The organism is Acinetobacter sp. UBA5984 (assembly GCF_002429925.1).
Taxonomy (GTDB): domain Bacteria; phylum Pseudomonadota; class Gammaproteobacteria; order Pseudomonadales; family Moraxellaceae; genus Acinetobacter; species Acinetobacter variabilis.
Genome location: NZ_DJBE01000030.1, coordinates 1 through 46,621, shown reverse-complemented (window position 1 = coordinate 46,621; position 46,621 = coordinate 1). Strand labels below are relative to the sequence as shown.

Annotated in this window: 43 protein-coding genes and 1 pseudogene; 23 read left to right on the top strand and 21 right to left on the bottom strand. The window is 44.0% G+C overall.

The features are described 5' to 3' along the window. Positions 1 to 343 precede the first annotated feature (343 nt). The 6 genes from B3J29_RS04695 to B3J29_RS04670 all read left to right on the top strand — a co-directional run bounded on the left by B3J29_RS04695 (position 344) and on the right by B3J29_RS04670 (position 4,618). Positions 344 to 1,708 (top strand): MFS transporter, encoded by a 1,365-nt coding sequence (locus tag B3J29_RS04695; protein ID WP_034171560.1) that lies wholly within the window; start codon positions 344 to 346, stop codon positions 1,706 to 1,708. Between the two features lie 367 nt (positions 1,709 to 2,075). Beyond that, positions 2,076 to 3,425, top strand: a complete 1,350-nt coding sequence (locus tag B3J29_RS04690) for an aromatic acid/H+ symport family MFS transporter (RefSeq protein ID WP_286964514.1) — start codon at positions 2,076 to 2,078, stop codon at positions 3,423 to 3,425. 103 nt (positions 3,426 to 3,528) lie between these two features. Beyond that, positions 3,529 to 3,711 (top strand): hypothetical protein, encoded by a 183-nt coding sequence (locus B3J29_RS04685; RefSeq protein ID WP_286964513.1) that lies wholly within the window; start codon positions 3,529 to 3,531, stop codon positions 3,709 to 3,711. A 150-nt stretch (positions 3,712 to 3,861) separates the two neighbouring features. Further along, entirely contained in the window at positions 3,862 to 3,981 is a 120-nt protein-coding gene (locus B3J29_RS04680) for a hypothetical protein (protein WP_414632196.1), read from the top strand. A gap of 40 nt (positions 3,982 to 4,021) precedes the next feature. After that, complete coding sequence (locus B3J29_RS04675) at positions 4,022 to 4,210, top strand: hypothetical protein (protein WP_286964512.1); 189 nt, start codon at positions 4,022 to 4,024, stop codon at positions 4,208 to 4,210. Positions 4,211 to 4,294: 84 nt separating this feature from the next. After that, positions 4,295 to 4,618, top strand: a complete 324-nt coding sequence (locus B3J29_RS04670; protein WP_286964511.1) for an ankyrin repeat domain-containing protein — start codon at positions 4,295 to 4,297, stop codon at positions 4,616 to 4,618. A gap of 59 nt (positions 4,619 to 4,677) precedes the next feature. Here B3J29_RS04670 and B3J29_RS04665 read toward each other — a convergent pair whose 3' ends face one another. Both B3J29_RS04665 and B3J29_RS04660 read right to left on the bottom strand, forming a co-directional pair. Continuing rightward, a complete protein-coding gene (locus B3J29_RS04665) occupies positions 4,678 to 5,229 on the bottom strand; it encodes a type 1 glutamine amidotransferase domain-containing protein (protein ID WP_005233163.1) in 552 nt (183 codons plus the stop codon). Between the two features lie 349 nt (positions 5,230 to 5,578). Next, positions 5,579 to 6,271 carry a TIGR04219 family outer membrane beta-barrel protein gene (locus B3J29_RS04660; protein ID WP_286964510.1) on the bottom strand — a complete coding sequence of 231 codons (693 nt, stop codon included), beginning with the start codon at positions 6,269 to 6,271 and terminating at the stop codon, positions 5,579 to 5,581. Between the two features lie 130 nt (positions 6,272 to 6,401). Here B3J29_RS04660 and B3J29_RS04655 point away from each other — a divergent pair, with 130 nt between their 5' ends. The 4 genes from B3J29_RS04655 (at position 6,402) to zupT (ending at position 10,939) form a co-directional block, all read left to right on the top strand. After that, complete coding sequence (locus B3J29_RS04655) at positions 6,402 to 7,850, top strand: aldehyde dehydrogenase family protein (RefSeq protein ID WP_286964509.1); 1,449 nt, start codon at positions 6,402 to 6,404, stop codon at positions 7,848 to 7,850. A 593-nt stretch (positions 7,851 to 8,443) separates the two neighbouring features. Next, entirely contained in the window at positions 8,444 to 9,919 is a 1,476-nt protein-coding gene (locus B3J29_RS04650) for a sodium-dependent transporter (RefSeq protein ID WP_034171557.1), read from the top strand. A 10-nt stretch (positions 9,920 to 9,929) separates the two neighbouring features. After that, positions 9,930 to 10,040 (top strand): methionine/alanine import family NSS transporter small subunit, encoded by a 111-nt coding sequence (locus tag B3J29_RS04645; RefSeq protein WP_081402679.1) that lies wholly within the window; start codon positions 9,930 to 9,932, stop codon positions 10,038 to 10,040. Between the two features lie 83 nt (positions 10,041 to 10,123). Continuing rightward, positions 10,124 to 10,939, top strand: coding sequence for a zinc transporter ZupT (gene zupT, locus B3J29_RS04640; RefSeq protein WP_286964508.1), 816 nt, complete (start codon positions 10,124 to 10,126; stop codon positions 10,937 to 10,939). Between the two features lie 62 nt (positions 10,940 to 11,001). Here the strand turns inward: zupT and rsmB are convergent, their stop codons facing one another. Together rsmB and fmt are read right to left on the bottom strand one after the other, a co-directional pair. Next, positions 11,002 to 12,306 (bottom strand): 16S rRNA (cytosine(967)-C(5))-methyltransferase RsmB, encoded by a 1,305-nt coding sequence (gene rsmB / locus B3J29_RS04635; protein WP_286964507.1) that lies wholly within the window; start codon positions 12,304 to 12,306, stop codon positions 11,002 to 11,004. Then, the gene (gene fmt, locus B3J29_RS04630; RefSeq protein WP_180014507.1) at positions 12,303 to 13,265 is read right to left on the bottom strand and encodes a methionyl-tRNA formyltransferase; all 963 of its coding nucleotides are present in this window, start codon (positions 13,263 to 13,265) and stop codon (positions 12,303 to 12,305) included. Before fmt ends, rsmB begins: the two co-directional genes overlap by 4 nt. 407 nt (positions 13,266 to 13,672) lie before the next feature. Here fmt and ilvD (B3J29_RS04625) point away from each other — a divergent pair, with 407 nt between their 5' ends. The 5 genes from ilvD (B3J29_RS04625) to B3J29_RS04605 all read left to right on the top strand — a co-directional run bounded on the left by ilvD (B3J29_RS04625) (position 13,673) and on the right by B3J29_RS04605 (position 19,999). Then, the gene (gene ilvD / locus B3J29_RS04625) at positions 13,673 to 15,502 is read left to right on the top strand and encodes a dihydroxy-acid dehydratase (protein ID WP_286964506.1); all 1,830 of its coding nucleotides are present in this window, start codon (positions 13,673 to 13,675) and stop codon (positions 15,500 to 15,502) included. 190 nt (positions 15,503 to 15,692) lie between these two features. Next, on the top strand, positions 15,693 to 17,378 hold the full coding sequence (gene ilvD, locus B3J29_RS04620) for a dihydroxy-acid dehydratase (protein WP_034171552.1): 1,686 nt from the start codon (positions 15,693 to 15,695) through the stop codon (positions 17,376 to 17,378). Positions 17,379 to 17,530: 152 nt separating this feature from the next. Continuing rightward, positions 17,531 to 18,811: a hypothetical protein gene (locus tag B3J29_RS04615; protein ID WP_286964504.1), complete on the top strand. Its 1,281-nt coding sequence runs from the start codon at positions 17,531 to 17,533 to the stop codon at positions 18,809 to 18,811. A 21-nt stretch (positions 18,812 to 18,832) separates the two neighbouring features. Continuing rightward, positions 18,833 to 19,120 carry a chorismate mutase gene (locus tag B3J29_RS04610; protein WP_004780403.1) on the top strand — a complete coding sequence of 96 codons (288 nt, stop codon included), beginning with the start codon at positions 18,833 to 18,835 and terminating at the stop codon, positions 19,118 to 19,120. 156 nt (positions 19,121 to 19,276) lie between these two features. After that, entirely contained in the window at positions 19,277 to 19,999 is a 723-nt protein-coding gene (locus B3J29_RS04605) for a sulfite exporter TauE/SafE family protein (protein WP_214001765.1), read from the top strand. 11 nt (positions 20,000 to 20,010) lie between these two features. Here B3J29_RS04605 and B3J29_RS04600 read toward each other — a convergent pair whose 3' ends face one another. From B3J29_RS04600 to B3J29_RS04585, 4 genes are all read right to left on the bottom strand, one after another. Next, positions 20,011 to 20,802, bottom strand: coding sequence for a LysR family transcriptional regulator (locus tag B3J29_RS04600; RefSeq protein ID WP_286964516.1), 792 nt, complete (start codon positions 20,800 to 20,802; stop codon positions 20,011 to 20,013). A 97-nt stretch (positions 20,803 to 20,899) separates the two neighbouring features. Then, entirely contained in the window at positions 20,900 to 22,195 is a 1,296-nt protein-coding gene (locus B3J29_RS04595) for a solute carrier family 23 protein (RefSeq protein WP_005233183.1), read from the bottom strand. 298 nt (positions 22,196 to 22,493) lie between these two features. Then, on the bottom strand, positions 22,494 to 25,178 hold the full coding sequence (gene ppc / locus B3J29_RS04590) for a phosphoenolpyruvate carboxylase (RefSeq protein ID WP_286964501.1): 2,685 nt from the start codon (positions 25,176 to 25,178) through the stop codon (positions 22,494 to 22,496). Between the two features lie 150 nt (positions 25,179 to 25,328). Beyond that, positions 25,329 to 25,952 (bottom strand): TetR/AcrR family transcriptional regulator, encoded by a 624-nt coding sequence (locus tag B3J29_RS04585; protein WP_286964499.1) that lies wholly within the window; start codon positions 25,950 to 25,952, stop codon positions 25,329 to 25,331. A 148-nt stretch (positions 25,953 to 26,100) separates the two neighbouring features. Here B3J29_RS04585 and B3J29_RS04580 point away from each other — a divergent pair, with 148 nt between their 5' ends. From B3J29_RS04580 to dnaJ, 4 genes are all read left to right on the top strand, one after another. Beyond that, entirely contained in the window at positions 26,101 to 27,204 is a 1,104-nt protein-coding gene (locus B3J29_RS04580) for an efflux RND transporter periplasmic adaptor subunit (protein WP_286964497.1), read from the top strand. A gap of 2 nt (positions 27,205 to 27,206) precedes the next feature. Next, positions 27,207 to 30,332: an efflux RND transporter permease subunit gene (locus B3J29_RS04575; RefSeq protein ID WP_286964495.1), complete on the top strand. Its 3,126-nt coding sequence runs from the start codon at positions 27,207 to 27,209 to the stop codon at positions 30,330 to 30,332. 141 nt (positions 30,333 to 30,473) lie between these two features. Then, a complete protein-coding gene (locus B3J29_RS04570; RefSeq protein ID WP_004780421.1) occupies positions 30,474 to 30,851 on the top strand; it encodes a hypothetical protein in 378 nt (125 codons plus the stop codon). Between the two features lie 102 nt (positions 30,852 to 30,953). Further along, positions 30,954 to 32,069: a molecular chaperone DnaJ gene (gene dnaJ / locus B3J29_RS04565; RefSeq protein WP_034171547.1), complete on the top strand. Its 1,116-nt coding sequence runs from the start codon at positions 30,954 to 30,956 to the stop codon at positions 32,067 to 32,069. A 171-nt stretch (positions 32,070 to 32,240) separates the two neighbouring features. On the opposite strand, the gene B3J29_RS04560 is transcribed toward dnaJ, so the two are convergent. Both B3J29_RS04560 and tnpA read right to left on the bottom strand, forming a co-directional pair. Next, entirely contained in the window at positions 32,241 to 32,426 is a 186-nt protein-coding gene (locus tag B3J29_RS04560; RefSeq protein ID WP_004780424.1) for a hypothetical protein, read from the bottom strand. A gap of 408 nt (positions 32,427 to 32,834) precedes the next feature. Continuing rightward, positions 32,835 to 33,233 (bottom strand): IS200/IS605 family transposase, encoded by a 399-nt coding sequence (tnpA, locus tag B3J29_RS04555; protein ID WP_180138595.1) that lies wholly within the window; start codon positions 33,231 to 33,233, stop codon positions 32,835 to 32,837. 59 nt (positions 33,234 to 33,292) lie between these two features. Here tnpA and B3J29_RS04550 point away from each other — a divergent pair. From B3J29_RS04550 to B3J29_RS04540, 3 genes and pseudogenes are all read left to right on the top strand, one after another. Continuing rightward, positions 33,293 to 34,599, top strand: a pseudogene (locus B3J29_RS04550) (RNA-guided endonuclease InsQ/TnpB family protein). A 686-nt stretch (positions 34,600 to 35,285) separates the two neighbouring features. After that, entirely contained in the window at positions 35,286 to 36,107 is an 822-nt protein-coding gene (gene dapB / locus B3J29_RS04545; protein ID WP_166135388.1) for a 4-hydroxy-tetrahydrodipicolinate reductase, read from the top strand. 57 nt (positions 36,108 to 36,164) lie between these two features. Beyond that, the gene (locus B3J29_RS04540) at positions 36,165 to 36,809 is read left to right on the top strand and encodes an START domain-containing protein (RefSeq protein ID WP_166135385.1); all 645 of its coding nucleotides are present in this window, start codon (positions 36,165 to 36,167) and stop codon (positions 36,807 to 36,809) included. Positions 36,810 to 36,859: 50 nt separating this feature from the next. Here B3J29_RS04540 and B3J29_RS04535 read toward each other — a convergent pair whose 3' ends face one another. Together B3J29_RS04535 and dkgB are read right to left on the bottom strand one after the other, a co-directional pair. After that, complete coding sequence (locus tag B3J29_RS04535; protein ID WP_180138597.1) at positions 36,860 to 38,035, bottom strand: MFS transporter; 1,176 nt, start codon at positions 38,033 to 38,035, stop codon at positions 36,860 to 36,862. 9 nt (positions 38,036 to 38,044) lie between these two features. After that, entirely contained in the window at positions 38,045 to 38,851 is an 807-nt protein-coding gene (dkgB, locus tag B3J29_RS04530; protein ID WP_180138598.1) for a 2,5-didehydrogluconate reductase DkgB, read from the bottom strand. Between the two features lie 113 nt (positions 38,852 to 38,964). On the opposite strand from dkgB, the gene B3J29_RS04525 reads away from it, so the two are divergent. Further along, positions 38,965 to 39,855 carry a LysR family transcriptional regulator gene (locus B3J29_RS04525; protein WP_175966478.1) on the top strand — a complete coding sequence of 297 codons (891 nt, stop codon included), beginning with the start codon at positions 38,965 to 38,967 and terminating at the stop codon, positions 39,853 to 39,855. A gap of 86 nt (positions 39,856 to 39,941) precedes the next feature. Here the strand turns inward: B3J29_RS04525 and ahr are convergent, their stop codons facing one another. From ahr to B3J29_RS04480, 9 genes are all read right to left on the bottom strand, one after another. Further along, positions 39,942 to 40,964 carry an NADPH-dependent aldehyde reductase Ahr gene (ahr, locus tag B3J29_RS04520; RefSeq protein WP_175966477.1) on the bottom strand — a complete coding sequence of 341 codons (1,023 nt, stop codon included), beginning with the start codon at positions 40,962 to 40,964 and terminating at the stop codon, positions 39,942 to 39,944. 4 nt (positions 40,965 to 40,968) lie between these two features. Next, positions 40,969 to 41,550: a DNA-3-methyladenine glycosylase I gene (locus B3J29_RS04515; protein WP_175966476.1), complete on the bottom strand. Its 582-nt coding sequence runs from the start codon at positions 41,548 to 41,550 to the stop codon at positions 40,969 to 40,971. 21 nt (positions 41,551 to 41,571) lie between these two features. Beyond that, positions 41,572 to 41,817, bottom strand: coding sequence for a hypothetical protein (locus B3J29_RS04510; protein ID WP_004780440.1), 246 nt, complete (start codon positions 41,815 to 41,817; stop codon positions 41,572 to 41,574). A 15-nt stretch (positions 41,818 to 41,832) separates the two neighbouring features. Beyond that, complete coding sequence (locus tag B3J29_RS04505; protein ID WP_175968150.1) at positions 41,833 to 42,336, bottom strand: M23 family metallopeptidase; 504 nt, start codon at positions 42,334 to 42,336, stop codon at positions 41,833 to 41,835. A gap of 89 nt (positions 42,337 to 42,425) precedes the next feature. Then, entirely contained in the window at positions 42,426 to 43,454 is a 1,029-nt protein-coding gene (mutY, locus tag B3J29_RS04500) for an A/G-specific adenine glycosylase (RefSeq protein ID WP_414632195.1), read from the bottom strand. 164 nt (positions 43,455 to 43,618) lie between these two features. Continuing rightward, complete coding sequence (locus tag B3J29_RS04495) at positions 43,619 to 43,978, bottom strand: HIT family protein (RefSeq protein ID WP_175966475.1); 360 nt, start codon at positions 43,976 to 43,978, stop codon at positions 43,619 to 43,621. 80 nt (positions 43,979 to 44,058) lie between these two features. After that, positions 44,059 to 44,793, bottom strand: a complete 735-nt coding sequence (locus B3J29_RS04490) for a dienelactone hydrolase family protein (RefSeq protein WP_175966474.1) — start codon at positions 44,791 to 44,793, stop codon at positions 44,059 to 44,061. 163 nt (positions 44,794 to 44,956) lie between these two features. Next, complete coding sequence (locus B3J29_RS04485) at positions 44,957 to 45,646, bottom strand: FKBP-type peptidyl-prolyl cis-trans isomerase (RefSeq protein ID WP_286964488.1); 690 nt, start codon at positions 45,644 to 45,646, stop codon at positions 44,957 to 44,959. Between the two features lie 49 nt (positions 45,647 to 45,695). Further along, positions 45,696 to 46,400 carry an FKBP-type peptidyl-prolyl cis-trans isomerase gene (locus tag B3J29_RS04480; RefSeq protein ID WP_286964486.1) on the bottom strand — a complete coding sequence of 235 codons (705 nt, stop codon included), beginning with the start codon at positions 46,398 to 46,400 and terminating at the stop codon, positions 45,696 to 45,698. Positions 46,401 to 46,621: the final 221 nt, after the last annotated feature.

The following is a 46,621-nucleotide window of genomic DNA, read 5'->3' as shown; positions in this document are numbered from 1 at the left end:
GTCATCGCCAGCTCATTATTCCAAAAGCCCTCTGCTCACGCAGGGGGCTTTTTTTTATGCGTGGGGTTTCTAGAAAAACAAGTAAATAACCTCCTAATTGTACCTAGATAATAAAAATATAAATAACGTGAAAAGTATAATTAATTAACTTCGCCTTATTTTCTCATTGGTCTGTCTAAAAATTATTCAATTTACGACTTTAGCCTAAATTTTATTAAAAACATCTAACTTGGTAAGTTTTGCAGTAGACAAGGTTTAAAGAATCATCCATTTTATATACAAAAGTGAATGAACGTTCATTTTTTCATAGAATAAAAAAGCTCACAATTGGAGGTGAGAAAAAATGACAGCAACAACAGTGAATGTGAATGCTGTAGTGGATGAAGCAAAGTTTAAACCTTTTCATTTAAAGATCGTACTTTGGTGCGTATTTGTCGTTATTTTTGACGGTTATGATCTGGCAATCAACGGTGTTGCTTTACCTCTACTGATGCAAGAATGGAATATGACGGCAGTTCAGGCCGGAATGCTTGCGAGTACTGCTCTGGCGGGCATGATGTTTGGTGCCATGCTCTTCGGTATGCTGGCAGATAAAATTGGACGAAAAAATGTCATCCTGATTTGTGTGACCTTATTCAGTGGATTTACGTTCTGGGGCGGGTTTGCCTCTGGTCCGACTGAATTTGGCATCCTGCGTTTTATTGCCGGCTTAGGTATTGGCGGTGTTTTACCGAATCTGGTCGCATTAACTTCTGAATATGCACCACAAAAAATGCGCAGTACCTTAGTCACTACCATGTTTAGTGGCTATGCAGTCGGCGGGATTATGGCGGCGTTATTAGGTGCCTGGTTTACCCCAAGTTTTGGTTGGGAAATCATGTTCTATATCGCAGGTATTCCATTATTGATGCTGCCTATACTGTATTTGTATTTACCGGAATCTCTAACTTTCCTAGTAAAAAAACAGCAAAATGAAAAGGCTAGCAAAATTGTTCAACAGATCAGCCCTGAGCAAAATGTCACTGCAAGTACCCAGTTTGTACTGAATGAAGTCCATGCGCCAGATGCTTCAATTGCCGCTTTATTTAAGCAGGGTCGTAGCATGAGTACCTTATTATTCTGGTGCTGCTTCTTTATGTGTCTGCTTATGGTCTACGCATTGGGTAGCTGGTTACCGAAACTGATGATGGCAGCGGGTTATTCTCTGGGTAACAGTTTAATGTTCCTGATGGCGATGAATATTGGTGCAGTAGTTGGAACCATTGGTGGTGGTATTCTGGCGGATCGTTTCCATCTGAAACCCGTCATTATTGGCATGTTCCTGCTAGGTGCTGTATCCCTAGTTGGATTAGGCTTTAATTCTCCACAGGCTGTGATCTATCTGTTAGTCGCTGCTGCGGGTGCTTCGGCAATTGGTAGTAGTATTCTGCTCTATAGTTTCGTGGCTCAGTACTATCCATTGGCAATCCGCTCTACTGGTATTGGTTGCGCGTCTGCAGTTGGTCGGGTAGGGGCAATCGTTGGTCCAATTATTATTGGATTCCTGTTGGGTATGGAGCTGCCACATAAAATGAACTTCTTGGCTGTTGCGATTCCAGCCATTATCGGCGCGATTTCAGTGGCGATGATTGTACGTAAAGATCTGAATGCAGAACGGAATGCTGAGACCTTACTGGCGAAACAGAAGCTGAATTCTATTAAAACCTAGTCACTTTTTGCCAATCCACTTGCTATAAATCTGAATTGAGTCAAAAGATCCCTTTCATAAGAAAGGGATCTTTTGTTTAAAGTATAAAAATCATTCATAAAAAATTGAATAAATCAAAAAATCATTGGTCTATAGATTATTTATATAAGCATTTTAATGAGAATAATAAATGTCTAATTATTCAATTATTTAGCTTTATAAAAATGTGATAAATCACACAAATAGCCGCTATTTTATGGCTGAAATTGCTCCATCATTTGGTCTTATTGTGCACTAAATCTCACTTGCGTATATTGCTGAAACTTGAATATTCCCCCCGGATATTCAAAAGGATTTTATGGACAAGTACTCATGGGAGATGAGAACGATGACAACGGAAACAGTAGATATAAATTCTGTAGTCGATAATGCGAAATTTACGCCTTTTCACTTCAATGTAGTTGCTTGGTGTTTACTCATTATCTTGTTTGACGGCTACGATTTAGCAATCAATGGTGTTGTTTTACCTTTATTAATGCAGGACTGGGGCCTAAGTGCCGTTCAAGCGGGAATGCTTGCCAGTACTGCGCTTGCCGGCATGATGTTTGGCGCGATGATCTTTGGTTCTCTGGCAGATAAAATTGGCCGTAAAAAAGTGATCATGATCTGTATCGTGTTATTCAGTGGCCTGACCTTTGCTGGTGGTTTTGCTTCAAACCCGACTGAGTTCGGTATTTTACGCTTCCTTGCCGGTCTGGGTATTGGTGGTGTAATGCCAAACCTGGTGGCACTGACCTCTGAATATGCACCACAAAAAATGCGTAGTACCTTGGTGACGACCATGTTCAGTGGTTATGCGGTAGGTGGTGTGATGGCTGCCTTATTGGGTTCATGGTTTACCCCAAGTTTTGGTTGGCAAATCATGTTCTTTATCGCAGGTATTCCATTATTCTTATTACCAGTGATCTGGAAGTTCTTGCCGGAATCTTTAGCCTTTATTGTCAAAGACAACAAACAGGAAAAAGCACGTCAAATTGTACGTCGTTTGGCTCCAAATCTAAGTGTTACAGAAACTACCATCTTTAAACTGCCACAGGAAAATGTACCTGAAGCAGCAAACGTGGTGAGCCTGTTCCGTCGTGGCTGTGCAGTAAATACGTTATTGTTCTGGGTCGCTTTCTTCACTTGCCTACTAACCATGTATGCGCTGAGCAGCTGGTTACCGAAGCTGATGATGGCAGCGGGTTACTCAATGGATAACAGCCTGATGTTCATGATGGCAATGAACGTAGGTGCAGTGGTTGGTATTGTGGGCGGTGGTATTTTGGCTGACCGTTTCCACCTGAAACCGGTATTGATGTTCCTCGGTATGATGGGTGCGATTGTGATGAGCTCAATGGGCTTTGCATCTAACCAGTTCCTGCTTTACATTCTGGTGTTTCTGGCTGGTGCAGCATCAATTGGTTCGCAAATGTTGCTATACAGCTATGTTGCACAATTCTACCCGTTGGCAGTACGTTCGACAGGTATTGGCTGGTCATCTGCGATTGGTCGTATGGGTGCGATTGTTGGCCCGATCCTGATCGGTGGCTTACTGGGTATGAACCTGCCTGCACACTTTAACTTTATGGCAGTCGGTTTACCGGTACTGATTACAGCTATTGCGGTTGCTCTCATCATGCATGAAGATGAATCTGAAAAGATTGGTTCAGCAGATACCGTTCCTGCAAAAGCTTAAAACCTAGCTTGAAATAAGAAGCCCCCGAAAGGGGGCTTTTTTATTTACTGTTCATCTAAAGCAATTTAGATTAAAAAATTATGAGTTTAAAAGTTATTAAAAAATGGACTATCGCGAGCAATGGGAAAACTTTTTAAATCCTGAAGTATTTAAAGATCGACTAATTAATATTTCGATGTACATAACTATTTATGAAATGTTGAAAGATTCAATTATTAATCGACTCAAAGACTTTTATGCTATGACTTTAATTGGTGCTAAGGATTTAGAAGGAGAGGAAGAATAGACTTCTTGCGTTAGTCAAAATTTAAACAACCCAAAGCTACATTTTATAAGGTTTTAGCCAATTCAAAAATTAGGTAAAACGCTACTTTCGCAAGAGGTCTAATATAGAACAAAAGTTTTATCAAGACATAAAAATCACCTCTACGCTTCTATTTCTTGGTTAATAGAGAATGGAGTCATTAATAAAGAAGATAAAGAAAATATTGAGGCCTTAAAAAGTTATAGAAACTATTTAGCACATGAAATGAGTAATATAGTTTTTCAATGTTGAAATAAAAGACCTTATGCAAAACTTTCTATGTACATATTAATTGATTCATAAAATTGAAAACTGGTGGATTATTAATTTTGAAATGGCAATCAATCCAGATTTTGCCGATGCTAATCTGGAAGATATTGATGTTAATAATATCGAGTCAGGAAAAAAACTAATGATTGATATGGCCTTGTCAGTACTTTCAGGAAGCGAAGAGCTATTAAAAAAATTCAAAAGTAATTAATCAAAGATTTATATATGATGAACTTTCATGATGTTGGCTGAGTAAAATCAACCATTTCATAATTAAAAAATCAGGTAAACAGTTATGACTATTAAATCATTCTCCCCAATCCCTGAAGATGATGACGAGCTGCATCTTCCTGAACTGGTATACTGGGCCTCGATCGGTGATGTTGAACAGGTTGAGAACGGCCTACAAGAAGGTCTGGACGTCAACTCTGCTGATGAAGAAGGCTATAGCGCTTTACAGGCGGCTGCTGAAAATGATCATCTGGAAGTAGTGAAACTACTGGTGAGCAAAGGTGCAGATGTCGATCATCGCAGTACCTATACCGCATTGGAACTAGCAGAAATGGCCGGTAATAAAGATGTAGTGGCTTATCTGAAAAGCCTGAAAGGCGGCATTTAAATAAAATAAGTTCAAACCATATAAAAGCCTCCAGATGGAGGCTTTTTTATGGTGTGAACTTAGGCAGCATCGCCTTCCAGTTCTTTTAAGATAGCGTCATTGAAAGCAGGAATGTCATCCGGATTACGTGAAGTAATCAGTACCCAGTCGCCAGTATTGCAACGGTGAACCTGTTCATCGACCCATTTACCACCGGCATTTTCCAGATCCAGTTTGAGGCTCTTGTACGAAGTCAGGTTTTTATCCTTAATTCGCTGTGCATCAATCAGAACCCATGGCGCATGACAGATTGCGGCAATTGGTTTTTGCTGATCAGCAAAATGCTGCACGATTTTCTGGGCAGATTCATTAATTCTTAAAGTATCTGCATTCACAGTGCCACCAGGAACAACCAAGAGATCATAATCATCCAGTGTGACATGATCAAAACCGGTATCAGGCGTATATGAGGTAGCAGCTTTAGTATCGCCTTTTACTGTTGCCACCTCTTCATTTTTTTCTGCCGCATGAATCACTTCAAATCCTTTGGATTTTAGAAAATTTAAAGGCTCGACCAGTTCATCATGTTCAACGCCTTGGTTTGAAGTAATAAAGAGGACCTTTTTTACCATGATTGCTGTTCCCAAAAAATGTGAGGATTTTCAGATTAACAACAAGGCGATTCTTACAATGTTGGATTTTTAGCTCGGAACTGTTAAACAATGCTAAGAGTTTATAGATAAAAAAGCCCCAACATCCTGTTGGGGCTTTTTTCGTATCTCGTGTCTAGGTATAACTCCTGTCGTACCTCACGTCCTGGTGCACTACTTTATTCTTCTTGTTTTTAGGTATTTGAGCTTGCTGCTCTGTATGTTTGTAGAATAGTCTGAACCTGAAAGCTGGCATAGACGTCGATGGCATCTATCTTTGTACGTATGGGCTTACAGGGTGAAGGCCAATTTTCATAAGTCATTATATTCCTTAGAAGTGTATATCTAAGCCGATATAAGGGCCTTTAAATTCCAGTTCCAAATCTGGCGCATTATTTTGTTCGGCATCAATATTCATGATGCGATAGCCAACTTTAGCCCCTACATCGACCAGCAGGTTATCAATAAAGTCATATTGCAGTTCAGCCTGAACATCAGTCTTTTTAATATCGCTACCATGACTGTAAACCGCTTCAGCTTTAGCACTCATGCCAGTAAATGGCAGTTTTACCCCAGCTGTAGCATAGAGTAATGGACTGTATTCATCTAGATCGTACTGAGTTAGGGCACCTGCATTCAGATTTCTGACTGTACCATCCAGATTGGTCAGACCAGCACCGATATCAGCATGCACAATGGTATCCAGCAGTTCGTAATACAGAATATAGTCGATATTATTGAGTTCGATATCGGCAGCATTCAGCGGGGTGCTTTGTTCGCTATTGCTGTCCAGATTCACATATTTGATTTTGGCATTTGGCAGTAGTGGTACTGGATGTTCAAATGCGACAGAGAGTTGTGCCATGCCTTGGCGATCCAGGTCCTGTTTGCCGGCATTGGCAGACTGGCTATAACCGTCAAAATTCCAGTAGCTGGCATCTGCTTTAAGACCAATCACATCAGCATGGCCTATGCTGCTCAGTCCTAATCCTAGTAATAATGCAGTGAATAATTGTGTACGCATTTCTAATTTTCCTTACGCTTTCTTTAAATTGAGCGATTTTGTTACCTAAATACATCTTCTTAAACGTAATCAGTAAGTGCATGATATAGGTAATTTCTAAAATGTATATGCTAATGTGAAGGGCAGAATAATGGGATCAACAGCAGCACAATATCATCAAGACTACCCATTATATGTGGCAGGACAGCAGGTACAAACGGGTGAATGGCTGGAGGTCAAACATAAATATAGTCAGGAGCTTTATGCTCGTGTCGCGCTGGCAGATGCTGAAACTTTAGAAAAGGCAATTCAGTCTGCGACTCAGGCAGAAGCAGAAATGGCAGCATTGGAACCTTTCCAGAAACAGAAAATTCTGCTGCATTGTGTGAAGCGGTTTAATGAAATCCGTGAAGAACTGACTGAAATCCTGATTGCCGAAGGTGGCAAGCCACGTAAAGCAGCCGGTGCAGAAGTAGAGCGTTTGATCAATACTTTCCAGATTGCGGCAGATGCGGTCACCCAGATGGATCAGGGCCGTATTTTGCCTCTGGCAGTCACCGCTGCAGCTTCAGGCTATCAGGGCATGGTGAAACAGGTACCGATTGGTGCTGTATCCCTGATTAGTCCGTTTAACTTTCCATTAAATCTGACTGCACATAAAATTGCGCCGGCAATTGCTGCAGGTTGTCCATTCGTGTTGAAACCGGCGAGTCTGACTCCGGTTTCAGCCTTAAAAATTGCCGAGATTCTGGCAGAAACTGATTTACCGAAGAATGCCTTCTCAGTTCTGCCTTGTCCACGTGATCTGGCGGATGTACTGGTCACAGATGACCGTTTTAAATTGCTGAGCTTTACCGGTTCCGATGTCGTGGGCTGGGATATGAAAGCTCGTGCCGGCCGCAAAAAAGTCACACTGGAACTCGGTGGCAATGCCGCAGTGATGATTGAGCCAGATACTGAACTTAGTGAACAGCTGATTGACCGTCTGATTGGTGGCGCTTATGGTCATGCAGGGCAGGTGTGTATCAGTGTGCAACGTATTCTGGTGCATCAGGATATTTTTGAAGAGCTGAAAGACAAGCTGGTTCAGAAACTGCAACATCTGAAAGCCGGTGATCCGGATCTGGAAACGACTTTGCTGGGGCCAATGATCAAGGAAGCTGAAGCTAAACGTTTGCATCGCTGGATGGAAGATGCCGTAGCGCAAGGTGCCCATGTACTGACTGGTGGTGAAGTGAAGGGTGCGATGTTTGAACCAATTCTGTTGGAAAAGGTAGATCATCAACTGGAAATTTACCGTAATGAAGTTTTCGGTCCAGTCGCCATTATTGAAGCTTATAGCGATTTTGAATCAGGAGTTGCCTGTATTAATAGCAGTCGTTTTGGTCTGCAAGCCGGCATCTATACCCAGAATCTACAGAAGATGATGTATGCCTGGGAGCATCTGCATGTGGGTGGTGTCATCATTAATGATATTCCGTCATTCCGTGTCGATAATATGCCTTATGGCGGTGTCAAAGATTCCGGTCTGGGTCGTGAAGGCATTCAGTCTGCGATTCGTGACATGCAGGAAGAACGTATGCTTGTCATCAAATGTTAAGCTGACCGAATCAATCAGTACTATTCCACAATCGGCATAAGGAAGGCCGGTTGTGGATTTTTACTTTTTATTGCTCAAAAAGACAGCAGGCTAGGCAGAAAAGATAGGCTGAATAAATTAAGACACAGCTCTGTTTTTATTCAGAAGAAAATAAGCGAAGAAGGTATAAAAATACTTTTTCAATCTCTATTTAATACTTAATGAGTTAAGAGCGAAAAATTGCTTGAAAACTGTAGTAAAACTTAAAAACAATATATTCCAAAAAGTTTGTATACATATAACTAATAAAATCAAGAGCTCAGCGTAGAATTATTGAGCATTTGATAAGAATAGATTATAAAAAAAGAATGTTTTAAGCAGAAATTACAGAAAAAATTTGAAAAAGTCAGTATTGTTGAACCATCTACAAGGTCGGCCTTCTGCTCAGACTTTAAGCAAGCTGTCCGGCTAGCTGACCTGTTTGTATATTAGAATTCGATGCCCAAAAGGTATAACTCTAATTCAAACACCCGAAATAATTGAAATGCTTCTTCAGTGCTCGCGACAAAACCATAACAAGCAGTATTGAATGAAGTTTAAAGTTTAGGTGTTCTATGACAGATACTCGAGAGAATTGGTCGGCACGATCAGGATTTATTATTGCAGCCATTGGCTCTGCCGTTGGTTTGGGGAATATTTGGCGCTTTCCATACGTTGCCTATGAAAACGGCGGCGGGGCATTCCTGATTCCTTATCTGATTGCGATTTTTGCAGCAGGTTTACCTCTATTATTTTTAGATTATGCAGTCGGACATAAGTTCCGCAAAGCACCACCGATGGCTTATAAAAAACTCATGAATGCAGAATCTCTGGGTTGGTGGCAGGTCATGGTGACCCTGATCATCGGGATTTATTATGCCAGCGTCCTGTCTTGGGCCGGCAGCTATATGATTTATTCCTTTGGGCAGCAATGGGGCACAGATACTCAAGCCTTTTTCTTCAATAGCTACCTGCAAAATGGTGAGGGCCTGACCTTCGGTTTTGTTCCGGTACTGTTTTTTGGCCTGGTAGTCGTTTGGGCAGCGGTGATGCTGATCCTTTACGGTGGAGTACGTCGTGGGGTGGAACTGGCGAATAAAATCTTTATGCCATTGCTGGTGATTTTATTCACGATCCTGGTGATTCAGGCAGTACGTTTACCTGGTGCAGTTGATGGCTTAAATGCCTTCTTTACTCCGAACTGGGAAGCCATGACCAATTATAAAGTCTGGCTGGCAGCTTTTGGTCACATCTTCTTCTCACTTTCGGTGGGTTTCGGGATTATGTTGACCTATGCATCTTACTTGAAACGTAAAACCAACCTGACCGGTTCAGGTATCGTAGTGGCATTGGCCAACTCGTCTTTTGAAATTTTGGCGGGTATTGGTGTTTTTGCAGCACTTGGTTTTATGGCGTTCAGTTCAGGTGCAAAGGTTGAAGATGTAGTCTCTGGTGGTATCGGTCTGGCCTTTATTGCCTTCCCGAAAATCATTTCCAGCTTAGGTGCAGGTGGTGATCTGTTTGGCTTCCTGTTCTTTGGTTCATTGACTGTAGCCGGTATTACTTCCATGGTGAGTATCCTGCAGGTGCCAATTGCGGCATTCCAAGACAAGCTGGGCTGGTCAAAGAACAAGTCAGTGACGATTATTGCGGGTGGTTCAGCAGTTGTATCCACCTTGATGTTCTCGACTCATAGTGCCATTACCTTTGTCGATATCATTGACTACTTCGCTAACAACATTGGTATTGTGGGTGGTGGACTGTTCTCGATTATTTTATTGTCCTGGTTCCGTCGTCCATTGATGAAACAGCTGGAAACACATGTGAACGAGTTTGCCAGTCTGAAACTGGGTGGCAGCTGGAAATTCATGCTGACTGTGATCACGCCCTTATCTTTATTATCGGCATTAGGTTTAACCCTGAAATCAATCATGGCAGAAGGTTATGGTGACTATCCTGCAAGTACACTATGGATGATTGGTGGGGGCACGATTGCATTCTTTATTCTGGGCGCCATTCTGTTCAGCCTAGTTAAAGATCGTCATAGTTAGGAGAACGAATATGAATACATCTGCATTAATTATGATGATTTTCTCCATGGTTTTATTATGGGGTGGTCTGGCACTATCTGTCATGCATCTGGCAAAAAATCCAGAAGAACCAGAAGACTAAAAATCTTCACATAAACACATTGTTGCTGTAAATGAAAGTCATTATCATCTTTGGTGATAATGACTTTTTTTATGGGCAGACTTATGGGAATTGCTCCCGTTACTGATGCACAAGTCTATACTGCTTTTGCAGTGACATTTTTAGCAGGTCTGGCTACCCTGGTGGGTGGGGGATTGGTGCTGTTCTTAAAAAAACCGAATTACCGGGTTTTAGCCTTCGGACTGGCCTTTGCTGCGGGAGCAATGATCTATGTCTCGCTCACAGAAATTTTAAATAAATCTATTAGTTCTTTTAGCCTGGCCTTTGATGAAAAATCCGGTTTTGCTTATGGCACCTTTGCTTTTTTATTGGGTGTGGTACTGGTCTTATTGCTGGATCGATTCGTTCCTAATCCGCATGAAACCATTGAGGCACAATCGAAACAGGATCTGAGTCAGCCGCAACTGCTAAGAACCGGCCTGCTGGCCTTATTCGCGATTAGTGCACATAACCTGCCAGAAGGATTGGCGACTTTTTTTGCGACGCTGGAAAGTCCTGCACTGGGTGCACCTTTGGCGGTTGCCATTGCAATTCATAATATCCCTGAAGGTATCGCAATTGCATTACCAGTTTATGGTGCAACAGGCCGTAAAGACTATGCACTTGTGGCCAGTCTGGTTTCAGGTCTTGCTGAACCTCTGGGCGCTGCGCTGGGCTATTTCATTCTGGCACCATATATGAGCCATACTATTTATGGTATGGTGTTTGGGATCATTGGTGGGGTGATGGTTTATCTGGCACTAGACGAACTCTTGCCGACTGCAAAACGTTTTTCTAAAGGTCATGAAACCGTGTATGGTCTGGTCAGTGGGATGGCGGCACTGGCGACCAGTCTAGTGATTTTTAAATTTGTACAATAATAATCTCAAATCAAGACAATAAAAAAGGCAGCCGAAGCTACCTTTTCTTTTAGCAATATCATTTAAGCAGTCTTTTCAATCCGGCAATAGAAAAAGCCATCGCCTTGACCGGTTTTAGGTAGCAGCTGACGACCATGAATCTGTTTAATACCCCAATTCGCTTCGATCTTGATTTCTTTAGCATCAGCATGGGTAGTAAAGAACTCGACCATCTGCTGTTCGTTTTCTGCTTTGAGAATTGAACAGGTGATATAGAGCAGGGTACCACCGACTTTGAGTTGCTGCCACATATTTTCCAGAATCTGCTTTTGCAGCTCTACCGTCTGGGTGATATCAGTTGAATGACGCAGTAAACGAATATCTGGATGGCGACGCATTACACCGATGGCTGAACATGGCGCATCCAGCACGATACAGTCCGGCTGTTCCGGTGCCTGCCAGGTAATGGCATCTGCAGCCTTAATTTCAACATGATCGCCTTCCAGTAACAGACGTTCAAGATTTTCAGTGACACGTGTTAAACGCTTGGCATCCTGATCCAGTGCAATCAGTTTACGCGGCTGATATTTTTCTAGAATATGCGCCGTTTTACCACCCGGTGCTGCACAGGCATCAATAACATACTTGTCATCCAGATTTGGCAATAAGGTAGCGCAGAGCTGGGCATGTTCATCCTGTACCGAAAAACCACCGATATCAAAACCAGGTAAATCAGGTATTTGTACATTGGCATCGAGAATAATCCCGACCTTGGAAATCGTACAGGCGTGGGCAGGAATTTCGTGCTCTTCCAGAATTTCCAGATAGTCCTCGCGGCTAACCTGACGTTCATTTACGCGCAAGGTCAGTGGAGCAATCTGCTTTAACTCATGACTTAGTTCAGTGAGCTGTTCTGGCCAGTCTTTTTTCAGGCGTTTAAAGAGCCAACTTGGCAGGCCATGAGCCTGATCCAGTGCTGCCTGAAATTTCGATATTTCACGTGAAACACGGCGCAGGATGGCATTCACTACGCCACTTAAAGCCTGATAGCCGAGTTGCTTTACGGCAGTCACGGTTTCAGAAATGGCAGCGTGTGGCGCGATTCGGGTTTCCAGTAACTGGTATAGGCCGACATAGAGACAGGTTTCGACCGTGTCATTATTTAAAGGCTTCACTAGCAGAGGCAAGGTAATACTTTTAAGTGCATACCATTGACGTAAAGTACCCAACACCAGTTCATGGAACAGGGCACGGTCACGGTCAGCCACTTTCTTTAAATGCAGCGGCAAAATGCTAGCCAGAGATTGTCCTTGCTGTACAGCAAGTAAGGTACGAATCACTTGGGCACGCAAGTTAAGGTGAGATGTGCCTGATTCAGAATGACTCATGCCAATAATTGTCCTACATGTAATTTTTGGGTCTGGTTAATTTGTACCGGATTGAGCGGTTTGCCGCCCGGCCATTGCAGTGAAGTGAGACACACTGCTTTTTCATCACCACAGGCTACATGCACACCCTGTTTATCAATCGCCAGAATCGTGCCAGCGGCATGACAGTGTGCATTTTTTTCTGAGAGTACCGAACCCCAAACCCGCAGGTTGTTATTTTCATCCAGAGGGATAAAAGCCACCGGCCAAGGATTAAAGGCACGGATATTACGGTCAATATTAGAGGCAGTACAGCTCCAGTCAATTCGGGCTTCTGCTTTAGACAGCTTATGAGCATAGACGGTAAGTTCTTCGTCCTGCACTTCCCGGGCAGCTAAATACTGTTGTAATTTTTCTTCAGATTCCAGTACTGCTACAATCGCTTCCGCACCTTGCGCAGCCAGTTTATCGTGCAGGCTGGCTGAGGTATCTTCTGCAGTAATAGGACATAAGGTTTTATACATCATGTCACCGGTATCCAGCCCGGCAGCCATTTTCATGATGGTCACGCCAGTTTCGTGATCACCTGTTGCAATTGCACGTTGGATCGGCGCAGCACCACGCCAGCGTGGCAGCAGTGAACCATGAATATTCAGGCAACCATATTTAGGCGTATCCAGAACCACTTGCGGCAAAATCAGACCATAGGCAGCTACAACCATCACATCAGCATCCAACGCTTTTAACTCAGCCTGAGCTGCCAGACCTTCTTCTGTTGAAGACTTGAAATGAAGTGGCTGATATACCGGAATGTCATGTTCAAGCGCCAGCTGTTTCACGGCAGAAGCGGTAAGTTTTTGACCACGACCGGCTTTACGATCCGGCTGAGTATAGACCGCCACAATTTCATGATCGGTTTTGAGAAGCGCAGCCAATGCAGTTGCTGCAAATTCTGGTGTGCCTGCAAATATGATTTTCACACATGAAATTCCAAATAAACTTGGCAGCTATTATAAGCTAAAAGCCAAATGGCCGCCTAATCTACAATGCACTTAACTGTTACAGCGATTATAGATTCCTACTTTTAATTAAATTTTATATAAAAAAAACTCATGCAAATTCTAAAAATTATTCATGAAAGTTTTGTATTGTCCGATCCATGATGGCGGTATAGTAGCTTTATTAAGAGATTTTTATTGTCAGCTCACCGAGACCTCTCTATAGACATTTTTGTCTGCATCTACAACGAATAGGTCATCTTGTAAAACAATGGCTTGTAGTATGATAGGTCTAACATTCGACTGATTTAAGCTCATTGTCAGTATGATCTAGCCAGAGTGAACCTTTTTCGGTTCATTTCAAGCTCAAACTTTGTTGGAAATATAAAATGCCTGACTATCGTTCAAAAACATCGACACACGGAAGAAACATGGCGGGTGCGCGTGGCTTATGGCGCGCAACTGGGATGAAGGATGAAGACTTCGGTAAACCGATTATTGCAGTGGTGAACTCATTCACCCAGTTTGTACCGGGTCATGTTCACCTTAAAGATCTAGGCCAGCTCGTGGCACGTCAGATTGAACAGGCAGGCGGTGTAGCAAAAGAATTCAATACCATTGCTGTAGATGACGGCATCGCGATGGGTCATGACGGTATGCTGTATTCACTGCCTTCACGCGACCTGATTGCTGACTCGGTAGAATATATGGTCAGCGCACACTGTGCCGATGCCATGGTGTGTATCTCGAACTGTGACAAGATCACTCCGGGGATGTTGATGGCGGCAATGCGTCTGAACATTCCGGTAGTATTCGTGTCTGGCGGTCCGATGGAAGCGGGTAAAGTAAAAATCCGTGGTAATGACAAAGCCATCGACCTGATCGATGCGATGATCGTCGCTGCAGATGATAACTATACTGACGAAGAAGTTGCAGAATACGAACGTTCTGCATGTCCAACCTGTGGTTCATGTTCAGGTATGTTCACTGCGAACTCAATGAACTGTTTGACTGAAGCATTGGGTCTATCACTTCCAGGTAACGGTTCAACTTTAGCAACTCATGCGAACCGTAAAAAACTGTTCGAACGTGCAGGTTCTCTCATTGTGGAACTGGCAAAACGCCATTATGAACAAGATGATTACAGCGTATTGCCACGTTCAATGGTGACCAAAGCATCGTATGAAAATGCCATGACTTTGGATATCGCGATGGGTGGTTCAACTAACACAGTACTTCACCTGTTAGCTGCTGCAAATGAAGCAGGTGTAGACTTTACGATGGATGATATCGACCGTCTGTCTCGTAAAGTACCAGTGCTTTGTAAGGTTGCTCCTGCGAAGAATGACGTGCATATGGAAGATGTACACCGTGCCGGCGGTATTATGTCGATTCTCGGCGAACTGGATCGTGCAGGCCTGTTAGATACCTCTGTCGGTACGGTTCACGAAGCAACATTAAAAGATGCTTTGGACAAGTGGGACATCATCCGTACTGAAGATGAAGAAGTGTATAAATTCTTTAAATCAGCACCAGGTGGTGTACCGACTCAGACTGCATTCTCACAAGATCGTTACTACTCACGTCTGGACGGCGACCGTGAAAATGGTGTGATCCGTAATGCAGAACGTGCCTTCTCTAAAGACGGTGGTCTGGCTGTGCTTTATGGTAATATCGCACTCGATGGCTGTATCGTAAAAACGGCCGGTGTAGATGAATCAATCCTGAAATTCAACGGGACTGCACGTGTATTTGAAAGTCAGGATTCAGCAGTTGAAGCGATCTTGGGCGGTAAAATCACAGCAGGTGATGTGGTTGTGATTCGTTACGAAGGTCCACGTGGTGGCCCTGGTATGCAGGAAATGCTATACCCAACCAGCTACCTGAAATCTAAAGGTCTTGGTAAAGAGTGCGCACTTCTGACTGACGGCCGTTTCTCTGGTGGTTCTTCAGGTCTGTCGATTGGTCACGTTTCTCCAGAAGCTGCTGAAGGTGGTGCGATTGGTCTGGTTGAAGATGGCGACCGTATCGAAATCGATATTCCAAACCGTACCATTCACCTAGCTGTTGATGATGCGACTATGGCCGCTCGTCGTGCAGCACAGGATGAAAAAGGATGGCATCCAGTGGAAGACCGTCCACGTAAGATTTCTAAAGCATTAAAGGCCTATGCAATGCATACCACAAGCGCTGCAAAAGGTGCAGTTCGTGAAATCTAAGCTGTAAATCTTTATAGTGCAAAAAAGCACTCCAGAGGGGTGCTTTTTTTATTTTTGATAATTGCACTACCTCAAATAACTGAATCAGATACACAGAGTCTTACTTTTATCTAAAGATCGCTTTCTATACAATCAAATAAAACCTAGACAGCTTTTAGGCTTCACAAGAATTACATCCAGGACGAATAAAATGAGTAAAGACAATATCCGAGAACATTCTGCTCCCGTCTATGAAGGCATCGAGAATGCACCGGCCCGTTCCATGATGCGTGCCACCGGTTTTCAGGATGAAGACTTTACTCGTCCGTTTATCGGGATCGCGTCAACCTGGGCCAATGTGACCCCTTGCAATATGCATATTGATGGCCTGGCACGTACAGTCGAGCAGGGCGTGAATGCTGCCGGTGGTAAGGGCATTATCTTTAATACCATCACTATTTCTGACGGGATCTCGAACGGTACTGAAGGCATGAAATATTCCTTGCTATCGCGGGAAATTATTGCCGATTCGATTGAAGCAGTAGTTGGTTGTCAGGCCTATGATGGCGTGATTGCCATTGGAGGTTGTGACAAAAACATGCCGGGCTGCATCATGGGCTTGGCGCGTCTGAACCGCCCGGGTCTGTTTATTTATGGCGGTACCATCAAACCAGGTGAAGGCCATACCGACATGATTTCGGTATTTGAAGCGGTGGGTCAGCATGCCAAAGGCGAAATTAATGCGATTCAGGTGAAACACATTGAAGAAGTGTCGTTGCCGGGCCCAGGTTCTTGTGGCGGGATGTACACCGCGAACTCCATGGCCTCTGCGATTGAAGCCCTCGGTATGAGCTTACCGGGTTCATCAGCACAGGAAGCGGTGTCTGAAGACAAACAGATCGATTGTGCCCGTGCTGGTGAAGCAGTGATGAACCTACTTCGTCTGGACATCAAGCCACGTGACATCATGACCAAAGCGGCTTTTGAAAATTCAATTAAAGTATTGATTGCGTTGGGTGGATCAACCAATGGTGTACTGCATTTGTTAGCCATGGCGCATACGGCGGGTGTTGAACTAAGCCTAGATGACTTTGTACGAATTGGTAAAGAAATTCCTGTCGTGGCCGATGTCCGCCCATCCGGTAAATACCTGATGTCAGAACTGATTGCTATTGGTGGAATCCAGCCATTGATGAAACGCATGCTGGATGCTGGCATGCTAGATGGTTCCTGCCTGACTGTGACTGGAAAAACACTGGCAGAAAACCTGGCCGATGTAGAAGATTATCCAGAAGGTCAGCAGATTATCTTGCCATTCGACAAACCGGTGAAAAAAGATTCGCATCTGATCATTATGAAAGGCAACCTGTCACCGAATGGTGCAGTCGCCAAAATTACCGGTAAGGAAGGTCTATATTTCAAAGGACCGGCACGGGTGTTTGAAGGCGAACAGGGCGCGATGCGCGGGATTCTGGATGGCGAAGTTCAACCAGGTGAAGTGGTCGTCATTCGCGGTGTCGGGCCTAAAGGTGGGCCGGGTATGCCGGAAATGCTGAAACCGACTTCTGCCATTATTGGTAAAGGTCTGGGGGATTCAGTCGCACTTATTACTGATGGCCGTTTCTCAGGTGGAAGTCATGGTTTTGTGATTGGTCATGTCACACCAGAAGCCTATGAGGGTGGTCCGATTGGTCTGGTGCAAAATGGTGATGAAATTTCCATTAATGCGGAAACCCGTGAAATGACTTGGCATATTTCGGATGAAGAGCTTGCTGCACGTCAGGCGGCCTGGGTGAAACCGAAACCGAATTACACTCACGGGGCACTGGCGAAATTCGCCAAACTAACCTCTGGGGCGGAGACCGGGGCCGTGACTGACCTAAATCTTGAAATCTAAAGTCCTAGAAAACATTGAACATTTGTTGCTGACTTGATATAAGTTTTGCACAAGACTTATATCAGGTCATAAACATCCTCATAATAGAATGTTGAATAAAACGATCCTGCTGGCAAGGGCTGGCATGACAAAATCTTTTCGAGGCACCTCTCATGTCCCTGCTACGCCGTTGGTTTGATCCAATCCGATCGAGTTGGTTTTACCAGAAACCAGTTCGTCAAACGGTGTTATCTATTGAAGATGGCTTGAGCATCCATTTAAGACTGGATGATGTTTATAGTTATCTGGCGGTACAACAATTACCGCAACTAGAAGAAATTCTCAGTCCGGAACTGAAGCCACTCAAAGTCATCATTTCAGATCAGCGGGCTGAACCGCCTAATCAAATGTCTTTTGATGAATGGCAGCACTATTGCCTGAATGATGCCAAAATTTTATCTAAACAGCATCGTTTCAGCTTTCATGAGACCCCAGAATTACCGACAGCTGAAGCCTTAAAGCAGGCAGAAACTATCCTGAGAAATACACCGTTACGCGGACAGGATTTTCTATATTTGCTAGAAGATGTATTCCATATGCTCTGGCAAAAACAGAACGGAAAATTGCGTACCTTATATGCGATGGCTAGCCGTCATCATGCGCCGCAGAATTTTCCGGAACGAATTTTTGAGCATAGTCCGATTCTGGCCAGCTATTTCCAGTTTGGCGGACGCCAGTATCAGGCGGTAGATGACTTGTTACGTCTGACCCGTCGTCTGAAACAGCAGAGATTACTGACCGGCAACCCGATTTTCCTGATCAATCATATTGAATGGCGCGAGCATCTAATCAGTGATGCTGAAGAGCTGAATGAAATCCAGTCCATGGATCCAGAGCTAGACCTGTATATCGCTCTGGAAGATCCGATTTCCTGGTTATTGTTGGCTTATATTAAAGAAGAGCTGGCTGATTTTTATAATATCCAGTTGAATGTCTATCCGCTGTCTTATCAGGGACGGGACTGGTTTGACTGGAGTCTGGCGACGCGCTTATCCAAGCGAACTGAAGTCAAATTTACCCCATTCTGCCGGCCAACCGAGCAGGCCGTGATGCCGATGGCGCAGTTGTTTTATAGCTGTCCGGAAGAGCAGCGGATTGAAGCCATGTACCAGATGCTGAAAGCGGTCTGGACTCGTGGTTATGATCTGTCTTATGCAGCGCATTTCAAGCGTATGCAGCAGGAACTGAATATTACTGAACTGACCCAGGAAGACGTTCTGGCCAAGTTGCAGGAAAATGACACCTTATGTGAAATGAAGTCCCAGCCGAATTTACCGGTCCTAGAACTGCGTATTGATGGGCAAAGTTATACATTTAATAGCTTATATCGTGTCTGGATGATTGAAAGTATTTTCAGTAATGTGTTAGAAGAAAAGTATAAGAGTGATAACTAAACTGAAAGTGACTGAATAAACATGGAAAAAATCAAAGCTGAATCATTACAACATGCACGTCAACAGATCGATGCCATTGATACAGCTTTAGTCGAGCTGATCGCTGCGCGTCAATTTTATGTTGATCAAACCACCCGTTTTAAAAAAACTGAAACTGATCTGCAATCACCGGAGCGTATGGAGCAGATCGTGGAAAATGTCAAAGCCTTGGCACAACAGCAGGGTGTGGATCAGGCGTTTATTGAGCATCTGTACCGGGAAATGTTCCAGTATTTCATTCAGCGTGAACTGAAAGAGTTTCGTCCTTAAACAATTTTCATATCCGATTTTTGCTGATGCATCTGATGAGTTTCAGCACGTCCATCTGAAGCCTCAAGATTTACTTGAGGCTTCCTTCTTAAAACCCTGATTTTACTCTATTCGTGATTTCTATAGCATGGGCTTAAATCAATTTAGGGTCATCAGATGACTGCTTTTGTTATTGCTATTTTTGCTCTGGCTGGTCTGATTAAAGGCACCATTGGATTAGGTTTGCCGGCTGTGTCCATGGGTTTGCTGACCATATTTATGAGCCCATTCCAGGCAGCAACTTTACTGATTGTGCCTTCGATGCTGACCAATTTCTGGCAACTCTTTGCCGAAGGTCATGTGCTGAAACTGATTCGCCGTTTCTGGCTTCTGCTGGCAGGCATTATTGTGGGTTCGGTCTGGAGTATTTTCCCGACTTTAGGCCATTCTGAATTTCATAGTGAAGCCTTACTAGGCGGGATGCTTGCTCTATATGGCCTATATGGTTTACTGGCAAAACGGATGCCAGATTTAAGCCAGCATGAAAAGTGGCTTTCTCCGATTATGGGATATCTCGGGGGTGCCTTGACCGTGGCGACTGGGGTAGTGGTAATTCCAGTCGTGCCTTATTTGCAAACCCTGCATTTAAAACGTGATGATCTGGTTCAGGCCTTAGGGTTGGTATTTACCACCTCAACGGTGTGTTTGGCAGTTTTTCTGCACCGAAACCCGGTGGAAGATATGCCGATTGATTATGCCATGTCGGCGATTGCACTGATTCCGGCCTTGATCGGGATGTGGTTCGGCAAAAAAATCCGTTTCCGTATCCCTGAACAGAAATTCCGGACAGTATTTTTTATCGGCCTGATCGCCTTAGGCAGCTATATGATGCTGCATTAATTCGGCTGGATTTAATTCAGGATTTTTTGTACATCCGAAGAAATGAGGAACTGGCTAAAGTGCTGATAGGCCGTACTTAGTTCATCAAAGTTCTTTGCAGCTAACAATAACTTGCGGTTGGCCCAATCTCCTGTCAGTTGGATTTGCTGAAATGCATAGAGCTTCGACAAACGTTGTGCAGCACGTTCTGGCATGATCGCGATACCTACACCATTGGCCACAACCTGGGCAATGGCGGCAAAATTTGGTAAGCGTAAGCGGTATTGAATTTCACAGTTCAGCAAGCGAGCCTGAGTTTCGATGGATTGCTGCAAAGAGTGATATTGCATCAGACCAACAAAAGGATAACTCAGACAGTCTGCTAATTTTAATGCCTGATTCGTTGCCAGACCATGCGGTTCAGGGCAGATCAGCACCAGAGGATCATCTGAAAATTCCAGAGTCTGTAATTGTGGTGCAGGAAAAAAGCTGGAAATAAGTCCCAGCTTGGCAGTACCACTCGCCAAAGCCGCAATGATGTCATTGCTCTCTGCTTCTTTGAGGTCGATCTGGATATTTGGGTTATTTACCAGATACTGTGGCAATAATAGGGGAAGGTACTCACTTTGTGCTGAAGAGTTACACCATAAGCTGATATTNNCAGAATGGCGGCTGAACAGACTGACCTGATATTGCTGTTCCAGCTTTTTAATCCGCTCACTGGCTGCCTGTAAGGAAATAGCAGAGCGTTCAGCACCTTTGGTCAGACTACCTGTGTCGACTATATTGAGAAAAAGACGTAAATCAAAAAAATCCAGACGCATCGGCAGGATGCTCATATAAAAGATCAGGCCTATTTAAACAATTCTTGCGATATAAAAAAAGCAGCCCGGAGGCTGCTTGAAAATTTAAGTCTTCGAATTATTTTTTATCGACCAGGCTAAAGAACCAGTTCAGGAATAACGCAGCAAAGGTCGCTGTACCAATTCCACCGAGGTTAAAGTTACCAAAGGTTAGAGCAAAGTCACCTGTACCCAAAATAATGGTCACTGCTGCCACCATCAGGTTTTTGTTCTGTGAAAAATCGACTTTATTTTCGATCCAGATTTTCGCACCGGCAATAGTAATCAAACCAAAGACTACAATAGAGGCGCCGGTTAAAATCGCCGTTGGAATGGTATGAATAATCGCACCAAACTTTGGTGATAAACCGAGGAATACCGCAAATACACCCGCAACAGCAAAGATAATCGTTGAATAGACACGGGTAACGGCCATCACACCAATATTTTCACCATAGGTGGTCATACCCGGTGCGCCCACACCACCTGCCAGGGTAGTCGCAATACCATCCGCTACAAAAGCTTTACCAATATGCGGATCCAGATTTTCACCGGTCATGGCACCTACGGCTTTAATATGTCCCAAGTTTTCTGCAATCAGAATCAGGGCAATAGGCGCAATGATCAGCATGGCATTGGTATCAAATACAGGCGCATGGAAGCTCGGAACACCAAACCAGCCAGCTTGCTGAATTGGCGCAAAATCAATTGCAGTACCATAGCCCATCACATTACTTAAAATGTAGTAAATGAAGTAAGCCAGCAATAAACCGATCAAGAGCAATAAACGCTGTACCAGACCTTTGGTAAACACTGCAATGGAACCCATACACAGTACGGTCACCAGTGACATCCACATATTAAAGGTATTACCCATGACGTTTTTCACGGTCACAGGGGCCAGGTTCAGACCAATAATCATCACCACGGCACCAGTCACGACAGGTGGCATCAATTTTTCAATCCAGCGGGTTCCCGTTGCCATCACCAGAACACCCATTAAGGCATAAAGCACACCACAGGCAATAATCCCGCCAGCGGCGACACCAATATTTGGATTCAGTCCGCCAGCACCTGCATAACCGGTTGCCGCAATCACCACCCCAATGAACGCAAAGCTTGAACCCAGATAACTTGGTACACGACCACCCGTGATCAGGAAGAACAGGATGGTACAGATCCCCGACATTAAAATGGCCAGATTGGGATCAAAACCCATTAGAAATGGCGCCAGTACCGTCGCACCGAACATGGCAAAGGCATGTTGTACCCCCAAGATCAGGGTCTGGGCAGGCGGTAAATACTCTGCGGTACCTACTGGTCGTGCATCGATACTACCCTCATAAGGGCGCCACTTGGGAAACCAATTGGACATAAAATGAGCACTCAAAAGATAAATTGTGCACATCATACTCTTGTTTTTTAGAAGATTTAATCACTGAAACAAAATTTTTGTTCAAATTAATTCTATGACTTTATTTGAGATTTTACCGTGCGGTAAAAGTTTTTTAAATCAAAACTAAAGTTAAATCAGTGGATTAATTCCCGGACAATTCATATTCAACTTCTATAAGTAATTTTAATTTGATATATAAATAAAGCTTTTTTTGGCTATTGACTGATCAATAAAAAAGCACATCGTGTAGATGTGCTTTAAATGGAAGAGAAAAAAATCAACCGGTATTTCGTAAACCAGCTGCGATCCCGGCAATACTCACCATCAGGGCATGATCGACCGGAGTGTGTTCAGCCTGCTGCTGTTCCAGATATAACCGACGACGTTTCATCAGTTCGGCTTGTAGTAAATGGAGCGGTAACAGATAAGGTTTACGCACCGTCATAGACTGGTCTAAGACGCCATTACTACTGAGCAGTTTAGATTCCCCTTTTAAGGTTAATAAGGTCTGGATCGCATCCTGCAAGCGTTGACGTAGTTCCGTGCCGAGCTCTTTCAGGTCTTCATCCTGAGTCAGATGTGATTCGTAATAGAGCGCGACATTGCTGTCTGCTTTGGAGAGTACCATTTCCAGCATATCAATCAGGGTCTGGAAATAAGGCCATTCAGTCAGCATTTCATCCAGAATCGTACGTTGCCCTTGATCCAGTACCTCATTTAATGCGGCACCGGTACCCAGCCAAGCCGGTAACATCAAACGAATTTGAGTCCAGGCAAAGACCCAGGGAATAGCACGCAAGGATTCAATCCCGCCGCTGACCTTACGTTTGGCAGGACGTGAACCAAGCGGCAGCATTTGCAGTTCCAGTTCTGGGGTCACGGTACGCAGGTATTTCACGAAATGTGGATTTTCACGTACTGTCTGACGATAGACCTGTACCGACAGATCGGTCATCTTATGCATCAGATCACGCCATTCCGGTTTCGGTTCGGGTGGCGGTAATAAAGTCGCTTCCAAAGTCGCTGCAGTATAAATTTCTAGATTTTGTAGCGCGATTTCTTCCAGACCAAATTTAAAGCGAATCATCTCACCCTGTTCAGTCACCCGGATGGCGCCTGAAATCGAACCCGGCGGTTGTGAGAACAGCGCTTGCTGGGTTGGTGCACCACCACGGCTGATCGAGCCGCCACGACCATGGAACAGGGTCAGCTGGATACCATGCTGTTTGGCGACTGCGGTCAGTTCTTCCTGCGCACGGTACTGTGCCCAGTTGGCTGACATAAAGCCGGCATCTTTGGCCGAATCCGAATAACCAATCATGACTTCATGCTTGCCCTGAATATGCTGTTTGTACCAGTGCATATTAAAGAGTGTCGACATGGTGTCAGCAGCGCCGTCGAGATCTTTTAAGGTTTCAAATAAAGGTACTACCCGTAAAGGCTGTTTAATCCCGGCTTCTTTTTGCAGCAGCAAGACGGCCAGCACATCACTTGGATATTCGGCCATGGAAATAATATAGGCGCCCAGAGATTCACTTGGCTGTTCAGCCAGCGTGCGCATAGTGGTAAACACTTCCTGCACATCCGGATGTTCAATCAGGCTACCCGCTGGTTCATTCAGGTGTTTAGGTAGTAAAGGGCGTTTACTTTGCAGTTCCTGCAGCAAGAAGTTTTGACGGGCCTGTTCGGTCCAGGTTTCAAAATTACCCAGACCCAGATATTCAGTAATGGCTGAAATAGCCTGACGATGACGACCAGATTCCTGACGGATATCCAGTTTGAGCAGTTCAATTCCGAAACAGTTTACCCGGTAAATCAGGTCCAGCAGACTACTATTGGCAAGTTCTGCTAGATTGCACGCCATCAATGAGCGATAACAGGTCAGTAAAGGTTTTAATAACTCATCTTTACTCTTAATGACCCGACTATCATCCGCATCTTTGCCATGCAGTTTTTCAGCCAGCCAGGCACGGGTGATTTTTAGACGTTCACGGATATCGCGTAAATATTCACGGTACGGTTCAGGATGTTGATGGCCTAACGCCTGTGTAATTTCATCACTGCATTGCTGAATAGAAAGTTCCCAGCGCAGGTTTTCAATATCACGCAGATACAGATCAGCTGCTTTCCAGCGCGACAACCACAATACTTCCTGAGTCACATTATGTGTCACATTCGGATTGCCATCCCGGTCGCCACCCATCCAGGAAGCGAAACGTACCGGAGCAACATCCAGTGGTAGGGTCTGTCCGCATTGCTCCTCAACCATGCCGTTCAGTTCACGAATGAATTTAGGTACAGCATTCCAGAGGGTCTGTTCAATTGTCGTAAAGCCCCATTTGGCTTCATCCACTGGGGTTGGGCGATGTTGACGGATTTCATCAGTTTGCCAGGCAGAACTGATGAGCTGTTTTAAGTCAGCCGAGACTGCCTGACGTTCACGCGGGGTCAGTTTCTGCTGGTCAAATTTGGACAGGGCATTATTGATGCCATCATATTTCTGGATCAGGGTGCGTCGGCTGACTTCTGTTGGATGTGCGGTCAGTACCAGTTCAATCTTTAATTCACAGATTTGCTGATATAAGGTTTCTGCAGAAATTTCTTGCTGTTTGAATTTCTCAAATAAAGGCACCAGAGGATTTGGAGATTCTGTAGTTTCCTCAAATTCGCTTTGACGGCGTCGACGTACCACATGGTACTGTTCGGCAATATTGGCAAAGTTTAAGAAATGGGTGAAGGCACGGGTCAATGGCAGGATTTCATGATCTTCTAGAGTCAGGAATAATTGTTCCAGCTGTTTTTCTGCTTCAACCTGTCCATCGCGAGCACCTTTCGATAAGGCCCGAATTTGCTCGACCTGATTAAACAAATCTTGCCCCGCATGTAACTTCAGGGTTTCTCCCAGCAAATTACCCAGTAAACGTACGTCTTCGCGTAGAGGTGCATCAATCTGTTGAACCATTTTTTATTTCCCTCCGATTCTTCCTTTGACTATACCCCGACTGCATGACAATCCAAGTCTTTTGCAGACAAAAGTTGAATATCATTTGTTGATAATTGAACGAATTTTAGTCCTTACGCTGTTGCAAGGATCCGGCCAGATAAAAGAAATTTAACGGGAAATCGCATATTTCAGTATAAAGAGCTCAATGGCCTGCTGAATGATCTGATGACGTTGTTGCATGTCGGGTAGCGGACTTAAGCCCAATAAGACTTTGTGATGCCGCATACCTAATAGTAAGGACACCATCAGTTCGGTCTGATGCTGCGGATCATCAGTCTGGATAAATTGATGTTGCTGCGCCTGCTCAAAGAAATCATGCCAGGCCTGATTCAGCTTGATATGTGAGGCTGTATAAAAACGTTCCGCCAACGGATTTTTTTCATAGGCCAGTTGCATGATGAGCAGGTCCAGTTTGAGGGCTTCCGGCAGATTGGCAATATTGAATGAGCGCAGACAGATCTGATATAGCTCCTGCTTGAAATCACTATCAGGCTGCAGAACTTTAGGAGATTCCTGCAGAATTGCCTCACAGGTTTCTTCAACCGCACAGCTAAACAGCGTGGCCTTATCCTGAAAATGATTATAGACAGTGAGTTTGGTCACCCCGGCTTCCAGCGCAATCTGGTTCATGCTGGAACCATGATAACCATGCTGTAAAAACAGCTGTTTCGCTGCGTTCAGAATACGCTGGCGTTTCTCCAGATCCTTGGGTCGTCCAACCGGTATTTGCACAATTTCATCCAAAAAAAATCAATATGGTCATTGTTTTAACTGCAGAATCCTAATTAGTGTACCGGGTGGTATATTAATTAAAAAATAAGCAATTTATATATCTACTTATTTTGCCCTAAAAATGATGATTAGATAAGAGCGAACAATAATGAGCACGATACAGAGCGCACTGGCTGGCATGATCGTCCTATGCAGTATGGCTTTCTCAGGATGTAGCAAGGACAGCGCTGCAGCAGAACAGGAAGTTCCATTTGTCATGGTGACCACACCGAAAACTTCACATCAGGAATTGAAAAGCTATGCCGGTGATGTCCAGGCACGTCAGCAAACAGCACTGGCGTTCCGGGTAGGCGGGCAGGTCACCCAGCGCTTTGTCGATGTGGGCGATCAGGTAAAAGTGGGGCAGATCTTGGCGACCCTAGATGTGAAAGATGCTCAACTTCAATTAAATGCAGCACGTGCCCAGCTGGAAAGTGCTCAATCGGCCAGTAAAATTGCTCAGGATGAATTACAGCGTTTCAAGCAGCTGTTACCCACCAATGCCGTGAGCCGTTCGCAATATGATGCGATTGAAAACCAATATAAGGCAGCCGCGTCAAATCTGAAACAGGCTCAGTCTAATTATGATACGGCTAAAAACCAGACCGCTTATAACCAGCTCATTGCTAATAAAAATGGGGTGATTACTGCACGCAATATCGAAATTGGTCAGGTCGTTGCAGCAGGGCAGGCGGCCTTTGAACTGGCGATAGCCGGTGAGCGTGAAGTCGTGATTGGGGTTCCTGAACAGGCGATTTCCGAAATTAAAACCGGTCAGCCGGCCTGGGTCACGTTATGGTCCAAACCGAATGAAAAATTCGCCGCCTTTGTTCGTGAGATTTCACCTGCAGCAGATCAATCGCGTACCTTCCGGGTGAAAGTGGCTTTACGCGAAGGTAATAGCCAGATCCAGCTCGGTCAGAGTGCCCGGGTGTTCTTCCAGAACAGTCAGGACAATATCCTTAGCGTTCCTTTATCCAGCGTTTCAGCGACCGATCAGCAGGCCTATGTGATGGTAGTCAAGCCGGATCATACCATCCGCAAAGTGCCGGTTCAGCTGGGTGCTTATGGCCGTGATTCTGTACCAGTTCTCAGTGGGTTAAAGGCTGATGATTATGTGGTGATTGGTGGGGTGCATCTGCTGCGTGACCAGCAAAAAATAAATCCGATTGACCGTGAAAACCGTAGTGTGAAAATTCAGGCAGGGAGTTAAATATGAACTTTAACCTGTCTGAATGGGCCTTAAAGAATAAAGGTCTGGTACTGTATTTCATGATCCTGCTCGGTTTGGTGGGTATCGTGTCCTATTCCAAACTGTCACAAAGTGAGGACCCGCCGTTTACCTTTAAGGTGATGGTAATCCAGACCTATTGGCCGGGTGCCAGTGCCAAGGAGGTGTCCTTACAGGTCACCGACCGGATTGAAAAAGAGTTAATGACTACCGGACAGTATGACCGGATCATGGCCTATTCCCGTCCGGGGGAATCCATGGTGACTTTTATTGCCAAGGATTCTTTGGCTTCCAAGGATGTCGCGGATGTCTGGTATAACGTCCGTAAGAAAATCAATGATATTCGGCATGAATTGCCGCAAGGCGTACAAGGTCCATTCTTCAATGATGAGTTTGGTGATACCTTTGGTAACATCTATGTCATCAAGGGTAATGACTTCGATTATGCCACGCTTAAAGAATATGCCGACCGTTTGCAGTTACAATTGCAACGGGTCAAGGATGTTGCCAAAGTTGAACTGATTGGACTCCAAGACCAGAAAATCTGGATCGAAATCTCCAACACCAAAGCTACCCAGCTCGGTATTCCGGTCACTGCCATTCAGCAGGCACTGCAGCAGCAAAATGCCATGACTCAGGCGGGCTTTTTTGAAACCGGTTCTGACCGGATTCAGGTACGGGTGAGTGGTGCGCTGAATAATGTCGAAGAACTGCAGCAGCTACCTTTACTGGTGAATGGCAAGACCATCCAGCTTGGCGATGTGGCGGAGGTTTATCGCGGCTTTACTGATCCAGCACAACCGCGTATGCGCTTTATGGGCGAAAATGGCATCGGTATTGCCGTATCGATGCGTAAAGGCGGCGACATCATTGCCTTGGGTAAAAATCTGGAACAGGAATTTGCCCGGTTGCAGAAAACTTTGCCTCTGGGGATGGATCTGCAAAAAGTATCCGACCAGCCAGTGGCGGTGAAACGCAGTATTAATGAATTTATGAAAGTTCTGGCCGAGGCCGTGATTATTGTTCTCTTGGTCAGTTTTTTCTCACTCGGTTTCCGTACCGGTCTGGTGGTGGCCTTCTCGATTCCACTGGTACTGGCGATGACCTTTGCCGGGATGCAATTATTTGATGTTGGCCTGCATAAAATTTCTCTGGGCGCCCTGATTCTGGCACTTGGCCTGTTGGTAGATGACGCGATCATTGCCATTGAAATGATGGCAATCAAAATGGAGCAGGGCTTTAGCCGCTTACAGGCGGCCGGTCATGCCTGGCGGACGACTGCTTTTCCAATGCTGACCGGAACCCTGATTACTGCTGCCGGTTTCCTGCCGATTGCGACAGCAGCGTCGAGTACCGGGGAATATACCCGCTCGATTTTCCAGGTGGTGACGCTGGCGCTATTAGTATCTTGGATTGCCGCAGTTCTGTTTGTGCCTTATCTGGGTGACAAACTCCTGCCAGATTTCAATAAGGATCTGGTGCAGAGAGCGCCATGGTATCAGCGTCTCTGGGCGCGTTTACGCAAACGCCCTGAACCGGAGCCGCTGGTGCATCATGCCGGTGAACATCATGATCCTTATCAAACCAAGTTCTATCAGAGCTTTCGCCGTTGGGTGAATATCTGTGTCACCTACCGTAAAACGGTCATCGCGGCGACTGTCGGGATTTTTGTGCTATCCATTTTGATGTTTAATCTGGTGCCAAAACAATTCTTCCCGCCATCGAACCGTGCCGAAATTCTGGTAGATCTGAAACTGGAAGAGGGTGCTTCATTAAAAGCGACTGAAGCGGCAGTAAAAAAAGTTGAAAACTTCCTGTCCAAACAGGAGGGGATTGATAACTATGTGGTCTATGTCGGTACCGGTTCCCCACGTTTCTATTTGCCATTAGACCAGCAATTGCCGCAAGCCAGCTTTGCCCAGTTTGTGGTCTTGGCTTCATCACTTGAAGACCGCAATGAAATCCGTAAATCCTTAAGTGACCAGATTCGGGTACTGTTACCAGAAGCCCGTACCCGGGTATCTCTACTGGAAAATGGCCCACCCGTCGGTTATCCATTGCAGTTCCGCGTATCGGGTGAAGACCTGGGATTAGTCCGTCAATGGGCACAGAAAGTTGCAGCAACGGTCGGAAATAATCCGAATACCACCAATGTGCATCTGGACTGGGGCGAGCCAAGTAAAGTGATTAAACTGGATATCGATCAGGACCGCGCCCGTCAGCTTGGCGTGAGTAGTAGCGATTTGGCCAGTTTTCTAAATAGTTCAATTTCTGGAACTGCGATTGATCAATACCGTGAAAAACGTGAACTGATTGAAATCCGTTTACGGGGTGATCAAGCTGAACGTGTCGATGTTGGTTCACTGAATAGTCTGGCCGTACCAACTACAAATAGGAGTTCAGTTCCTTTGGCCCAGATTGCCAAGATCGAATATAGCTTTGAAGAAGGCCTGATCTGGCATCGGAATCGCTTACCGACCATTACCATACGGGCCGATATCCGGACGCAACTGCAACCGGCAACCGTGGTGAATGAGTTGAAAGATCAACTTGAGCAGCTCAGAGCAGAAATGCCAAGTGGCTATCTGATTGAAGTAGGTGGAACAGTCGAAGAATCTGCGCGAGGGCAGAATTCAGTGAATGCGGGTATGCCATTGTTCCTGGCAGTGGTGATGACTTTGCTGATGATTCAGCTTAGAAGTATTTCACGTGCCTTTATTGTCTTCCTGACGGCGCCATTGGGCATTATTGGCGTGGTCTTATTCCTGTTAATTTTCAATAAACCTTTTGGTTTTGTTGCCATGCTGGGCACAATTGCTTTGTCAGGCATGATCATGCGTAACTCATTGATTCTCATTGACCAGATTGAACAGGATATTCAGGCAGGTGAATCGCAATGGAATGCCATTATCAATGCCACAGTGCGCCGTTGCCGTCCGATTGTCCTGACTGCACTGGCTGCCGTTCTGGCCATGATTCCTTTATCCAGAAGCATCTTCTTCGGACCAATGGCGGTTGCCATTATGGGAGGATTAATCGTTGCAACGCTATTAACACTGTTTTTCCTGCCAGCCTTATATGCACAATGGTTTAAAGTGAAAAAAGTTTAAATTCTGTTTAAATTTGTCATAATTTCAGGTGCGAAATATTGAAAATTTCAATATAGTAGTACCTGATTTTTTAATAATTCAAAAAAGACATACTGCTGCGGAACTCGCTTGTGCTGGGCCGTACACTAAGGTTGATTAAACATGACTCAAGACACACTCATCAAGATGCGACGTTCCGTGGCGATGGCTTATGTCTTCATGTTTTTTGCCTTATTTACAGTAGTGAGCGGCATATTCGCCTATTGGTATGCACGTAAAATTACCCAGATCGATTATGCTGAAGTCTGGCTGCAGGCACAGGCACTCTGGATCATGCGCAATATTGTAATTTATTCGGTACTCGCCATTTTTGCAGCGCTTTGGTTCATTCCATTATTTTTCTTTGCCTGGGATAGCCAGCTTTGGGTGAAAGCCTGCACAGTCGCAGGTGTGGTATTCAGCTTTATTGCTATTATTTTCCTCATTAATGCCTGGTTCAAAGGTATCTTCAAATTTTCTCAAAACAAAGCCGTATTCTAAGCTTTCAATTTTTTTCAGAATTCCCCTTGTAAAGCTGGGTTTAACCCCAATTTTAGACCACAGTCAATATTAAATAGAATTCCGTGAGGAGCATCGCCAGATATGGCTAAACGTGATTATTATGAGGTTTTGGGCGTCTCTAAAACCGCTAGTGATGATGAAATTAAAAAAGCCTACCGTAAGTTGGCGATGAAATATCATCCAGACCGTAACCCGGACAATTCTGAAGCTGAAGAGAAGTTTAAAGAAGCTTCAGAAGCGTATGAAGTTCTGTCAGACAGCGAAAAACGCAGCATGTACGACCGTATGGGCCATCAAGCCTTTGAAGGTGGTATGGGCGGTGGTGCTGGTGGCTTCGGTGGTTTCAGTGCGGAAGATATTTTCAGCCAGTTTGGGGATATTTTCGGTGGAGCCTTTGGTGGGGGAGGCCGTGGCCAGCAACGTCAACGCCGTGGTTCAGACTTACGCTATGTGATGGAATTGACGCTTGAAGAAGCAGTCAAAGGCGTTAAGAAAACCATTACTTTTACTGCACCAGCACCATGTGACGCCTGTGATGGTAAAGGTTCTAAAAATCCGAACGATGTTGAAACCTGTCCAACCTGTCATGGTGCCGGCCAGGTACGTATGCAGCAAGGTTTCTTCTCGGTACAGCAAACCTGTAGTACCTGTCGTGGCCAGGGCAAGATCATTAAGAATCCATGTAATAAATGTCATGGTTCAGGTGTATCTGACCGTCAGCAAACTTTGGAAGTTACTATTCCAGCCGGTGTGGACAATGGCGACCGCGTACGTTTGACTGGTAAAGGTGAAGCGATCCGTGATGGCCAATCAGGTGATCTATACGTTGAAGTCGTGGTACGTGAACACGAAATCTTCCAGCGTGATGGCGCAGATCTGTATATGGATGTGCCGATTTCAATTGCGGATGCGGCTTTGGGTAAAGAAGTTCAGATTCCGACACTAGATGGTCGTGTCAGCCTGAAAATTCCTGAAGGTACGCAAACTGGTAAACTGTTCCGCCTACGTGGTAAGGGCGTGAAACCAGTACGTTCAACCATGCAAGGTGATCTGCTTTGCCGTGTTGTGGTAGAAACACCGGTGAACCTGACTGCGCGTCAACGTGAACTGTTGAAAGAATTGCAAGCGACCATGGAAGATGAGGGCAGCCAGTCTTCTCCAAAGAAAAAATCTTTCTTTGATCGGTTGTTTGACTGATCTGGATAGATAAAAAAGGACGCTCAGGCGTCTTTTTTTATGGCTTAAATTCGGGAAAGGCGTATGAGTTAATTATTAGATAGAAATGATAAGAAAATTATTCTTTTAATAGTATTAGCTTTTTAAGAAGGATTTATATCCCTCACGCAGAGAAATATAAATCCTATCATATTATTGCGCTTCAGTGGCTTGAGCTTCTGATGCTGGAGCCTCACTTGCAGGTGCTTCAGCAGCTTGAACTTCAGATGCAGCTGTTTCAGTTGCAGCAGGAGCTGTTTGTGCTACTTCTTCAGCAGCAAAAGTTTGTGATGCAGCAATTAACGCTACCCCGGCAAAAGTTAATTGAACTAATTTCATATAAATTTCCTTGTATTAAAAATAGTGTACTACTCAGTACACTTGGCAAAAATGTTGACATAAAATGTAGATATTGATGTTTTTTGTGTGTACTTATGTTTACTAATGTAATTTTATGTTATTTAAATAATTGAAATATAAGATTAATCATTAATCTCATAAAATTGAGCAAGTGGCAAAATATATAAGAAAATGGATTTTTTAATGTGATGTATGTCACATATTTTCATATCTAAAGGATGAATTTAATTTAAATTCTAAAAGAAAAACCCCAGCATCCTGCCGGGGTTTTTCGTATGGGTTCGCTCGGTATAACTCCTGTCGTACCTTACTGTCCTTGTGCTGATCTATCTCCAAGTGAAAGAGGACTCCACCCGTCAGTCAGGGTGGAGGTGAATTTCACAAATTTCAACCTTGTTGATTCTGAATATATTGTTTGATTATTTCCAAAGGCGCACCACCACAAGACCCTGCAAAATATGATCTTGACCATAAAACAGGTTTTGTATAATTCCCTCTCAAGTCTAAAAACTCATTTCGCATTCTTCTACTTGTTACAGACTTTAAATTATTAACCAATTTGCTTAACTGTACCGTTGGTGGATACTGAATAAGCATGTGAACATGGTCGGATTCACCATTACATTCCTTTAATTCAGCATCAAAATCTTTACATATTTCAGCTACACACTCATTAAAATATTTATGATGCAACTCACCTAGTATTTTTTTTCGATATTTCGTTATAAAAACTAAATGAACATGAAGATTAAAGGCTGAATGTCGGTTTTTATATATCTCACTCATTGAAAACTTATACCTAGAATGTTAAAATCAGCACCATATTAACAGATGCACACTCATTAATGAAAATCAACAAAGCTTATAAATTTAGGCTTGAGCCTAATGTCGAGCAAGAGGTTATTTTAAATAATCTTGTTGGCTCTGCACGCTTTGTTTGGAATCAAATATTAGCAATTTCATTTGAAATGTTTGCTCAAAATGAACACATTAATGCGGTGAATCTAGTAAAAAAGATAACAGCACTGAAAAAGAATCCTCAGTTTAGCTTTTTAGATGGAAATTCAAATGCTGTGTCACTTCAACAAAAAGTTCGTGATCTTGCATCAGCATGGGGGAAGTTTTTTAACCCTAAAGAACATACTCGACTAAAAGAAAAAAAGCGCAAACCTAAGAAACCTAAATTTTTTAAATTGGCTGATGGCACTGAGGTTCAGTTGCGCCCACTTATGCCTAGATTTAAGAAAAAATCAGACGGTTATGATTCCATTCGCCTTGTACAATTCGATAAATACTGTTGGGTTAAAGGAAATAAACTGAAACTCCCTAATGGCGTAGGTGTTATTAAATTCAGGAAGTCGCAAGAGATTCTAGGCACAATAAAAAATGTGACGATCAGTAAGGTGTCAGGACGTTGGTACGTTTCATTCTGTACTGAAACAGAACTTACTGAAATGCCGATCCACCCATCAAAATCAGCGATTGGTGTTGATCTTGGTGTTAAGAAATTAATCACCACCTCAAATGGTCAGGTCTTTGACCCGATCAATAGCTTTAAAACCAATCAGATTAAATTAGCTAGACTTCAACGAAACAGAGAAAGAAAGTTAAATTTAGTCAAAATTGGAAAAAACTGAATTTTAAAATCAATAAACTACATCATCATATTGCCAATATTCGTCATGACTACTTGCAAAAAATCACTACAACGCTTAGCAAAAACCACGCAATGATTGCTGTTGAGGATTTAAAAGTAGCAAATATGTCGAAGTCAGCAAGTGGCACAGTCGAAAATCAAGGAAAGAATGTAAAAGCTAAGTCAGGCTTAAACAAATCAATCCTAGATCAAGGTTGGGGCATGCTCATTGGTATGTTGGAATACAAGCAAGAATGGCGAGGTGGATTACTTGTAAAAGTTGATCCGAAGTACACAAGTCAAACCTGCTGTGAATGTGGTCATGTAGCAAAAGAAAACCGACAAACTCAAGCTAAATTTGAGTGTGTCGGATGCGGTTATGTTGCGAATGCGGATTTAAACGCATCTCGTAATATATTGTCGGCAGGACATGCCGTTTTGTCTGTGGAGGGTGGATGCGGTAAAGGTCGCCCTAAGAAGCAGAAAGCAAGCGAAATCCGTGAGGAAGTCGCCTAAGAGCTTTGCTTTTAGAATCCCCCACTTGAGTGAAAACGAAAATGGTGGGAGTATGTCAATTGTGAAGATTATAAAAAAGCGATTGTGTTGATCTTTAAAGAACGTGGATATACCAGCTTAGAAGGTGGTCAACTACTTGATGCTTAATCCTTAAACATTCCTAAATTTAAAAAAGTATGGATTTATCCTTTCATTTACCAAAGCAATCCATGGTGTTTCATCGAAAATAATACCATGCGCTAAAGGCATATGCTTCAGTACGCGATGATGGGTATTTAGTTCAATAATATCAGTGGGACTTATATTGCTGAGGCGGTCAAACTAGGGTTTCAATATATTTTCCTTAAATGCAAATGATCTGAATATGAAAAATCAAGAGCATACATATTATGGAAAAATATTTTTATCTTATTAAATTCAATTATTTATAATTAAAATTTAATTCTTATTAACTAGAATTCTTCTTTAAATGAGTTTATCTCTGACTAAGCATTTAATCATTATTCCTCTAATGGAATTATTTTTCTTTTTACTCGTCCATAAACTATTGTTTATATCGACTGCATATCAAAATCCCTCATGACCTTCTTTAATTCTTTTCATTGATTTTTATGCGATCAATCTTAGTGTTATGAGCGAGTTTTGCTATAGTAAGAGCAATTTCGAATCAACATCAGGACTATATTATGTCAGCGACACCACGCATTGGGATTTTAGGTGCAGGCGGCCGTATGGGACGCATCCTTATTCAGGCGGTGAAAGAAGCCGGTTACCAATTGGCAGCAGCTGTTGAGCGCCCTGAAAGCTCATTGATTGGAGCAGATGCCGGTGAACTGGCTGGTGTAGGGAGCTTGGGTGTAAAGGTTGTCGGCCATCTTGAAGAAGTAGTTAAAGACTGTGACGTAGTGATCGACTTTACTGCGCCTGCTGCGACGGTGAATCATCTTAAAATCTGCCGTGAAAATGGTGTTGCGATCGTGATTGGTACTACTGGTATGAATGACGAACAAAAAGCTTATCTGGATGAATCTGCAAAAGAAACTTCAGTGGTCTATGCAGCGAACTATTCGGTTGGTGTGAACGTTTCGATCAAACTGCTAGAACTTGCCTCTAAAGTCTTTGGTGATACGGTCGATATTGAAGTGATCGAAGCACATCACCGCCATAAAGTGGATGCGCCATCAGGTACAGCTCTCATGATGGGTGAAGCGATTGCTGGAGCACTGGGTCGTGATCTGAAAAAAGATGCGGTATATCACCGTGAAGGACATACGGGTCCACGTGAACGTAAAAGCATTGGTTTTCAGACTATTCGTGGCGGTGATATCGTCGGTGAACATACTGCAATGTTTATTGGGGAAGGCGAACGCGTTGAAATTACACATAAAGCTACCAACCGTATGAACTTTGCAGCCGGTGCCGTACGTGCAGCAGCTTGGGTCGTTGGTCGTGATGCACGTAAATATGACATGAAGGACGTACTTGGTTTTAACGATATTCAAGTATAAATTTTCGTCAAAATCCTATATAAAAATAACTTAAAACTAAAATAAGATGACAATGGAATGAAGAAATTAATATTAATGGCGTGTGCTGTAGCCTTTGCCGCTACAGCACAGTCGACCTCTGTGCAGAATGCCAAACTCAGCATTAATAAAAATAATATTAAAGTCTGGACCTATCAGGATGAGCGGAATCCCGTTTTTCTCTATAAAGCCGAAACCACCTACAATGTCCCGATTGAGAATGCCGTTTCTCTGATTCTGGATGTTGATCATGCAGTGAAATGGGTGCCTTATATGGGCAGTATCAAGGTACTGTCGCGTGATGATAAAAAAGGTGATTTTACCCTGTATATGGTGCTGGATTTTCCATTCCCTTTAAAAGATCGTGATCTGATTGTGCAGGGTAAAATGATCAAGGATGCAAATGGTCAGATCACCATTAAGAATAAAGCGATTCAGACTGGGTATGCCCTAAATCCGAATTATGTACGTTTGACTGATTATCAGGGAGACTGGACTTTCCAGAAACTGGCCAATAACAAGGTCAAGGTATCGACTTATGGCTATGCCAATCCTGAAGGTTCAATTCCTTTAACCTTTGTGAATATGTTTGTGCAGCAGCAGCCTTATCAGATGCTGCAAAAGATGAAAACCGAACTGGCTAAACCTGTGATAACGCCTGTGTTACCCGAAGCTTTACGTTAAATAACCAATAAAAAAAGTCCGCATTAGGCGGACTTTTTTTGAAAGAAGTTTTAAGGGCATTGCTGCGTAGTCATATCTTGCTGTGGAACCAGTTTCATTTGAATTAAAACTAAAAGCAAAGCAACAGCACTGAGCCCAGCACCAGCAAATGAAACCGCACTATAGCTAAGTCCCAGATTCAGCACACTGGCACCCGCAATAGCACCCAAAGCATTCCCGAGGTTAAAGGCACCAATATTTACCGAAGAAGCCAGTCCAGGCGCATCATAAGCTACAGACATGACTCGCATCTGTAAAGGTGGAACTACGGCAAAGGCAGCGGCACCCCAGATGATTAATGCCAGACCTGCGCCAACAGCTGTGCTTGCCAGAATCGGAAAGAGCAGCATCATCAGCATGAGCAAGATTAAAAAGCCAATCAGGGTTTTATCTAAGGATAGATCTGCAAACTTGCCACCCAAATGATTACCAATCGAGAAACCTACCCCGATCAACACCAGCATTAAAGTAATCAATGCCGGTGAGGCTTTAGTAAAGCTTTGCAGACTTGGCGCAATATAAGTATAAAGAGCAAACATGGCTCCCGCACTCATTACGGTGGTCAATAAAGCTAAAACAACAGGCAGGCGAGTCAGGACTTGCAGCTCCTGCTTTACATCCGGTTTCTGACTGCTTTGGCCTTCTGGCAAGGCTTTCCATAGGGAGAACATGGTCAACAAACCAAGCAGGGAAATACCTAGAAAAGCCATACGCCAACCAATGTGTTGTCCTATCCAGGTTGCCAGTGGCACCCCGCCAATATTGGCAATGGTCAGGCCCATAAACATCATGGCCACGGCACTGGCCTGTTTATCTTTTGGAACGACACTGGCCGCGACAACCGAACCAATTCCGAAGAAAGCACCATGGTTCAGACTGGTGATGATGCGTGCCCCCATCAGCCCCAGATAATTAGGCGCTAATGTCGCCAGAATATTGCCAATCGTAAAAATCGCCATCAATAAAATGAGAGACTTACGTTTGGAATAACGGCTTAACCAGAGGGTCATTAGCGGTGCACCCAGCATTACCCCTAAGGCATAGGCACTGATTAGCATCCCGGCACGAGGAATAGAAATTTCCAGATCGCGGGCGATTTCTGGCAGAAAACCCATAGGAGAAAATTCAGTGGTACCAATTGCAAAGGCGCCAACCGCCAGTGCAAGCAAAGGAAAATTAATTTTCATGGTTTCTGCTTAGTCCCAGATAGGTGCAAGCTGGTCCGGATCGACTTCGCGCCCATTACACTCCAGGGTGCTGATCAAGGCCATTTCTTCCTGGGTCAGCTGTATCTCCTGCGCTGCCAGATTGGCAAGCAGATGTTCACGTTTGGTTGAAGATGGAATCACAGCAAAGCCTTTTTGTAAGGCCCAAGCCAGTGCAATTTGTGCAGTCGAAGCCTGATGCTGGGCAGCAATCCCTTGCAGGACAGGATCATTCAGCACTTTGCCATAAGCCAGTGTCATATAAGAGGTGACATCAATCTTCTGAGATTGTAAGAAATTCACCAGACGCTGATTTTGTAAATAAGGACTGAGTTCAATCTGGTTGGTGGCGATATGCTCCAGACCAATCGTATCAATCGCTTGTTGGGTCAGCTCAATATTGAAATTGGACACACCAATATGCTCAGTCAGACCTTGCTGTTTGGCTTCTAATAAAGTCTGTATTAGCTCAGGAATTTGAACGCCTAAACGAGGTGCAGGCCAGTGAATGAGCGTCAGATTGACTGCATCGGTACGCAATTTATGCAGACTCTCTTTGAGGCTTGGAATTAATTTGTCTGGTGCGTAATGATCTGTCCAGATTTTGGTAGTAATAAACAGCTCGTTACGATTAACTTGGCTTTCTGCAATAGCCTGACCCACTTCCGCTTCATTGGCATAAATCTGTGCCGTATCTACAGCGCGATAACCGACTTCCAATGCTGTTTTGACTGAATCAATGACGGTCTGTCCAGACAGGCGAAAGGTACCGACACCAAATTGAGGAACAATATTCATAGCTTTAATCTTTAAGTATTTTCGATGTTAAGTATTGTGTGCTTTTTATTGTTGCGAAAAAATAGCTGAATTTGCAAAATATTATTGACCGAAAATCAACAAAAGAGTGACAAATGAAATCAACGATTGAAGAATTACAGGCTTTTGTCACCATTGTGGATAGTGGTTCTATCGTCATGGCGGCAGAACGTTTGGGACAAACCACTTCGGGTGTCAGTCGGGCGCTGCAACGTCTGGAAAATAAATTAAATGTCACTCTTTTAGAAAGAACCACACGTAAACTCAAACTGACTCAAGAGGGCCAGCTATTTCTAGAAAAGGCACGCAAAATTCTCAATGATCTGGCAGAAGCTGAAGATGCTTTACTGAAATCAGATAGTGATACGTCAGGATTGATTCGGGTGGATTCAGCGACGCCTTTTGTGCTGCATGTAATCGTGCCGCTAATTCAGGAATTTATGCAGCGCTATCCCCAGATTGAAATTGAACTGAATAATCATGATCAGGTGATTGATCTGCTGGAACATAAAACCGATGTCGCGATCCGTTTTGGAGAACTGCATGATTCCAGTCTGCATGCCAGATTATTATGCCGCAGCCGTTTGTATATTGTGGCTAGCCCTGAATATTTACAGCAAAAGGGCAGACCGCAATCAGTGGCAGATCTATCGGAGCATACTTTACTGGGATTTAGTCAGCCTACGCATTTGAACACCTGGCCGGTACGGCTAAATGGCGAACCTATCACTGTAAAGCCAAAGATTAGAGCACCCAATGGGGAAACGGTTCGTCAATTGGCTTTATATGGGGTGGGTATTACTTGTCTGTCACGCTTTCTGGTCGAGGACGACTTACAGGCGGGTCGTTTAGAGGCGCTATTTGAAGAGCAGATTGAGCTGCATTATCAAAAAATTCATGCGGTCTATTACCGTCAGGAGCATTTGCCTAAACGGGTATATCTATTTATTGAATTTCTGGCTCAGAAGCTGGCTAAATATTTATAAACCAATTATTTGCAAATACAGCCATAAAAAAATCTGCCCTAACATGCTACTAGGGCAGATCTAGATTTACTGATGATTGGTACAAATTAGAAATCGGCTTTCAGTACGATCCGGTAACGGGCTTTGCCTGAGTGCAGACGTTCAATCGCAGTATTAATTTCCGACATTGGGAATAACTCAATTTGTGGCGCAATATTTTTACGTGCCGCAAATTTCAATAACTGACGTAAAGCTGCTGGTGAACCTGTTGGCGAGCCAGTCACTGATTTAGCACCACCAATCAGTGAACCTGCAGAAATTTGCATGGGTTCCAGTGGTAAGCCCAGCATATGTACAGTGCCATTTGGTGCCAGTGTTGATAAATAAGCCTGCCAGTCCAATGTAACATTCACAGTACTCATTAATAGGTCAAATTTACCACGAAGCAGTTTAAGCGCTGCTGGGTCACGACTATTTACTACATGGTCTGCACCCATGGCTTTTAGTTCATCAGTTTTATCCAGATTTGAAGTAAAGGCGGTAATTTCACAACCCCAAGCTTTCAGCAGCTTGATCGCTATATGTCCCAAACCGCCAATACCAATGACACCAACGTGGTGAATAGCCTGAATCTGATGTTTCAGAATCGGATCAAATACGGTAATCCCGCCACAGAGCAGGGGACCGGCACTTTCCGGGTCCAGATCTTCAGGTAAGGGAATTGTCCATTGCCAGCCAGCACGGACTTTATCCGCAAAACCGCCTGCATGGCCGACAATGGTTGCAACCTGACCACCAGTACACAATACTTGCTGACCTGAAATACAGGAATCACAATGTTGGCAGCTTTCCGCAGTCCAGCCAATACCGACACGCTGACCTACTTTTAGGCCTTTGGCTTCAGAACCCAGTTGCGTAATGGTGCCGATGACTTCATGTCCGGCCACCACAGGATATACTGAAGACCCCCAGTCATTATTGAGTACTGAAATATCAGAATGACATAGGCCGCAGTATTCAACTTTCACTTCGACCTGATGCGGGTGAAGTTCACCCGCATCAAATTGATAAGGTTCCAGGGCGGCACCCGCAGACATTGCGGCGTAAGCGTGAATAGTATTATTGGACATAGATTCAGCTCTTATTTGAATGGGAGGATATTGTTTTAAAGTGACAGTGATTTTCATGGTCATCGACCATGCCGACTGCCTGCATAAAGGCATAACAGATCGTAGGACCGACAAACTTAAAGCCTGCTTTTTTTAAGGCTTTGGACATGTTCTGGCTTTCAATGGTTTGTGCCGGAGCCTGGCGATAATCTGCCACATCATTATTCAATCGGGGCTGCTGGGCAAAGGACCATAACCATGTGACCACATCAATCTCTTGAGATTTAAGCTGTTGCCAGGCCCGGGCATTATCGCGAATTGCAGTCAGTTTACCAATATGCCGGATTAGACTAGCATCTTGCAGTTTTGCGGTGAGTTGCTCATCTGTAAAAGAAGCAATCGTTTCAATAGAATATTGAAAGAAATGTTTGCGATAAGATTCACGTTTTCTGAGTACGGTAATCCAGGCTAAACCGGCCTGCTGACCTTCCAGACACAGCATTTCAAACAGGCGTTTTTCATCATGCAGCGCCTGTCCCCATTCCTGATCATGGTAGGTAGTATAGAGGGGATCATCAGAGCACCAGCCACAGCGTTGGATCGTCAAGGGATGCTCCTTTTGATTATCTTATAATTTAAATGTCGTCCACTGATCTTGCTGATTATCCCAGTAGGACAGTTCTGCCTGCTGCAGATCACTGAACTGGATCCACATATCCTTACCACTTTTGTCGGCATAACCGGTACTGATCAGAAGCGCCTCTTCAGTAATTTCCATGATCCAGCCCTGATAGGTCTGGCCATTGAGCACGATTTTCTGTTGATTGCCTGATTCTGCAAATTCGACCAGACGGTTGATCAACGCTTCTGACATGTAAACTTCCTAAAATTAACGTAAATATGGATAAGGGTTAACGACACCACGGCCCTTACCATTTAAATAGAGACCATAATGCAGATGTGGCGCGGTATGGCGGGCATTGCCAGTATTACCGACATAACCAATGACATCGCCCTTTTTGACATAGTTACCGACTTTCAGGCCACGCTTATGACCATCCAGATGTGCATAATAATGCCAAGTGCCGCCTGGACCCAGAATCCAGACTACTTTACCACCCAAATTGTTATTCCGTAAATCTGCGATCAGACCGGGCGTCGCACTACGAACCTTGGTTCCACGTGGAACCAGAATATCAATGCCCTCATGCAAACGGCCGCTACTACGCGAAGCTCCCCAAGTATCTTTCAATTCACGAGCCTGGACCCGATCTACCGGAATCGGCAGAGAAGAGGGCATACGCATATGATTCAGTTTTTTGACCAATGCCGGATTAAGCTGAACCGCAGAAGGATGTTTCGGTGCGCTACTACACGCCACCAGAAATAACATCACCAGAGAAAGCCCGACAAACGCAAGAGAATGGCGCAAAATATTTATCCTTAAATGAGGCCAGTTGATTCTTCTTGTTCCAGACTATGTCATAAATTTACGGTAGAAATCAATTTTTTCATGGCGGTTGGAATACCTGCATTGACTGCAGTTTCCGGGTTCATCCAGAAGCCCTGTAACTCAATCGCCAGATGTTTCTGCTGATTTTCATCGACTGCAAAAACCATGGCTTCAAGCTGCCAGGTAAAATGGGTAAAACTGTGGCTGATCAGGGTCTTTTGTACGAGATTTTTCAGACCCAGTTGCTGGCACAGTTGTTCAAATGCATGAGTGTCTTCAATAATTGGCAGACACCAAAGCCCACCCCAAAGACCACTATTAGGACGTTGCTGCCATAGCCATTCATCACCTGATTGGATCAACAGCACTTGAGCTGCTTTGACCGGTACCGGCTTTTTGGCTTTTTTAAAGGGCAATTCATTTTCCAGACCCTGCTGATGTGCCTTGCAATGTTGCTGCATTGGGCAATACAGGCATAAAGGCTTTTTTGGAGTACAGACAGTCGCACCGAGATCCATAATCGCCTGGGTATAATCATGATTCCGATCAACCGGGCAGAGCTGTTCAGCAAGCTCCCACAAGGCACGTTCATGTACTGGTTTAGACAGATCATCTTCGATCGCAAAAAACCGTGCCAGCACCCGTTTGACGTTGCCATCCATGATTACGCCGTACTGACGTAAACCCAAAGACATCAAGGCTCCCGCGGTTGAGCGGCCAATGCCGGGCAGGGCGATCCATTCTTCCAGGCTCCTCGGGAAATGGCCCTGACTTGCCACAATACCGGCTGCCTTATGTAAATTACGGGCACGCGCATAATAGCCCAGCCCCGCCCAATAGGGCGCAACCTCATCCCAGGAAGCTGTACTGAGATCCTGTACCGTCGGAAAACGCTGAATAAACCGCTCAAAATATTGCAGCACGGTTTTGACCTGAGTCTGCTGTAGCATAATTTCAGAGACCCAGACCTTATAGGGATCATCGGCCACTTGCCACGGCAAATCATGGCGGCCATGCACATCAAACCATTCTAAAAGGGCATCTGAAAACACAAACATGAAAATAGAACAAACTGGAAAACGAGGCTTAGTATAACTGAAGAGACTCAGCTAAAAGATGAAAAGTCTGCTAAAACAGCAAGACTTAAAAAGAGTAAAAATGAATAAATGGAAGGAACAAGTGAACACTTCGAAAAGCATTCACTCAGCAAAAAATTAAATTCTTATTCTTCAATGCCCCAGCGTGCATCCAGCTTTAATACCTTGCCTTCATAACGCGGGATTATATGAATGTGTAAATGTTCTGATTTTTCCTGAAATACTTCGCCATCATTAAACCCGACATGAAAACCGGAAGGCTGATAGCGTAATTGTAATTCATTACGTGCTTGTTCAAGTAAGGACATCATGCTTTTACGTTCTTTATCTGTGATTTCAAAAAATGACGCCACATGACGTAATGGAGTAACTACATAATGTTCTTTGGACAGCGAGTTCGGTTCAGGTAACACGACAGCAAAATCATTTTTAGCCAGAATATCGTATTCGTCAAAATTACAGTACGGGCAGTTATTTTCAGTCATGATATTGGCTCCTTTCATTGAAATTTATTTTTTTCAGGTATGACCTGGCCCGATTATGAGCCAGATCAATTTATCTGTTATCAAGCGAGTTGTCGTGCCAGTAATTCATACATGGCAGCCAAGCTTTGTTTCTCTGCTTCGGGATTGTAGCCTAGATCTACACCATTGGCCTTGGCGCGCTCATCCGCAAGCGGGTTACTAAATCCATGCTTGGCATTTTCAAATACAATCACATTATGCTCGACCTTAGCCGCCTGCATCTCTTCTTTAAAGCTGGCAACATCATCCAGGCTCACCATACTGTCCTTTTCACCATGTAGGACCAGAATTTCTGCCTGTACCTGGCCTTCCTGTGCAGGTGCTTTAGGAGATAGGTTGGCATGGAAAGTAGCTACAGCTTTTAACGGTGCATTTGAGCGAGCCAGATCCAGAGCAACTTTACCACCGTAGCAGAAACCAATCGCAGCCAGTTTTTCCGGATTGACTTCATCCTGTGCCGCCAAAGTATCTAAAGCAGCTTTCGCACGGTTCACGATAATGTCCGGATCTTCGAAAGTCTGCATCATCCATTGATAGGCCTGATCAGAGCTGGTGGTTACTTTCTTGTCACCATACATATCAATTGCCAGCGCGGCATAACCATGTTCCGCCAGTTCACGGGCACGATGTTCAGTATAGTCATTGCGGCCCCACCATTCGGGTGCCACGATAACACCGGCTACAGGTGCATCAGTTTGTGGTGCGGCAAAATAACCAATCAAAGTGCTGCCATCCTGAGCAGTATATTGAATTTCGCGGGTCTTGATTGCTGCCATGCTGAAGTCCTCTATTGTTGTTGAATATTTTGATTAAACTATAAAATAGCAAAACTGCTATGAATATACATGAAAACCGCCAACTAATTCGTTTCTCATCAGTACAAAAAAAGAGAGGAAAATAATTTGCCTCTCTTTTTAATTTTTACAATTAAAGGATTTTTTATTTAATAATTTCTAGTAATTCGATATCAAAAATCAGGGTACTATTTGGTTCAATGATATCTCCCGAACCAATCTGTCCATAGGCCAAATCAGCGGGGATAAAGAAGCGGTATTTAGCACCGACTTTCATCAGCTGTAAGCCTTCTGTCCAGCCAGTAATCACTTGGGTGGTACGGAAATCAACTGGCTGCTGGCGGGCAATCGAACTGTCAAAAACGGTACCATCAATCAGGCGACCTTCATAATGGACACGGACATTACTGTTAGCGCTTGGTGATTTCCCTTTACCTTCTTTCAGTACCAGGTATTGCAGACCAGATTTGGTAGTTTTAACGCCGGGCTTTTTCGCATTTTCCTGCAAGAATGCTTTACCAGCTTTGGCATTTTCTTCAGCTTTCTGTTTAAGCACAATCAGTTCTTTGGCATCACTTTGACGTTTATACTGAGTCAGCACTTGGGTCATTTCTTCATCGCTTAAACTGGATTTTTGTCCAGCAGCGGCTGTCTTTAAGCCCTGGCTAAATGCATCTAAATCAAGATCCTTTAAAGTGTCAGCATTACTGCGACCCATCAGATAACCAAAGCTGTAGCCAATCTTCTTAGCTTCACTACTTGTATTATTAATCTCTTTAGCAAAAAGGCTGCCTGAACTGAGCAGCAAAACCATTAAACTGATTTGTATTTTCATTATCAATTCTCAAAAATAAAGGAGAGCTGGTCGCTCTCCCTATTTAGTATTATTTTACTTCGATTAATTCCACATCAAAAATCAAAGTGCTATGCGGAGGAATCGTACCAGGAACGCCCTGTTCACCATAACCCAGATTTGACGGAATATATAGAGTTGCCTTACCGCCTTCTTTCATCAGCTGCAGACCTTCAGTCCAGCCTGGAATGACTTGATTTAATGGAAATTCAATCGGTTCACCGCGTTCTACTGAACTGTCAAATACGGTGCCATCTACCAGTTTACCAGTGTAATGCACTTTCACAATTGAAGAGGCTTTTGGCTGTTTACCTGTACCTTCTTTCATGACTTGGTACTGTAAGCCGGAAGCAGTTGTTTTAATACCTGCTTTTTTCGCATTTTCAGTCAGGAAAGTATCACTTGAAGCTTGAACCTGTTTTGCGCTATCAAGCTGCTTTTGTTGCATTTCTTTCTGGAATTGCTCATAAGCTGCCTGTAATTCTTCTTCCGTATAGGCAGGTGCAGAACGCGCATGACCTTCGCGAACACCGGTCACAAAGCTGTTAATATCCAGCTCAGGTGGAGTTTGATGAGCGACTTCATAACCGAGTGCATAGCTAATTTTAGAAACAGCCGAGGCATCTTTAGATGCTTTTGTGGTTTGAGCAGCTGGGTTTTGAGTTGCATAGTAAACAGGTACTAGCGCGGCACCGCCTAAAAGAACAGCGACAGCAATCGGTAAGGCCTTACTCATGTATTATTCCAATCTAATGTTATCGTTGAGGTTCATTCCATCTTAGCAGAAAATTTTGAGAAATCTTGCAGAATGGGTGGTTTTTTAGCACGCGGACATCGCAGTTGTATTGAAGTTTAAATAGATAAAAAAACCAGCAATAGCCGGTTTTTTATTTTTTCAGATTTTAATCATTAGATCTCTTGCGAAAGTAAAAAATTGTTTATACTAGCCCCATGAAA

Bases quoted from the DNA above. Each gene is read 5' to 3' on its own strand.
- B3J29_RS04695 (WP_034171560.1), top strand. From the start codon at position 344: ATGACAGCAACAACAGTGAATGTGAATGCTGTAGTGGATGAAGCAAAG.
- B3J29_RS04690 (WP_286964514.1), top strand. From the start codon at position 2,076: ATGACAACGGAAACAGTAGATATAAATTCTGTAGTCGATAATGCGAAA.
- B3J29_RS04685 (WP_286964513.1), top strand. From the start codon at position 3,529: ATGGACTATCGCGAGCAATGGGAAAACTTTTTAAATCCTGAAGTATTT.
- B3J29_RS04670 (WP_286964511.1), top strand. From the start codon at position 4,295: ATGACTATTAAATCATTCTCCCCAATCCCTGAAGATGATGACGAGCTG.
- B3J29_RS04665 (WP_005233163.1), bottom strand. From the start codon at position 5,229: ATGGTAAAAAAGGTCCTCTTTATTACTTCAAACCAAGGCGTTGAACAT.
- B3J29_RS04660 (WP_286964510.1), bottom strand. From the start codon at position 6,271: ATGCGTACACAATTATTCACTGCATTATTACTAGGATTAGGACTGAGC.
- B3J29_RS04655 (WP_286964509.1), top strand. From the start codon at position 6,402: ATGGGATCAACAGCAGCACAATATCATCAAGACTACCCATTATATGTG.
- B3J29_RS04650 (WP_034171557.1), top strand. From the start codon at position 8,444: ATGACAGATACTCGAGAGAATTGGTCGGCACGATCAGGATTTATTATT.
- B3J29_RS04645 (WP_081402679.1), top strand. From the start codon at position 9,930: ATGAATACATCTGCATTAATTATGATGATTTTCTCCATGGTTTTATTA.
- zupT (WP_286964508.1), top strand. From the start codon at position 10,124: ATGGGAATTGCTCCCGTTACTGATGCACAAGTCTATACTGCTTTTGCA.
- rsmB (WP_286964507.1), bottom strand. From the start codon at position 12,306: ATGAGTCATTCTGAATCAGGCACATCTCACCTTAACTTGCGTGCCCAA.
- ilvD (WP_286964506.1), top strand. From the start codon at position 13,673: ATGCCTGACTATCGTTCAAAAACATCGACACACGGAAGAAACATGGCG.
- ilvD (WP_034171552.1), top strand. From the start codon at position 15,693: ATGAGTAAAGACAATATCCGAGAACATTCTGCTCCCGTCTATGAAGGC.
- B3J29_RS04615 (WP_286964504.1), top strand. From the start codon at position 17,531: ATGTCCCTGCTACGCCGTTGGTTTGATCCAATCCGATCGAGTTGGTTT.
- B3J29_RS04610 (WP_004780403.1), top strand. From the start codon at position 18,833: ATGGAAAAAATCAAAGCTGAATCATTACAACATGCACGTCAACAGATC.
- B3J29_RS04605 (WP_214001765.1), top strand. From the start codon at position 19,277: ATGACTGCTTTTGTTATTGCTATTTTTGCTCTGGCTGGTCTGATTAAA.
- B3J29_RS04595 (WP_005233183.1), bottom strand. From the start codon at position 22,195: ATGTCCAATTGGTTTCCCAAGTGGCGCCCTTATGAGGGTAGTATCGAT.
- ppc (WP_286964501.1), bottom strand. From the start codon at position 25,178: ATGGTTCAACAGATTGATGCACCTCTACGCGAAGACGTACGTTTACTG.
- B3J29_RS04580 (WP_286964497.1), top strand. From the start codon at position 26,101: ATGAGCACGATACAGAGCGCACTGGCTGGCATGATCGTCCTATGCAGT.
- B3J29_RS04575 (WP_286964495.1), top strand. From the start codon at position 27,207: ATGAACTTTAACCTGTCTGAATGGGCCTTAAAGAATAAAGGTCTGGTA.
- B3J29_RS04570 (WP_004780421.1), top strand. From the start codon at position 30,474: ATGACTCAAGACACACTCATCAAGATGCGACGTTCCGTGGCGATGGCT.
- dnaJ (WP_034171547.1), top strand. From the start codon at position 30,954: ATGGCTAAACGTGATTATTATGAGGTTTTGGGCGTCTCTAAAACCGCT.
- B3J29_RS04560 (WP_004780424.1), bottom strand. From the start codon at position 32,426: ATGAAATTAGTTCAATTAACTTTTGCCGGGGTAGCGTTAATTGCTGCA.
- tnpA (WP_180138595.1), bottom strand. From the start codon at position 33,233: ATGAGTGAGATATATAAAAACCGACATTCAGCCTTTAATCTTCATGTT.
- dapB (WP_166135388.1), top strand. From the start codon at position 35,286: ATGTCAGCGACACCACGCATTGGGATTTTAGGTGCAGGCGGCCGTATG.
- B3J29_RS04540 (WP_166135385.1), top strand. From the start codon at position 36,165: ATGAAGAAATTAATATTAATGGCGTGTGCTGTAGCCTTTGCCGCTACA.
- B3J29_RS04535 (WP_180138597.1), bottom strand. From the start codon at position 38,035: ATGAAAATTAATTTTCCTTTGCTTGCACTGGCGGTTGGCGCCTTTGCA.
- dkgB (WP_180138598.1), bottom strand. From the start codon at position 38,851: ATGAATATTGTTCCTCAATTTGGTGTCGGTACCTTTCGCCTGTCTGGA.
- B3J29_RS04525 (WP_175966478.1), top strand. From the start codon at position 38,965: ATGAAATCAACGATTGAAGAATTACAGGCTTTTGTCACCATTGTGGAT.
- ahr (WP_175966477.1), bottom strand. From the start codon at position 40,964: ATGTCCAATAATACTATTCACGCTTACGCCGCAATGTCTGCGGGTGCC.
- B3J29_RS04510 (WP_004780440.1), bottom strand. From the start codon at position 41,817: ATGTCAGAAGCGTTGATCAACCGTCTGGTCGAATTTGCAGAATCAGGC.
- B3J29_RS04505 (WP_175968150.1), bottom strand. From the start codon at position 42,336: ATGTTATTTCTGGTGGCGTGTAGTAGCGCACCGAAACATCCTTCTGCG.
- mutY (WP_414632195.1), bottom strand. From the start codon at position 43,454: ATGTTTGTGTTTTCAGATGCCCTTTTAGAATGGTTTGATGTGCATGGC.
- B3J29_RS04495 (WP_175966475.1), bottom strand. From the start codon at position 43,978: ATGACTGAAAATAACTGCCCGTACTGTAATTTTGACGAATACGATATT.
- B3J29_RS04490 (WP_175966474.1), bottom strand. From the start codon at position 44,793: ATGGCAGCAATCAAGACCCGCGAAATTCAATATACTGCTCAGGATGGC.
- B3J29_RS04485 (WP_286964488.1), bottom strand. From the start codon at position 45,646: ATGAAAATACAAATCAGTTTAATGGTTTTGCTGCTCAGTTCAGGCAGC.
- B3J29_RS04480 (WP_286964486.1), bottom strand. From the start codon at position 46,400: ATGAGTAAGGCCTTACCGATTGCTGTCGCTGTTCTTTTAGGCGGTGCC.